Here is a 56,882-nt window from a genome sequence, read left to right on the forward strand (position 1 = left end):
GAGCTTGATAATAAGCTCAAACAGGCAATTCGTGCAAAGCGCAAACGTCACTTTAATGCTGAGCAAGTACACACGAAAAAGAAGTCAATTGATCTTGATTACCGAGTGTGGGAAAAGCTCTCAAACCGAGCCAATGAGTTAGGGTGTACATTATCAGACGCCATCGAATACCTTTTATCAGAAGCTTCAAGAAGTGAGAAAGCAAGTATGAAGGTATCATCTTTGAAAGAAGATTTGAGTAAATTGTTGTCCAGCTAAGGAGTATCAAATGCTTTATGTAATATTGATTGCTGCTGTTGTCATTTTTTGGCTTATCGCTGTAGATAGACCCATCTTAAAGGTTAAATTCGAGAAAGGGCATATATCTAACGTGAAAGGTCATATTCCACCTTCTTTTAAACACAACCTGCAAGACATCGCTGAGCATGATCCCTTTGATGGTGAGATGAAAGTCTACAATCAACGTACTGGTATGCGTTTAACTTTCTCTAAAGAAGTCCCTAAGAAAGTTCAACAGCGCATAAGAAACGTATTCCCTCACCAAGGTTTTAAGTCAACTAAAGGCAAGAAACGAGCTTAAGCATATTATCAGTTACTTGTTCATGTTAAACGGAGCGCATTAATTGCGCCCCGTTTTTATATTAACTAAGTCAGTGAGTTACAGTTTTAGCTTTGACTAACCAAAAGGTAACTCTATGCGATACACTGTCACGTTTTTGCTTGTGTTATTTAGTAACTCTGTTGCTAAAGCTGATGACTCACAGACCAATCCCGTAGCGAACAAAATCAAAGTAGCACTTCAAAAGAAAACCAACAGAAAGTTTGATGGTTACTACGGTTATTGTGACTTGATGATTGAGATGGAGCATAAAGGCAAGAGCGCCAAGATCAAAAAAGTAAACGGAAGTGGCGATAAACGCGTATGCCAGTTCGCTAAGTCAAATGTGAAAATAGGAAAACGTTATCGCTATAAATTCTCTGAAAAGTACATACGATTACACATAACAACGGGGGATTAGTATTTGCTAATTACATTTCGGTAAGTTCGAATTACTTATAACTGGAATTAATGTCACATTTCGTTTACTGCATGTGGCTTTATAGATAAACTTGCCGACAGGAAAATAAAACAACGTTAGGAATATCAGTTTGTTGCTCACACAAAAAAATTACACACAAGAAGCAATGGACATCGCGGCCAAAGTATCGCAAGAAGTAGAGCTTAGGCATGCAAAATGGCTAGCAAGCATGAACCACCAAGTGGACCAGTCACAGGTGGACAAGCTTCTCAGTTTACAAGGGCGCTATTGCGACGACGTCATCTTCAGTGAAGAAGACCGAGTTACACGTAACCAAAGAATACTTCTTATCTGTGAACAAGAGCGAGTCAAAGAAAAGCGGCAGGTTGTTGAAGATAGACAGAAAACACTGCAAACAGTGATAAATGACGTGTCTAAAGTTGCCGAGCGAATGTTATTGAAAAAGCTAGAAGCTCTACCTATTAATAAGTTATCTAGCAATCTACCAGCATTCGAACAATTTGCATCATTTGCCTATACGCCATCTCTGAGCCTGCAAAAACTGACTGATTTAGCCAACAGCAGTCACCCGTTAAGTTCAACAATCGCTGATCTCATTGAAAACTCGAGGCTACGTGAACGAGGCAGCGCGGCAAAGAACAACTCAGATGTTCGAATTGCGATCGGTCGCATAGGAGTTGAGAATTGCCGCAAGTTATTCCCAGTATTGATGGCGCGTCCAATGATGAGATGGTCAGACAATAATACTAAGGTTCTTACTCCGAAGTTTTGGCAGCAATTGGTTTTAACCGCCAACATCACCAAGATGCGATTGAATGAAACTGATATTCCTGACCCCGATTGCGGAGTTTTAATCGGAACGCTTCGAAGTCTCGGCAGTATCGTGCTCATTAACCATTTTACCGACACGTTTGAAGATGCACTCATTGAAGTCATGCTGAATTACAGAAAGACTAACCGTAAAGATGAGTACTACGCGTGTGCTGATGTCCGACCCAATTCAGCGTTCTTGCCTAAAGTCATTGTCGATATGGAAGCGCTGGTGACGAAACGACTTGTGGAAAGCTTCAACTGGCCGAAAAATGTAGAACACATTAAAGTCGCGATTCTAGAGGACATAGAAAATAAACCTGTCTTAGAACGCAGCGTATATGGTGCAGCTTTGGCACAGGCTAGGGCATATGCAATCTACGATAACTTATCAAGAAGTGAAGTGTTTGCGGAAAAGCACAAACCATTTTGGTTTGCTAACGTTCAAATATCTGGAGAAGCGTTATCATCCATTAGAATGAGCGCCCCTGGAAAGATGACTCTTTTGATGTAAAAGGGTTACGACGTCACATATATATTTAAGGCGACCACGTTTGGTCGCTTTTTTATTGCCTGAAAAAGAGAAACCTACAGATGATAAATCTGAGTTCTTTGGTTTTTTAAAAATGACTAAGCCTTAGTGACAATGTCACTCAAAGAAATGAGCAATATTAGAAGAACTAACGCCAAGTTTTAAAATATGACGGAGCTACTTATCTAATCTTGAAAGCATGTTTCTAAGGCGATGGATTCCCAAAGTGTTTCCAGAATCTTGAAATTTTTTACTGACGTGAGTGACACAATATAGGACGTGAAAAATAAAGTGCATCTTCAAACATAACCGATGCAACCCAATAACTACCAAAAGAACAGATAGAGAATAAGTTGGCTAAACAAACTAGTGCAAGGTCAGCATAAGAACAATTAACGAAGAACTAGAACAATTGGTAAATTAGATTTAGTGAAACACAAAACAGAAACAGAGCTGTTAGTTGTCACGCTGATCGCAACGAGAACCCAGCGATTCGTGGTATGTGGGAAAACATAGCAAAAAAGTATAACGGGCTTGGATTAACAGGAATTTCAATGGCTTGTGGTGGTTTGGCTATGGTGATTTCGAGTCCGTCAGAATCATTATTACAGTGCGCATTATATGTGTTATGTTAAATGAAATGTCCACGTACGCCAATTCTTCTCTAGTTTGGTCTTCTATCCCTCTCAGATTTTAAAATACAGCGCTTTTTGTAGGTGTCATTAAACATAATGGTGATTTACCATAAAATACTTAATATAGATCTTAATAATCTTACGATTGTTAAGATCTATATTAATGCGCTACGCGAGTTCTACTAGTGATTGGATTGCTTGGTAGATATCTTGTCTTCGTACTGGCTTCGAAACAAAGCCGTCCATGCCAGCTTTCATACATGTTATTTTGTCACTCTCAAGCGCATGCGCGGTCAAAGCAATGATTGGTGTGCTGATTCCTTTTTGTCTGATCAACCTTGTTGCAGTTATCCCATCCATTACTGGCATTGAGACGTCCATTAAAATTATATCGATACTTTGTCGTTGTTCTTCCAAGAACGTTAAAGCTTCTGCACCATTACTGGCGATAAAAACGTTATGCCCAAGCTTGTTTAAAATAAGCTTAATGACTAGTTGGTTTGATTCTGTGTCTTCTACGACAAGAAGATTCATCGCTTTTGATGGATGATTTTGCTCTATCTTTACGGGCCTTTCTTGATTATTCCTGGTTAACACCGGAATCCTGATTTTAAAGTGTGAGCCAACGTTCTCTTCACTTTTTACGCTGATTGTTCCGCGCATCATCTCAACCAGATGTTTGGTTATAGCGAGCCCCAAACCAGTACCACCAAACCTTCGTGTTATTGAACTGTCGCCTTGATGAAAAGCCGTGAAAAGATGGCCAATCTTAGCTTTTGGAATTCCGATGCCGGTATCAGCAACAGAAATCATGAGCTCGCTATCTTTTTCAATCACAGAGATATCGATGCCACCAAAGTCAGTAAATTTGCTTGCGTTGCCAATCAAGTTAAAGAGAATTTGAGACAAGCGTGTTGAATCAATCCAATATTGCTTGTTTTTATCAAGGTTACAATCGAACTCAAAACACAAATTCTTAGCTGTAGCCACTTGTTTTTGTTGAGAAATGATAAGGGTTACGGCGTCACTTAAATCAGTCCACTGTTCATTCAAATGAAAGCTACCAGACTCTATTTTTGACAAGTCGAGAATATCGCTAATGATTGCGAGAAGCAGATCAGCTGAGCGCTCCATCTGATTAAGAACTTCTGATTGGTCTTCGGTTAAAGTCGATTGTCTCAATATATCGAGCATGCCTAAAACCGAGTTTAATGGAGTTCGAATCTCATGGCTCATCATGGCCAGGAACTCGGACTTAGATTGGTTTGCTCTTTCCGCTTCTTCTCTTGCTTTTGCAAGTTGCGAGGTGCGGACCTCTACGATACGTTGTAACTTTTCTTTAGTTTCAATATCGATAACAGCCCTTTCAATCAAAGGCCTGAAACGTCGGAGCGTCTCTTTGTTTTCAATACTGAAATGCCCTTTTTGAGCGCCGACAAGTATGATGATCGTTTGCGTTACTTCAGACCTAATGCCAGTTAAAAGCATGGAGCTTACCTGACTTTTTATAAAGGAGTTTAGGCTCTCAAACTCCTTTAAACGCATAGGTTCGAACAACAAAATACACTCGCCGTTAAGCGCTCGCTCTGTTGCGTTACCTTGTAACCAACTTACCCTATCAAATACACTATTGGTTGATAAAAGAGTCTTGAAACTTTGGCGATTGCTGTCACGTGTAATTACGATAAAGTCATCAAAATCAATATACTTTTTCAGAACATTGTTCAGCCCTGAAAAAATCTCATGCCGGTTTCTGGCTTCACTCATTGCGGAAATTGCAGATAAGATTGCTTTGTTCTCGTCTGCTAGTAATTTCTCTCTTTGCCTCGCTTCTTTTAGCTCGACAAGTGCCTCTTGTAACGCTTCTTGTTGGTATATCTCTAAATATTTATCTTTCATAAGGTTTATGGAAAATTGCTGAAGATATCATCAAGTTTCCATGTCCATTTTCGCCACCTATAAATCTTCCTTGCTCACCAAAAGTAAACGGGCAAATAAAAGGTAGGTTCTCTAATTCCTGGTTAATTTGTTCACAAACACTATTAATATCCTGCTTTAAGTGCAGCATAGGACCCGCACAAAAGATATTGATGACCCCTATTTTTCGAGACTCTTCTAACTTTTGATTAAAAGCCGCGTTCACTACTCTCGCCGCTCTAGCTACGAGGTGCTGGCGACTTCCTTGCATGAGGGTTAACACTTCACCTTCTTCAATATTTGTGAAAAGCTCGATACCCCCCTGCTCTGTTTCTCTTATTGGGTGAGACAGCTTGTAGTAAGGCCTCTCGTAAAGGTGCCCTGCAATGCGTCCCAGAGGGTAAGCACTAGAGTTTGTAAATAGAAAGCTTTCTTCATCGGATTGCGTTTCTTGATGATTGGTCCACTTACGGTAGACATCTAATGCGGGTTGGTTATCTATTTCTAAAAGGCAGCGCCCTTTCGTTTTTGTTGCGATGCCAGTGATGTCTGTTGGTGAGTGCCCAGCGCTAAAAGCGGTATCAACTGGTTGGGATGAATAAAATAGTGTCAGACTTACGCCGTTCTGCTCGTATCCTTGTGAAGTGATTACAGACCAATTCCCTTTAACATTATTGTCGGCTGACGAACCACCAATAATGGGAACCAAAGTGCCAAAGCGTTCATCGATACATTCAATAATTGATTCTTCATTTCCTGGGGTTGCGTGAAGAAGGATCAGATTCGGTACTTCACCTACTCGATTCGCATGAAGAAGCGCCATATTAAGTGCGTCATCAACGCTTGTTTCTATATTATCCCCATAGGTTGCAATGCCCGTCCCATACGCGTGTTGACCGGAATCATAAATCGCAAGTACGGCAATAACAGGCCCTTGATGGTATCCATGATTGGTCATGATCGCTTGGCATGAGCTAGCTCCGTGAACGGTTACCTCAGGAAAGAGTTCAACGAACGCGTTTTGGATTTTTCTGAAATCATACTCCTCTGTGTAATAACAGATGAGATGGGATAAGTTGTCCGGACTCAACTCAGAGCGAAATTTCTCTATTGCTAAACATTCATCAGTAATATGAGTAAATAATGATTGGCACTGCATACGGTTTTATTATTGTTTATCACTTTACTGTTATACCATTGCGAAAATTAAGCGCTAGGCAAGAAAGTATTAATTGCACAAAGAAGATACAATTATCTCGCGTCAGATCTGATTTATAAATGAACTCGGACAATATTTTCGTTTATTTTGAGATTAATTGCTTTTGTCTCAGAAATAACGCTCCAATCAATCTCCCTATATTTATCATCTAAGTTAATAAAATTGCCAGATTGATTTAGATCAATTTTTACACTATCAGTTTCCGAGCTTTCAATCGAAAATCCTTCTGAAGCCTTGTTTATAGTGATCTTTGCTACCCCAATTGTTACATCACATCGCTGTTTTTGTGAACAATCCACCTCTCTATCTTGCTCATAAGTAAAGGTGCGCCAGAAAAAGGCACCAATTAAAAGACTGAGCATGATTAAGATTTGTGCAAGTCTTGCCTTTGTTAACTTTTGTGCAGCCATAATTCCTAATATCCTTGTTACAAACTTCAAACTTTTTAAATAAAAAATGATTTCCAGAGGCCTTGTAAGGTTACTACTCTGTCATTGAATTGTTAATTCAAGTATAGTGTCACGCTGAAAATGCCACTTTTTATTAAAGTCAGCAATGGAAATAAAGTGATGATAACACTTGAATTCTAGAGTTTACTTGGGTGGTGTTACGACGCAAGTCGTGTTGGAAGTAAAGTGTAGTTAATTAGAAATTGGAAGCATGCAAATGAGCCAAGTAAAGCAGCTTGAACAAAACTACAACTATACAGTCGTTCGCCAATTTACCCTTGTGACCATTTTATGGGGCATAGTTGGTATGGCTGTTGGTGTTTTGATTGCCGCTCAGTTAGTTTGGCCACAGCTAAACTTTGATACGCCGTGGTTGACGTACAGTCGTTTACGTCCATTGCATACTAATGCGGTAATTTTTGCGTTTGGTACCAGTGCCCTGTTCGCGACATCTTATTATGTTGTTCAGCGCACCTGTCAAACTCGTCTTTTTGGTGGCCCACTCGTTGCCTTCACCTTTTGGGGTTGGCAAGCAATCATCTTAGCCGCAGCAATCACCCTACCTCTAGGTTTAACCTCTGGTAAGGAATATGCTGAGCTAGAATGGCCAATCGATATCGCAATCGCGATTGTATGGGTGTCTTACGCGGTCGTGTTCTTCGGAACATTGGTCAAACGTAATACCTCTCACATCTACGTGGCTAACTGGTTCTTCGGTGCCTTTATCCTTACAGTAGCAGTACTTCACATCGTGAACAGCATGGCTATCCCTGTGTCACTTGGTAAATCTTACTCGATTTACTCTGGTGCAGTGGATGCGATGGTTCAATGGTGGTATGGACACAATGCGGTAGGTTTCCTACTGACCGCTGGTTTCCTAGGTATGATGTACTACTTTGTCCCTAAACAAGCTGAACGTCCTGTTTACTCTTACCGTTTATCTATCGTTCACTTTTGGGCACTGATCTCTCTATACATTTGGGCTGGCCCTCACCACCTGCATTACACAGCACTACCAGACTGGACTCAGTCTCTAGGTATGGTGATGTCTTTGGTTCTATTTGCTCCGTCTTGGGGTGGTATGATCAATGGTATTATGACGCTGTCTGGCGCATGGCATAAGCTTCGCTACGACCCTATCCTGCGTTTCCTAATTGTTTCATTGTCTTTCTACGGTATGTCTACTTTCGAAGGTCCAATGATGTCAATCAAGACTGTAAACGCGCTATCGCACTACACAGACTGGACCATTGGTCACGTTCACTCCGGTGCATTAGGTTGGGTTGCAATGGTTTCAATTGGTTCTGTGTACCACCTTGTTCCACGTCTATTTGGTCAAGAGCGCATGTACTCGGTTAGCCTAATCAATGTTCACTTCTGGTTGGCGACTATTGGTACTGTTCTTTACATCGTAGCAATGTGGATCTCAGGTGTAATGCAAGGCCTGATGTGGCGTGCAGTTAACTCTGACGGCACACTAACTTACAGCTTTGTTGAATCTGTAGAAGCATCTTACCCGTTCTACTTCGTACGTTTCCTAGGTGGTTTCATCTTCCTATTCGGTATGTTCTTAATGGCATACAACACGTACAAGACGGTAACTGCGCCTAAAGAAAGCTTAAAAGCTATCCCTCAACCGGCATAAGGAGATTAAAGAATGAGTAATAATTCGAATAATCGCCACGAAATCCTAGAACGCAATGTCGGTTTGTTGGCTATTTTCATCGTCTTTGCAATCAGTTGGGGTGCGCTTGTTGAAATCACTCCTCTGATTTTCCAGAAGCAAACGACGGAGCCTGTAGAAAATCTACGAGCTTACACTCCTCTGGAAATGGAAGGTCGTGACATATACATCCGTGAAGGTTGTAACGTGTGTCACAGCCAGATGATTCGTCCTTTCCGTTCTGAAACAGAGCGCTACGGTCACTACTCTGTCGCTGGTGAGAGCGTTTGGGAACACCCATTCCTATGGGGTTCTAAGCGTACAGGTCCAGATTTGGCACGCGTAGGTGGACGTTACTCTGACGAATGGCATCGTGTTCACCTTATTGACCCGCGAGAGCTAGTACCAGAATCAAACATGCCAGGCTTCCCTTGGCTTGAAGAGAACGTACTAGACGGCAAACTGACACAGAAGAAACTAGAAATCTTCCGTGACCAGTTCGGTGTCCCTTATAAGGATGAAGAAATCGCGAATGCGGCTAAAGAAGTAGAAGGTAAAACAGAGATGGATGCAATCATCGCTTACCTTCAGTCTCTTGGTCATGCAATGAAGTAAGGGGGTCATATGGATTTCGGTACAATTCATAGTATTTATACCGTTGTGCTCTTCGCTAGTTTTATTGGCATCGTATGGTGGGCATTTGGTAAGAAGCGTAAAGCACGCTTTGAGGAAGATGCTAACTTGGTGTTTGCTGACGAAGAACAAACGACCCCAAATAACCAAGGAGTGAAGAAGTAATGACTACATTCTGGAGTCTCTGGATTATCGTGATTACTGTCGGTACGCTAGTAGGCTGTGCGATCCTCCTGACTTGGTGCGCTAAAGACAAAATGGGCGTCGAGGAAGGGGAAGACATGGGCCACGAGTACGATGGTATTCGCGAGCTTAATAACCCTCTACCAAAATGGTGGACATACTTGTTTGTGAGCACGTTTGTGTTTGCTGCTGTATACCTGACCCTATTTCCAGGTCTAGGTAGCTTCAAAGGTGTCCTAAACTGGCAGAGTTCAGATCAAACTGTACGTACGTTGGAAGAGTCGAAAGAAGCCATCGCACGAGCACAAGAAAACAAGCAACTTAACCAATACGCTAAAGAGCTAGATGATGCTGATGCATACTTCGGTGAAGCATTCCGCGCACTTGCTCACAACGCAGATGGTCTACGCCTTATCCCTGAGATTGCGCAAGATCCTGAAGCAATTAAAGTTGGTCAACGTTTGTTCCTACAGAACTGTTCGCAATGTCATGGCTCTGATGCTCGTGGTCAAAAAGGCTTCCCTAACCTAACTGACGACGCATGGCTATACGGCGGTGAGCCAGCGGCTATCGTTACAACTATCATGCAAGGTCGTATCGGTCAGATGCCAGCGTGGAAAGATGCACTTGGTGAACAAGGTGTTCAAGAAGTCGTAAGCTACACGTTAAGCCTTTCTGGTCGTAAAGTGAACGCACGTGAAGCGGAAGCCGGCAAAGCTCGTTTCGTTGTGTGTGCAGCTTGTCACGGCACCGATGGTAAAGGTAACCCTGCTGTAGGTGCGCCAGACCTAACTGACCAAGATTGGTTATTCGGCGATTCACGCGCTGCAGTAACAGAAACAGTTATGAACGGTCGCTCTGGTGTAATGCCTGCTTGGAAGGACATCCTAGGCGAAGACAAAGTTCAACTTGTCGCGGCATACGTCTGGAGTTTAAGCAACTCTGACAATAAGTAACATTTCAATAACAGCCCCTTTCATAGGGGCTGTCTTTCCTTTAAATTTAAAGCCTTACATTTTTTCATTTAGCTGTTGAGAACTTTTTTATGGTAAAGCCTTGGTATAAACAATTTTGGCCGTGGTTCCTGATCATCCTGCCTTTAACCGTTGTGGTATGGACAATCGTTACAGTGGTCGTATTCGCCAACAACTCTGTTTCTTTGGTCGCCGAGGATTACTATAAAAAAGGCAAAGGTATCAACATCGACATCAGTAAAATGAATGTCGCTCGAGACCTTGGTCTTAATGCTACCGTTTCGTCAGATGACAACACAGTGGTTATCTCCTTCAACAAAGGAGAATTGCCACACTTCCCTGCACTAACCGCTACGTTCACGCACCGTACTCTACCAGATCGTGACTTTACTAAGCTTCTTACGGCTGATGCGACTGGCAATTATCGTTTAATGCCTGAAAGTTCCATTCAAGGCCCTTGGTTTGTCGAACTTGAACCACATAACAAAGAATGGATGATTCAAGGTCGAGTCGAGTTCCCAGCACAACCAACAACTTTGATGAAGTAAGTCTATGTGTAAATCCTGTTATCACTGTGGTGAAGATGTACCAGCCAACACGGATTTCAAAGTAGAAATATTGGGCGAAATTCGCGACATGTGTTGCCCGGGCTGTGAAACCGTGGCTCAAACGATTGTCGATAGTGGTCTTGTATCCTATTACCAATACCGTACTGCACCAGCAGAAAAGGCGGATCTAGTCCCTGAGCAACTCCAAGCCCTTATCCATTATGACAACGAGGACGTTCAGTCAGAATTTGTTCGCAACCATGAGAACACTTCTGAAGTCACGCTCTCGTTGGAGGGCGTCTCATGCGCCGCTTGTGCTTGGTTGATTGAAAAACAAGTGTCGGGTGTTAAAGGCCTAGCCTCCATTCGTGTAAACACCACGACTAACCGTGCTCTACTCGCTTGGGATAAAACTCAAGTTCGACTTAGTGAACTGCTGTCGGTCATTCATAAACTCGGTTACAAAGCCGCCCCTTTTGAAGCAGATAAACAAGAAGCGGCTTACCACCATACGATGAAGCAGTACCTGTATCGTTTGGGTATCGCAGGTCTTGCAACCATGCAAGTAATGATGCTGGCAGTCGCGCTGTATTTGGAAGTTTTTGGTGATTTAGAGCCCGAGTTTAAAAACTACTTCCGCTGGGTGAGCTTAATTTTTGCAACCCCTGTGCTCCTATATTCTGCGCTCCCTTTCTATCTCAATGCATGGCGAAGCATTAGGGGTCGAACGCTTGGTATGGATGTTCCGGTATCTATAGCATTGATCTTCGCTTATGTGGCAAGCTTAGTTGCAACAGTGACTGAACAAGGTGAAGTTTTCTTTGAATCTATCTCGATGTTTACCTTCTTCTTGTTGGTTGGCCGATTCTTAGAAATGCGGGCTCGACGCAAAGCAGCTGCAGCTAGTGGTAACCTTCTAAAACTCATCCCTGCGATTGCCACGACGTTAGACGGTGAACAAATCCCGGTGAAAACGTTAAAGATTGGCGATTGTATCCGCGTTCTTCCTGGCGAGCACATTCCTGCCGATGGCAAAGTAATTTCTGGTCGCATCCATATCGACGAGTCCATGCTTACTGGTGAGTCGGTTCACGTGGTTAAGAAAGCCGGAGATGCGGTTTACGCTGGCACACTAAATGGTGAAGAGTCGTTTGAGTTAGAAGTGACGAACTCGAAAGCAGACTCTATGATTTCTAACATTGTTCGTCTTCAAGACGAAGCCCAGCACTCCAAGCCTAAGATTGCTGAAATCGCTGACGTCGTGGCACGTTATTTCGTAGGCGCGATATTAATCATTTCCGCAGGCACTTGGTTCTATTGGCATCAGACTAAACCTGATGATGCGTTCTGGATTATGCTGTCTGTCTTAGTAGCCACTTGCCCATGTGCCCTATCTTTGGCAACCCCAACCGCGCTAACTTGCGCTACCTCTCGTATGGGCAACTTTGGTATTTTGCTGCGTAAAGGTCATGTATTCGAAACGCTATGTAAGATTAATCATCTTGTCGTGGATAAGACAGGTACCTTGACCAAAGGCGACATAGAAATTAGTCAAACCCAGACCTTCGCTGGCTTCAATGAAACTGAAGCACTTGCGATTGCATCGGCACTTGAAGCGCACGCAAACCACCCGATTGCTCGCGCATTCTCAGGGTTTGGTCAAGAAGACGTTACCGTGAGCGATGTTCAAAACATCATTGGTTCTGGTATTCAAGGTGTATGGAACAACAAGGCGGTAAAAATTGGTAGTGCCACCTTCGTAGTTGGTGAAAACCGAGATGAGAGTAACGCTGTATATCTTTCTGTAGCCGAAGAGCACGTTGCAACCTTCTATTACCGCGACCCTATTCGTAAAGAGAGTAAAGCCTTCATTCAACGCTTTGCAGACGCCGGCATCAAAACAACCTTGTTGACAGGCGACTCACTTCAAAATGCGCAGCCTGTTGCGAATGAAATGGGTATTGACCATGTGATCGCATCGGCAAAACCAGAAGACAAACTCGCGTATCTTAAAGGGCTAGATCAAAACGACATAACCATGATGGTTGGTGATGGTATCAATGATGCACCAACGCTTGCTGGAGCTCACCTATCCGTTGCGATGGGTGGTGGTACCGATGTAGCTAAAGCCTCTGCAGATATGACGCTTCTTGGCGACAACTTAGAGAAGCTTTTAGAGGCTAGATTGCTTGCAATACGTACAAGAAAGATAATCCGAGAAAACTTGGCTTGGTCTTTGGGCTACAACCTGCTAATTTTGCCACTGGCAGTTGCAGGCTTGGTCGCTCCATACGTTGCTGTTGTGGGTATGTCAGCAAGCTCTATTATTGTTGTATCCAACTCGTTGCGACTGCTTAAAGAGAAGTAAGTGAGAGATCAAACATGGAAAGTCTTTACATATTAATCCCTATCGCCATTGTATTGGTCTGTGTCGCCGTTGCCATCTTCCTTTGGGCTGTTCGTAGTGATCAGTTTGAAGACCTAGAGCGACAAGGTCACAACATTCTTCTTGATGAAGACGAAAAACCAAATAACAAAAAACAATAGCGTTACTCTATGAGTCCAGATTTTATTGGCGCGTTTATGATCGGTCTCGTTGGGGCCGGTCATTGTATGGGAATGTGTGGCGGTATCGCCTCGTTACTCTCCATGGGTGCACCGAACAACAAACCATCTTCTTCTATTCCTCTTTTCTATAACTTTGGCAGGCTTTCCAGCTACGCTTTGATTGGCGCTATTGTTGGTGGTGCTATATCAGGCCTTTCAGAATTGAGCGGTTTAACCCAATCTCTCGCTTGGCTTCGATTTGTCGCTGCAATTTTCATGATCTTAGTTGCGCTCTACATTGCCAAATGGTGGCAAGGACTGCTTGTTGTTGAAAAAGCAGGTCAGTATATCTGGAAGTTTATCTCTCCTGCAGGCAAGCGCCTGTTGCCGCTAAAACATCCGACGCACGCATTCCCATTTGGTTTCATTTGGGGATGGTTACCATGTGGCTTAGTTTACTCAGCACTCACATGGTCTGCTGTTTCAGGGAGTGCATTGAACGGTGGATTAATTATGTTGGCGTTTGGTTTGGGTACTCTGCCCTCGATGCTCGCGATCGGATACGGTGCCACTCATTTTCAGAAACTGCAAAAGTCGTTAATATTTAGAAACATCTCAGCATTAATCCTCATAACTTATGGCGTGTATACTGCCGCCGGAGCTATGCGAATGCTTGGTTTCATATAATATGAAAGTCGTTTTCGATAATTTTTTTGCTACCCTTTAGAAGTAAGCAGTGATAAAATATTGATGTATATCAAATAGTGAAAGGTTGTTATGATTTCTGAAAAACCTGCAACAAAGCGTATCCAATCAGGCGGTTGCGCGATTCATTGCCAAGATTGTAGCATTAGCCAACTGTGTATTCCGTTTACTCTTAACGAGTCTGAATTGGATCAGTTGGATCAAATCATCGAGCGTAAAAAGCCAATCCAAAAAGGCCAAGAGCTTTTTAAAGCAGGTGATGAGCTAAAATCTCTGTACGCTATCCGCTCTGGTACTATCAAGAGCTACACCATTACAGAACAAGGCGATGAGCAAATCACTGCGTTTCACTTAGCGGGTGACCTTGTAGGTTTTGACGCAATCACAGGCGATCTACACCCTAGCTTTGCTCAAGCACTTGAAACATCAATGGTATGTGAGATTCCTTACGAAATCCTTGATGACCTATCAGGAAAAATGCCTAAACTTCGCCAACAGATCATGCGTCTGATGAGTAACGAAATTAAAGGCGACCAAGAGATGATCCTTCTGCTTTCTAAAAAGAATGCTGAAGAGCGTCTTGCGGCTTTCCTATACAACCTATCGACACGTTTCTCTCAACGTGGCTTTAGCCCAAGAGAATTCCGTCTAACCATGACTCGTGGTGACATCGGTAACTACCTTGGCTTGACAGTTGAGACCATCAGTCGCCTACTTGGCCGCTTCCAGAAATCTGAAATTCTGAGCGTAAAAGGTAAGTACATCACCATCTTAGACCATGATGCATTGATGGAACTTGCTGGCGTCAGCAAAGACTAATTTGCCCTATCAATTGATGTAGCTCGAAAATGAGCTACATCATATTTCTTCTAAAATCCCTTCGAAAGTCCTCAAATTCTTCCTCAAACTGAGCTACAGTAAAAATGTACCTTGTGTACTCCAATATACTGATTTACCTTATATTCGGTATTTGGTTTTACAATAATAAGTGGGCTTAGATATGAGTATATACAGTAAGATCCTTGTTGTTGCTGACATCAATAATGATGAGCAGCCAGCACTTGCAAGAGCAGTTCAACTCGCTCGAAAAAGTGTATCCAGAAGCCGAATCACTTTCTTTCTGTCAATCTACGATTTTTCGTATGACATGACCTCAATGCTGTCGGTCGATGAAAGAGATGCTATGCGTCGCGGTGTTATCCACCAACGTGAACAATGGATGCGTAAGATAGCCCAACCGTATTTAGACGATAGCTTCGACTTTGATGTTTGTGTTGTTTGGCATAATCGCCCTTATGAAGCGATCATTGCTGAAGTCTTTGCTGGCGGTCACGACATTGTTATTAAGGGAACGCGTAAACACGATGTTCTAGAATCCGTCATTTTCACTCCTACAGATTGGCATTTGTTGCGTAAGTGCCCTATCCCTGTGCTTCTAATTAAGAACTCCGATTGGCCAGAGCACGCGAAGATTCTCGCGTCTGTTCATGTTGGTTCGGAAAACCCAACGCACATTGATTTGAACGACTCAATGGTCGAGCGCCTTAAAGAAATCACCAATCGTCTCGATGCTGAACCGTATCTCGTTAATGCCTATCCGGTTACTCCGGCGAATATTACGATTGAATTGCCTGAGTTTGACCCAACAACTTACACAGATGCAGTTCGCGGGCACCACCTAACAGCAATGAAAGCACTTCGCCAAAAGCACGGTTTGGATGAAGAGCAAACAATCGTTGAACAAGGTCTACCAGAAGACATTATCCCTGCAACGGCAGAAAAGCTAAATGCAGCAATGGTTATTCTTGGCACGACTGGTCGTACGGGGCTTTCTGCGGTGTTTATTGGTAACACAGCGGAGCATGTGATTGATAAAATCAATTGCGACGTACTGGCATTAAAACCAAACGGTTACATCAGTCCGCTTGATCCGAATACAGCGACATAACAGCGCTTGTTTTTGAAATAATATAGAAATGAAAATCCCCCAATTGTTGGGGGATTTTTTTATTCTGTTCACGGCCCTAAGCACGCAAATTAAAAAGGAGGCTAATTTAGCCTCCTTTTTTCGAATTAGATGTTGGTTACATCGATAAACATTGATTCGTCGATGTTGGTCGAAGAAACTACGGCTTCACTGAATTCGTATTCTTCGCGATTTCCTTCACGGTCCAGTGGAAGGTTTTCAAAGTCGAACAATTCACGGTCAGCAAGCTGGCTTGGGCTTACGTTCTGGATTGACTTGAAGATAGCTTCTACGCGACCAGGTGTTTTCTTATCCCAATCGATCAACATTGCTTTAATCGATTGACGTTGAAGGTTCTCTTGAGAGCCACACAGGTTACAAGGAATGATTGGGAACTCTTTGTGCTCTGCGTATTTGATCAGGTCTTTCTCACGACAGTAAGTCAACGGACGAATTACAACGTTACGGCCGTCGTCTGAACGAAGCTTTGGAGGCATCGCTTTAAGGCGTGAGCCATGGAACATGTTCAAGAACATAGTCTCAACAATGTCGTCCATGTGGTGACCAAGTGCTAGTTTGGTCGCACCGATCTTCTCAGCGAAAGAGTAAAGCGTGCCGCGGCGAAGACGCGAACACAGGCCACAAGTCGTTTTGCCTTCTGGCACTTTTTCTTTAACCACTGAGTAAGTGTCCTTGTCTACGATGTAGTAAGGAATGTTCAGTGTTTCAAAGTAATCTGGAAGAATGTGCTCAGGGAAACCTGGCTGTTTCTGGTCAAGGTTAACCGCAACCACTTCAAACTTGATTGGTGCTGCCTTTTGTAGATTCAACAGGATATCAAGCATCGCAAATGAATCTTTACCACCACTAATACATGCCATCACAACATCGCCTTCTTCGATCATGTTGTAATCAGTAATGGCATTTCCAACATTTCTTCTTAGACGCTTCTGAAGCTTGTTGAATTCTAGGGTTTCTTTTCTTGTATCTACTTGGTTCATTGCGGGCTCTCACATCGCCGATAAATCGACTAGGGCTTCCTAACATGGGTTTCTATGGGGCGTGGATTATACGAGCTTTTTACGCAGGATTAAATGTTTGTGTGACCGAGTCGTCAATAAATGCACTCTAAAACAGCGCGATGGGCAATAAAAATAACAAAGAGCCGCAATTGCAGCTCTTCAAAAATCAAATCACGATTATTTTTTCGCGTTTGGCAGATAAGGTAGGACACGAGTCGTTGGCTGAGGCAAAGTCATATAACCTCCAACCCCAATGTCACTCAAAGCCACCTGGACTTTACCATTCACAATGGCTTTTTCTGTGCCATCGGAGAATGTGATAGTGTCATTCAAGTCATCCGCAAATTCCATGGTCACACCTTGTACCTCTGGAGTGAACCAACCAGCAAACATACCGCCTAAATCTTCAAGTAACGCCTGCATTTGTGGCATCAAAGGCGTAAGTTGCTCGTAAGATACGTTACCCTGTAATGGCTCTTTGGTCATCACAACTAAAGAGTAATCACATCGTGTGTCTTTCGGCGTTTGGACGAAGACAAGTGGGTTCGCAGACTTCAAGTTCTTGTCGATCGGAATGGGAAGCTCTTTAGAAGCTGGAATCACAAACTCTTCGTAATGCTCTTCTTTTTCCATCCATGCTTTTTCTATCTCACACAGTTGCTTAGTATCTGCATCGACAAAAAAGACACCGACTTTAACGTCGTCATGTCCTTCTTTCGCATTGTTCTTCAATTGTGTGTAGAGCTTAGAGTACGTAAACATGTATTCTTGCGCGTGAGTTGCAGGCGATGCTAAGACCAGTACCGCACTGCCTAGTAAACTTAGGCTTAACTTCTTCATCCGATCTGTTATTTCTTCTATTGTGTCCAGTAAGCGTTATTGTGACGAATCATCGCACGTAAGTCATTAACGTAAGCGATGCCACGTTCGGAATACGCAAGCAAACCATGAGTTAGCTCCGATGCCGTCGCCACAGATAACAAATCCTTGTGTTTCCTTGCTAAGTTAGCGCGAATGTCGCGTAAATCAGCGTAAGCACGGTTGCGATTCACATTCATAAAGTAGCCGTGCACCGACTCTTGTATTGTGTCGAATTTTTCTACTTCATGCGTTTTTCCTGCCCCACGATGTGCCGGGACAATTCCGCAGCCCTTCTTATAACACCATTGGCCAAACAAGTTGTTTGCTTGAGTGGCAAAACGAGAGGTTCCCCACGCAGATTCATTGGCGGCTTGGGTTAAAACCAACGCCTCAGGTAACACGTTGACGCGCTTGAACATTTCATCTAGCCAAGCTTGTGTCACTGTACCTTCTTGCAATGGGTAAGAGTAAAGCGAAGCCAAGCGTTCAGCGTAAGAGGTTTGCTCAGCGCTCACCTCGCCGATTTTTAAAGACGTTAGGAATGCACGCTCCTTCTCGATTCGTTGATTTTCTAACGCTATTTTCGGTCGAAGGAAGTCGAAGAACGCTGTCTTCTTATCTTTCGTGTCCTTAATCGAGTTGAAATCAGGAATGTCACCAATATAAGGGAGGTTAGACAAGTCTGGGTGTGTTACTGGGCCGTGAACTACCTGCGAGTCAATCGCATTGCGATATTCGCGGTCGTAGTGCAAATATGGTCCTACAGAAACAAAAGTGGCGGCTATTGTGATAGCCGCCACTCGTAAACTCATTGATTTTAAAGATTTAGGCATCAAACACCTGAGAGTTACCATCGTGATCGTTATCATTTTGCTGTGTCGCTACGATCTTTAACTTAATACCAAACATTTCGCGGTACAGGATTCCCTTCAAATGGAAGAAGAACGGTAGCACGAAGATCAAGCCAATTCCGTAGAACATTGCAGCAACAATAAACATCAACATCACGCCTAAGTAAAGCCCTGCGACCACAAAAAGCTTCTTGTTGATTGCACGAAGTGACAAGAGAAGTGACTGCATTGGCGGCACTCTTTTCTCACAAATCAATAAGATAGAATGACTAAACGCTAAAGAAAGGTACAGAGACAGCAATGGGAAAATCATTCCCGCTACACCCTGCATCATCAAGCTAAACAGCGTTGCTAGAATAACTGGTACCGTAAACTGAAGGCCTTTGCCCACATGACGGATCTTGGTTCGTAACCCAGCAACGTGGCTCATCGCCATTAAGCTGATACCAGCATAAATCGGCGCGCTGATCACTTCGTAACTAAAGTTAGCCACATAAATAGCGGAAACGATGTCAGTGGTGAAAGATTCTGGGTCTTGAATAGCATCAAGGATTACGGCTGGATCACCCAGTTGAAGTTGCAGTGCGATATAGAAGATACCCAACTGTACGAAAAGCAAAAGGATAATCGCAGGTGAGAAGGACAAAAACTGTTGAATGGTGGTGCGCCAAGCTTCACTAAAAACGGCTGCTGCTTTTAGTTCATACTTGCCAGAAAGAGCTCGCTCTACACTCCCTCCAAGATTGAAATCTTTCTCAAAATCGTTGTTCATATTTAATCCAAGGCTAACTTGTAAGATTTTTTCTGGAAAACCAGTTAATTAATAAGGGCGTCATTATAAAGAAATCTTTCCACGTCTAAAATCATAAGTCGGCCTCAATACTTGCAAAATCTGCTATTTGGTCGATAATTAACCACTCGCAAATCCATGAAATTGAAAACATTTGCTGAAGAAATTAATGCCTTGCTTATGTATAGCGGAAAATTGAATACCCCCATAAAAACAGTATGGTAAGGAATGTTTACTTTTTCCTGCAAAATTTTTTCTGTTTCAAGATAAGAAAATGCTTTGATTTCACAATTTTGGTGATTATGATGCGCGCCTCAAAAGTGAATGACTAATGTCACATCAATTGGTCGAAACCCAATTTGAACGTGGGAGAAATACAGACGTTGAACGCTAAACAGCAAGCAGGAAAGCCAGTAGTTCGTCTATCTGGTATTAGCAAAAGTTTCGATGGCAAGGAAATCATCGGTAATTTAAATCTGGATGTTAATCATGGTGAGTTTCTGACGATTCTTGGTCCTTCTGGTTGTGGTAAAACAACAGTTTTACGCATGATCGCGGGCTTTGAGACGGCAGATAACGGTCAAATCGTATTAGATGACCAAGATGTAACACAGGTTCCTGCAGAGCAAAGGCACGTCAACACGGTATTTCAGAGTTACGCACTCTTCCCTCATATGACCGTATTTGAAAACGTTGCTTTTGGTCTTCGCATGCAGAAAACACCTGCTGCAGAGATCGAGCCACGAGTTATGGATGCGCTACGCATGGTTCGCCTAGAAAAAATGGCACAGCGTAAGCCTCACCAACTTTCTGGTGGTCAGCAACAACGTATCGCCATTGCGCGTGCGGTTGTGAACAAGCCAAAAGTACTGCTGCTAGATGAATCTCTATCTGCACTTGATTACAAACTACGTAAGCAAATGCAAATCGAGCTTAAACAGCTACAGCGTCAACTTGGTATTACCTTTATCTTCGTTACGCACGATCAGGAAGAAGCCCTATCGATGTCTGACCGTATTATTGTTATGCGCGACGGTGTTATCGAACAAGATGGCTCTCCACGTGAGATCTACGAAGAACCTAAGAACCTATTTGTTGCTCGCTTTATCGGTGAGATCAACGTATTCAACGCAACCATGCTAGATCGTATCGACGAGAAACGTATTCGTGCAGAGATTGAAGGTGTTGAATCCGTTGTTTACTACGATCAAGAAGCACAAGCCGGTGACAAACTACAAGTACTACTTCGCCCAGAAGACTTACGAATCGAAGAGATCAAAGAGTCTGAAGAAAAAGGCATCGTAGGTCACGTAACTGAGCGTACCTATAAAGGTATGACGCTTGATTCTGTTATCCAGTTGGATTCAGGCATGCGCGTGATGGTAAGCGAATTCTTTAACGAAGATGATCCAGATGTGGACCACTCTCTCGGCCAGAAAGTCGCTATTACTTGGGTTGAGAGCTGGGAGGTAGTACTAAATGATAAGCAAGAAGCTTAATCTTCAGAACGCGATCATTACCCTAATCGTTGGTTGGTTAACACTGTTTGTGTTAGTACCAAACCTAATGATTATCGGTACAAGTTTCTTGACGCGTGATGAAGCGAACCTCATTGAATTAACGTTTACATTCGACAACTATCTTCGCCTACTCGATCCTTTGTACGCAAAGGTGCTGATGCACTCTTTTTACATGGCGATCATCGCAACTTTGTTGTGTTTGGTGATTGGTTATCCATTTGCTTACATCGTAGCGAAAATGCCTGAAAAATGGCGTCCGTTCATGTTGTTCTTGGTGATTGTACCGTTCTGGACTAACTCTCTTATCCGTACTTACGGCTTAAAGATTGTTCTAGGTACTCAAGGCATTTTGAACAAGTCGTTGATGGCAATGGAAATCATCGATAAGCCGATGCGTTTAATGTATACCGAAACAGCAGTAATGATTGGTCTTGTGTACATCTTGCTTCCATTTATGATTTTGCCGCTTTACTCGGCAATCGAGAAGTTAGACAACACATACATCGAGGCAGCAAAAGACCTTGGTGCGAACAAGTTTCAAACCATTACACGCGTTATTCTACCTCTGACAATGCCTGGCATTATCGGTGGCTGTTTGTTGGTTCTGTTACCTGCACTAGGTATGTTCTACATCTCTGACCTTCTTGGCGGTGCGAAGAACCTACTGATCGGTAACGTCATTAAGAGCCAAGTATTGAACGCTCGTGACTGGCCATTTGGTGCAGCGACCAGTATCGCCCTCACCTTCGCAATGGCTGTGATGCTTTACGCTTACTACAGAGCAGGCAAACTATTGAATAAGAAAGTGGAGCTAGACTAATGGGACGCACAGTTAGATTTAGCTTTATGGCGCTGGTGTATGCATTTTTGTATCTGCCAATCATCGTCTTAATTGTTAACTCATTTAATGCCAACAAATTTGGTATGAAATGGGGCGGTTTCACCACGAAATGGTACGAAACTTTAGTAAATAACGACAGCCTAATGCAGGCTGCATGGCACTCATTGAACGTAGCGGTATTTTCAGCGACAGCAGCAACCATTATTGGTAGCTTGACGGCTGTTGCTCTATTCCGTTACTCGTTCAAAGGTAAAGGCGCGGTAAACGGCATGCTGTTTGTCGTAATGATGTCTCCTGATATTGTAATGGCGATTTCATTACTTGCTCTGTTCCTTGTATTGGGCGTACAGCTTGGCTTCTTTACTCTATTGATTGCTCACATCACCTTCTGTCTACCGTTCGTTGTGGTAACAGTGTACAGCCGCTTAAATGGCTTTGATGTGAAAATGTTGGAAGTTGCAAAAGACCTTGGTGCAAGCGAATGGGTTATCTTGAAACAGATCATCCTTCCTCTTGCTAAACCAGCGGTTGCTGCAGGTTGGCTACTGAGCTTTACTCTGTCTCTGGACGACGTAATTATCAGCTCGTTCGTAACAGGTCCAACATACGAAATCTTGCCATTGAAAATTTACTCAATGGTTAAGGTGGGCATTTCACCGGAAGTGAACGCCCTAGCAACGGTGATGTTGATTGTTTCTTTGGTCTTGGTAGTAATTTCTCAGTTGCTAGCAAGAGAAAAAGTGAAGTAGAATCCGCTCCCGTTAACATCACGAAACAGAATGGTTACATGCCATTCTGTTTTTCTATCTATCGTCCAAAATTGGACAACGTTTGGTTTGGAGCTAACGTCAATGAAAAAATGGGCTACTCTATTAGCTGGTAGTGCATGTGCGCTTTCTCTGTTCTCTGGTACAGCGGCAGCGGATGATAAAGAATTAGTATTTATGAACTGGGGTCCTTACATCAACAGTAATATCCTAGAGCAATTTACTAAAGAAACTGGCATCAAAGTGATCTACTCGACTTACGAGTCGAACGAAACTTTGTATGCAAAGCTAAAAACTCATAACCAAGGTTATGATCTAGTAGTACCTTCAACGTACTTCGTAGCGAAGATGCGTGACGAAGGCATGCTACAAAAGATCGATAAGACTAAGCTGAAAAACTTCGGCAACCTAGATAAAAACTACCTAGACAAGCCTTACGATCCAAATAACGACTACTCTATTCCACACGTTGTTGCGATTACAGGTCTAGCGGTTAACGCAGATATGTACGATCCAAACGACTTCCAAAGCTGGGCTGACCTATGGAAGCCTGAACTTGAAGGTCAAGTAATGCTGATGGACGACACTCGTGAAGTGTTCCACATTGCACTACGCAAACTGGGTTACTCAGGTAACTCTACGGATCCAAAACAAATCGATGAAGCGTACGCAGAGCTACAAAAGCTAATGCCTAACGTTCTAGTATTTAACTCTGACAACCCAGGCGCACCATACATGTCTGGCGAAGTTGGCGTTGGTATGCTTTGGAACGGTAGCGCAGCAGCCGCTCAAAACGAAGGCATGAACCTGAAACTTGTATTCCCTAAAGAAGGCGGTATCGGTTGGGTAGATAACTTCGCAATCTCTTCTGGTGCGAAGAACGTTGAAGCGGCTCACAAGATGATCGACTTCCTACTACGTCCAGAAATCGCAGAGCAGATCTCAGCGGATACGGGTTATCTAACGGCGGTTGCAGAATCTAACGCTAAATTCAAAGACGTTGCACCACTGTTCCCTTCTCAAGAAGACCTTGACCGCGTTGAATGGCAAGACTCTGTTGGCGACATGACAGTGAAGTACGAAGACTACTTCCTGAAGCTAAAAGCGGGTCAATAATCTGATCTTGCTTAATAAGCCATCTACTAAATGAAAATAGGCAGCAATACGCTGCCTATTTTTGTAATTGACTGATATAATTGTATGTTGCTAGGTTTATTTGACTCGAGTTCAAGCATTACTGCCTATTTGGGTCGTAATGTTGGTTTTCGTCGCTCAAATAAACAGGATTGTGCTTATCGCAATTTGGCTCAAACCAGTATCTGTTACTAGTATTGATTTGTCCTGTTGCTGAACAAAACGGAAATAAAATGAAAAGTAAATTCTACGCAAGCGCACTGTGTGCGGCGACGCTAATCGCTACCCCTGCAATGGCTGCTGATCAAGAACTGTATTTCTACAACTGGTCGGAATACATTCCAAACGAAGTTCTTGAAGACTTTACAAAAGAAACCGGCATCAAAGTTATCTACTCTACGTACGAGTCTAACGAAAGCATGTACGCGAAGTTGAAAACTCAAGGTTCTGGTTACGACTTGGTAGTACCGTCTACCTATTTCGTATCTAAAATGCGTAAAGAAGGCATGCTGCAAAAGATCGACAAAGAGAAACTGTCTCACTTTGCTGATCTAGACACTAACTTCCTGAACAAGCCGTTCGACCCGAACAACAACTACTCTATCCCATACATTTGGGGTGCGACCGGTATTGGTATCAATGCTGACATGCTAGACAAGTCATCGGTTTCTAAATGGGACGATTTCTGGGATAGCAAGTGGGAAGGTCAACTAATGCTGATGGATGATTCTCGCGAAGTATTCCACATTGCATTGACTAAGCTTGGTTACTCGCCAAACACGACTAACCCAGACGAGATCAAAGCGGCTTACGAAGAACTGAAAAAGCTAATGCCAAACGTGTTGGTATTCAACTCAGACTTCCCAGCGAACCCATACCTAGCAGGTGAAGTATCACTTGGTATGCTTTGGAATGGTTCTGCTTACATGGCTCGTCAAGAAGGCGCGAACATCGACATCATCTGGCCAGAAAAAGGCACTATCTTCTGGATGGACAGCCTAGCAATTCCAGCTGGAGCGAAGAACGTTGATGCAGCTCATAAGATGATCGACTTCCTACTACGTCCTGAGAACGCAGCTAAGATTGCACTAGAGATTGGTTACCCTACTCCAGTGAAAACAGCGCACGACCTACTACCGAAAGAATTTGCTAACGATCCAAGCATCTTCCCACCACAAGAAGTGATGGACAGTGGTACATGGCAAGACGAAGTTGGTGAAGCAAGCGTGCTTTACGATGAGTACTTCCAAAAGCTAAAAGTAGACAACTAATCAGTCTGTCGAAATAGTTTAGAAAAGCGGCTTCGGTCGCTTTTCTTGTATCTGAAGATCGCTATTTGTGGCTCAATCCATACTGCTCGAATGACAAAGCATCAGAATACAAAGTTTCAAAATACAAAAAGGCATCGAATCACTCGATGCCTTTGTTAAAGAAGGTTCTATCCGTTTAATTAAGCGCTGGCTTCGTTTTCCAGAGCAAGAATTTCGTCAACCAATTTTGGCACTTCAATACTTGCTTTACCGTAACGCTTCTCTTCAAACTCACTCTCGACGGCACTTGGCTCTAAATTGATTTCAATCGTATGTGCACCATGCATCTTCGCATCATGTACAAAGCCTGCGGCTGGATAGACGACACCAGAAGTACCGATAGAAATAAACAAATCCGCCTCTTCCAGTGCCGCATATATCTCACCCATGCGCAGTGGCATTTCACCGAACCAAACAATGTGTGGACGCATTTGAGCCGGAATTTGGCAGCAATGGCATAACTCTCCAGTCTCAATGTCTTCTGAATGCTCGATGACTTGATTGGATTCGCTGCAACGCGCTTTGAGCAATTCACCGTGCATGTGAATGATATTAGCGCTACCGCCTCTCTCGTGCAGATTATCGATGTTTTGAGTGATGATAGTCACTTTGCCTTCCAACTGCTCTTCTAAGCGTCCTAGCGCGATATGGGCCGCATTCGGCTTGATATCTTCACCTTGCAGCTTTTTACGACGTTGGTTATAAAAGCTCTGAACCAAATCCGGATCACGCAAGAAGCCTTCCGGTGTTGCGACATCCTCGATACGGTGATTCTCCCAGAGACCATCTTGAGCTCGAAATGTTTGAATACCAGACTCAGCCGAGATGCCAGCCCCAGTAAGTACGACAATATTTCTGTATGGGAAATTCATAACCGATCCTTGTTGCTCTTTTTTATTAAGCTTAACACCGATAGAAAAACAACAATAGCAATAAGGATTAGACCATGGTCGTAAGCCTGCTGATTTGCCTCTAATTTCTGTTTAAAAACTGATGGAATCACTCCGTCTTTCAGGCATAAAAAAGCCCCGCGATGGCGAGGCTTTTGAGCAAAGATTCCGTTTTACAGGTTTGGACCTGTAGACGGTCTGTGAGGCATATTGTTGCGCAGTTGGTTCATACCTTGGTACATGCGTAGGAACCACACAAGAATCGCTAGCGTTGCGAACAGCATACCTACCCAAGGGATGAAGTAAGCTACCGTGTCTAGCAAGCTGCTGTGTACCCAATAGTCACTTACGCCAACCAACACACCATTCGATGTTGCCACTGTTACGATCAATACAACAAAGAACGTGAAGTACAGGAAGAATGTGCGAATCAAGCCGTAGTAATGTGAGTTCACTACGTCGCTATCTTCGCCTTTATCCAAGCGGTAGCCCGCGTAAATGATTGCGATAACGCCTGAGATCAAAAACGTAAACGGGGTCAAACAACTCAGGATGTACGCAACCCAAATCCCGTTATGAGGTTTGTTCATTCGCTTTCGCTCCTTTTGGTTCCGTGTTTGCCGTATCTGTTTCGCCCATCGCTTCTTTGGATTTCACTTCTTCATACCAGAGATCGTGGTGTTCTTTCGCCCATGTTTCGTCAACTTCACCGGTAACCATACCTTCTAACGCACCTTCCATACCGAATAGACCGATGTAGATGTGGAAGATAAAGCCACAGATTAGAATCAGTGCCGAAATCGCGTGAACAAGGTTAGACAATTCCATATCGCGACGAGTTTGGCCGAAAATTGGGAAGTCCAGAATTAAGCCACTCACTGCAGCGATAGCACCGAAGAAGATCAACAACCAGTAGATCGCCTTTTCACCACCGTTCGAGAAACCAGCCGATGGGTGCGTACCTTTATGTTTACCAACCATACCGCCCATTTTCATGAACCAACGGATGTCTGTCATGTTAGGGATAGATTTGCGCCACCACTTCAGTAGAACAAACACCAGCAAGATGAAGAACAGCGGACCCATGTAGTTATGGTACTGCTTCGCCAACATAACGATGAAGCCCCAGAACTCAGTGGGTACGTACGGCTTCAAGAAGTGCTTACCGTAAACCAGCATTAAACCACTGAATGCCAGCGTTAAGAAGGTAAACGCCATGCTCCAGTGTAGTGCGCGGTCTAGTCGAGACCAGCGTTTCATCTTCTTGCCAGTACGTGGCTTGCTTAGCATCAGAGGACCAACGAAAACGTAGGCCATGATAACCATTGCGATACTACCGAAAATCGCGACAGCGCCCGCAGGAGACATCCATTTCTCTTTAAGAATGTACCAAGTCTCACCCGGAGTACTGATCAGCACACCGTGTTCCGCTGATTTCGACGTGGTATAGCCTTCTTGCCCCTCTTTGACCTGACGCCAAAAGTCTGCACCTGCAAGTTGCGTCATCTCCTGTTGTACCACTGGAGATGTGTCTTCTTGCGCAGACGCTGGCATCGCAAAGGTCAGCAGTAATGCTGTCATCATCGACAGCATTACAAGAGACGCACGTTTAAGAGTATTTAACATGTGTCTCTCCTACTTAGCTTTTAGTTGCGTCGTAAGAAAGATCGTTACCGTCTGTCCAACCTGCGTTTTTCGCACCGCGCTCAACCACACGTTGACGGAAAATGTCAGAAACTTTCTCTGCATCACCCGCTAGCAGTGCTTTTGTTGAACAAAGTGACGCACACATAGGTAGCTTACCTTCAGCAATACGGTTCGCGCCGTACTTCTCACGCTCTTCTAGAGAACCTGGTTCTGTGTTTGGGCCACCTGCACAGAAAGTACATTTGTCCATTTTGCCACGCTCACCGAACGATGCTTGTTTCGGGAACTGAGGCGCACCGAATGGACAAGCGAACAGACAGTAACCACAACCGATACAAAGATCTTTGTTGTGAAGGACGATGCCATCTTCTGTGTGCTCGAAACAGTCAGCTGGACAAACCGCCATACAAGGCGCGTCTGTACAATGCATACAAGCTACAGAGATTGAGTTTTCGCCTGGTTCACCGTCGTTCAGTGTTACTACGCGGCGACGTTGAATACCCCACTCAAGCGCATCATCGTTTTCGTTCTTACATGCAGTAACACAGCCGTTACACTCGATACAGCGTTTGGTGTCACATAGGAATTTCATTCGTGCCATTGTCAGACTCCTTACGCTTTACGAATGTTACATAGGGTTACTTTAGTTTCCTGCATCAAAGTAACAGGGTCGTAACCGTAAGTGGTTGCCGTGTTGGCTGCTTCACCAACAACATAAGGGTCCGTACCTTCTGGGTACTTAGAACGTAGGTCTTCACCTTCGAACTTACCGCCGAAGTGGAACGGAATGAACGCCAGACCCGGTTTAACACGACGAGTGACCATCGCTTTCACCTTGATGCGACCTTTTTCTGCGCCTTCAACCCAAACGTCATCGCCATCTTTGAAGCCAAGATCGTTTGCGTCTTTCGGGTTCACTTCAACAAACATTTCTTGTTGAAGTTCAGCAAGCCATGGGTTTGAACGAGTCTCTTCACCACCGCCTTCGTACTCAACCAGACGACCAGAAGTCAAGATGATTGGGTATTCACCAGACTTGTCTTCTTTCTGGATAGACTTGTAAAGCGTTGGTACACGGAAGATAGCTTCTTTGTCGTCCCAAGTTGGGTAATCCGTTACAAGGTCACGACGAGGCGTGTATAGCGGCTCACGGTGTAGCGGTACGCGGTCTGGGAATGTCCAAACAATCGCACGCGCTTTAGCGTTACCAAATGGGATACAACCGTGCTTGATTGCTACGCGTTGGATACCACCAGACAGGTCAGTTTTCCAGTTTTTACCTTCCGCTGCTGCTTTTTCTTCAGCCGTTAGGTCGTCCCACCAACCAAGCTGTTTGATTAGCTTGTCAGAGAATTCTGGGTAACCGTCTTTGATTTCACAGCCTTTTGAGTAGCTGTCTTCAGCAAGTAGGCTTTGACCTTCAAACTCAACACCGAAACGCGTACGGAAGTTACCGCCACCCTCTGCAACCGTCTTCGACGTATCGTACAGAATGTGTGTGCCTGGGTGTTTCATCTCTGGCGTACCCCAACATGGCCAAGGTAGACCGTAAGTCTCACCATTCACAGGACCACCTTCTGCCTCTAGAGACGTTTTGTGGAATGTATGCCAGTTTTGTTGGTGCGCTTTTAGACGCTCCGGGCTTTGACCTGTGTAACCGATGGTCCACATGCCTTTGTTGAATTCGCGCGTGATGTCTTCGATCACTGGCTGGTTGTTCTCAACACGGATGTTTTTGAACAGCAGATCTTCATAACCTAGCTTCTTGGTTAGCAGGTACATGATTTCGTGGTCAGGTTTAGATTCGAACAATGGCTCGATAACCTGATCACGCCACTGAAGTGAGCGGTTAGATGCTGTCACACTGCCGTGTGTTTCGAACTGAGTTGTTGCAGGAAGCAGGTAAACGCCGTCAGTACGATCGTTCATTACCGCTGCGACAGTTGGGTATGGGTCAACAATAACCATCATATCCAGCTTTTGCATCGCTTTCTTAATTTCAGGACCACGAGTCTGAGAGTTTACTGCGTGACCCCAGTAGAACATGGCGCGGATGTTTTCACGTTGACGAATGTTGTCTTTGTTTTCAAGAACACCATCCACCCAACGAGATACAGGGATACCTGCACTGTTCATTGGTTTTTGACCACCGTAAGCGTTGTCATCGAAACGACCTTTCACCCACTCGTAATCGATTTCCCACACTTTTGACCAGTGACGCCATGAACCTTCAGACAGACCGTAGTAGCCTGGTAGTGTGTCAGATAGTACGCCAAGGTCAGTTGCACCCTGTACGTTATCGTGACCACGGAAGATGTTCGCACCGCCGCCCGATTTACCGATGTTACCTAGCGCAAGCTCAAGTACACAGTAAGCACGTGTGTTGTTGTTACCAGTCGTATGCTGAGTACCACCCATACACCAAACGATACAACCCGGACGGTTTTCAGAAAGCAGTTTCGCTGTTTGGTAAACTTCAGACTCAGGAACGCCAGTTACGCGCTCAACTTCTGCTGGTGTCCACTTAGCTACTTCTGCACGGATTTCATCCATACCGAATACACGTTGACGGATGAACTCTTTATCTTCCCAGTTGTTCGCAAAGACATGCCACAGCACGCCCCAAATGAACGCAACGTCAGAACCCGGACGTAGCGATACGTAGTGATCCGATTTTGCAGCTGTACGAGTACGACGAGGATCCGCAACAACGATCTTACAATTGTTCTTCTCTTTCGCGATTAGGATGTGCTGCATCGCAACAGGGTGCGCTTCTGCAGGGTTTGAACCAATGAACAGCATCGACTTACAGTTGTGCATGTCATTGAAAGAGTTGGTCATCGCACCGTAACCCCAAGTGTTTGCTACACCTGCTACGGTTGTTGAGTGACAGATACGCGCTTGGTGGTCAACGTTGTTGGTACCCCAAAGCGACGCCATCTTACGGAACATGTACGCTTGTTCGTTGTTGTGCTTCGCACTACCCAACCAGTAAACGGAATCTGGACCCGACTCTTTGCGGATGTCCATCACCTTGTTACCGATTTCTTCGATCGCTTGATCCCAAGAAAGCTTCTTCCACTTACCGTTTTCAAGCTTCATTGGGTATTTCAGGCGACGCTCACCGTGACCGTGTTCACGCAGTGCTGCGCCTTTTGCACAGTGTCCACCAGCGTTGAATGGGTGGTCGAATGCAGGCTCTTGACCTGTCCACACGCCGTTTTGAACTTCAGCGTAGATACCACAACCTACAGAACAGTGAGAACAGATGGTACGTTTTACTTCTGTTTTCGCTTCTGGATCCACCGATTTAGCTTGTGCTTTCTTCATCATGCCCGGTGCAAAAAGACTTGCACCTACAACCGCACCACCAGCAGCAAGCGAGGTGTTTTTCATGAATGCACGGCGAGAAACGCCAAGCTGATTGGTTTCTTTGCTCACACTGTCGGAGCGTTTGACAAGTTTCATCCGTTATCTCCTAAAGTGTGTCGTAGTAATCGCGAATGTGTTGAGTTTCACGATACCCTTTCTTCTTCACGTCTTTTTCAGAAGGCTCAACCGTTTCTGAAGCGCTTGCCACTTTTGTTGTTCCAGCGACAACCGCACCAGCTACGGCTGCAGTCGTTAAGCCTTTCAGGAGATCCCTACGGCTTGTGTTTATTTCTTTATTATCTTTCATCATTGCTTCCTTACCTTACGGTAGATCTTTGGAGGCTATTGCCCCTCTATCGATATGACCAAGTACTGCTCGATTACTCGTAATCAGTGACGTTTTTCACATCAATTTTTAATTTGTGCTTACTGCTTTTGGTGTTCACGCTAAAGCGCACTTGTTCCAGTGTTAAGAACGCCTCACACAGTTGAGCTGCTGGCTTATAAAAGTTCGCGCTCTCTGCGTTTTCTAGTTGCTGAGTGAAAGAGTTGAACCAAGGTGCGATGTGTTTGTTAAACACCGCTTGTTGAAGATCTTCTTCTTCACCCGTTAGCATCGACATCACTTCACAAAGTGCTGCGATGTGGTCTTCCGGCTCTTTCACATTTTCATCGCGCTCGAAACCAAGCAGTTCCAAATCGTGACGAATTTCAGCCAGTGGTTTTTCCATCATTGCACCCGTCATGTGCCATGAGCCAAACGGCATCACTTCACCACGACCGATACCAATGAAAAGATCTTGGTATTCATCTTCTAGCGCTTCACGGTTGGAATCTTTTGCCGCTTGCTGAAGTGCAATCCACGCTTTTTGCATTGCGCTTTCTGATGGCTCAACTTCTAGAGAAGTCAGGAACTCGATCATTTCCTCACTTGGAGCGCTACGGAAAAGCGCAGACAAAACCAAGTAGATCTCTGTTCTCAGTGTTTGTTCTTGTTCTCGTTGTGTATCCACTGCGAGCTCCTAGTATTTCAGTTGTTTCATTGGGTCTTCTGCCATCGACTCAAACATGTCGATCACACGGCAGTCTTCACACATCGCGATACGATTAATCGCCGCTTCATCAGAGAAATGAGAGTGACCGCGTAACTTGTTTTGTAGCATGTCGATCATAGACTGAGGTGCGAATGGCTTATGACAGCGAATACATTCCGCTGCTTTCTCTTCGTGAATCACAACCGCTTTTTGGCGCTCTTCTTTCACCCAGTTCATGCGTGGCGTTAGAGTCAGAACTTTCTCTGGACATGCCTTTTCACACAAACCACATTGAATACAATCTTGTTCAACGAATTTAAGTGATGGAGATTCACCGTCGGTATGAAGCGCACGTGTTGGACAAACCGCCACACAGCTCATACACAACGTACAATCTTTGCTCTCACAAGAAACATTGCCGTAAGGCGCGTTCGCAGGCAGTTCAACAATGTTCTCAACAGGAATACGAGAAGAAGACATCGCATCCAACGCAGTAAACAGACGCTGACGCTTGTTACCTTGAAGATCGCCAAGAGCAAGATCGAATGAATCTGTACATAGTGTTGGAGGACCTTCACGAAGCGATTCCAAGTAAAGGATATCGATGGTCTCTTTTGCGATACCAAGTTGATCCAATAGCTCTTGCGCGATACCTACTTCGTTGTTCAGAACACGAATGATGGTTGCAGGCATAAAGCGAGAAGCTGCAAATAGTACTTGCGTCGCGCCATTAACTAGAGCGGCGAACCATGTATCGATACCGATAGAAGGCAGCTCTTCAACCACAATTGGAATCACGTTATCTGGTAGCGCATTAAGTGCCATCACGTTGTAAGTCTCGTGACGAGAACTACAGATAAGAACGATAGGATCCAGACCGCCCGCTTGCTCGTAGTTCGCTAGCGTGCGTTCAATGAATTTTTGCGTATCTTCAGGATTAGGTAGCGCGTAATGAATCGCTTCTGTCGGACAAGCCGTTGCACAAGTACCCACGCCCTGACATAGATATGGGTTAATCTCGATGCGATGACCCGTTTTATCACTGCCTTCACTTGATAGCGCGCCAGCAGGACAAGCATCGACACAACGCTCACAACCTTTTACGCCACGAGAACTGTGTGCACATAGATCAGTGTCCAGACGGAAGAACTTTGGCTTATCAAACGTACCCATTAGTGTTGGGATTTCTTCTAGCGCTTCTGCCAGTTTTGGATAACCGCGCCCTACTGGGTAGTAACCCGGAACAGGGACCTCTTCTGACATACAGCTGCTTAGACAAAGATCGAGAACAACATCGAAACAATCACTATTAATAGCGACTTTTGCTAGGTTGCTTGTTAGACCGTTATTTTCGATAAGCACTTCAAACGTACCTAGGAAACCAGAAACCTGAACAGAGTTTGCAAAGTACAGTTCTGGACTGGTGCCTTTCTCTCCGTCTGTAGAAAGAAGTGTCAGGCTGTTCATTTGAGATAGCTGCGCGGCTGCACTCTCAATGATGGCAGTCGGTCCAACAATCAGTGTATTACCGCCACTCTCGTAGCTCACCGTTGGTGGAATAAGGTTGGTCAACTCTACGGTATTCTCAAACGCATACAGACGCGCTTTACCGTTATTGGAAGTTGCTTGTTCTAATAGTTGTTTCAACATTGCTCAGTTCCATTTATACGCATGGATAGTTTCTTCCATCTTTCATTGTAGTTAGCGCAGGCGATTCTGCTGATTAACTCGTCAGTAACTACCCCTTTTAGGTAGTCCCACCCGGGTTATCACTGCCTGTTGGGCAAATGGTCTAACTTCAACAAGAATGGTAATGAGCAACAGATAGCAAATGTCGTGCCAATTAAATATCAGCTAATTTTCAATAGGTTAGCTATTTATCTTAGAAATTGTAGGGATAAAAAAACCGACTGAGACATTTTGTCTCAGCCGGTTCATTGAGCGTTTAGTCAAAATGTACCTATTCTTTGTGTGGTATATTTTGTCCCACCTCTTCAGGGGCTAGTTTTGTCTCTAGAATATCACTTTCATTAGATGCTGTATTTATATCCAGTTCTTTTTGTTCTTCGGGAATTTCGGCACCTTCAGCAAGTTCTACATCAGCCGATTCAATATCACTTTCTTCATGAGATTCAGTTGATTGTGTCGTTTCTTCTGCTGGTTCTTCTTCCGTTTTCTCTTTCACCCAATCACGAAGTGTTTCAGCCACCCCTTCAGAAAGCGACTTGAGGTTACTGTAATCATCGTCGTAATCATCCAAACCATCGCGAACGTTAAACTCTTCTGACAAGAACATCTTACGCAGTGCGGCTTTCTTAACGCTCTCTGAAGCCTCAGACACTAATAGCTGCGCTACGGACATCTCTTCAGGATCAGTAGTTTCGTTTGATGCCTGTTGAGATTCAGTCTCTGTCGCAGAAGCCTCAGTAGCTAATGCTTGCGCTTCAGTGCTTAATTCTTCATGAGCTTGTGCGGTTTCTGGTTCAGTAGATTCAACAGACTCCACGACCTTAGCGTCTGTAGGCTCGGTTGTGGTTTCTTCTAATTTACGTTTCGACCAACGGCTAAAAAAACTAGTTGCCATTTGCTCTGCCCGCTCCTTTGCGTTTCTTACGTCTTACTTCTAACAATTCACCGTGGCGCCCAATAAAGGCTTCCATCCAAGCTTGAATAGCTAACGGCATATCATTAGATAATACTAGGTTATCGCCATCCATATATTGCGCAGCGACAGTTTGAGACGCCGTAAGCAATTGAATCGTCGGTGTATCACCAGAGTCGACATTATCCATAACCAAAAAAAGCTTTGGTTGCTGCGAGCTCAGGTTAAAGCGGTAATCGGTGCGCTCGTCTTTGTGCAATTGCAACAAGCACACGTGTTGAGTGTCTTCGGTTGGGTTAATTTCAAATCCCGTCAGTTGCCATTGGGTCGTGACCCAAATACCGGTACTGATCTCATGCTCTACAAGATCCACGCCTATCGACCATGAATCTTCATTTTTCTCGAACTGTTTCTTATCCGACATAACTCACCCAGTTTGTTCTATGTTGGCTTTAAGACAGAAAAGGACATTTTGTACTTTGCTTTCAACCATTTTAGCGGTACAAAGCAATAAACGCGCCAGATTAAGCCTTACCTTCGCTAAGCTCATAAGTTCAAAACTAGTAGAAATTCAAATTAGCACCTGTGTCATTGCTGCGATATCGCAGAATTAATCCAGAATCGAAGCAATGCCTCGCAATTTTCCTTATAACAGCTATTTTGGAATGAGAATTGCTTTGTTGTAGCGTTAAGACGAATAGACCCATTAATCGGCTCTCTCATTCATTAGGACATGACTGTGGTAAAACCAAACATTATTAAAACCAGTGAAAATCCCCTACAGACCATCGAAGTAGAAGTGTTTGACGAATACGGTGAGAAGCTAACTAAGCAAATCGCCTGTGAGCGCCCTCTTACGGTGATGTTGAACTGGAAGGAAGTCGTTACGCTAATGACGCTTGGCTCTCGTCCTGAAGCGCTTGTGTTGGGTTATTTGAAGAACCAGAGCTTCTTGTCTGATCCTGAAGCGATTGAATCGGTCATTATTGACTGGGAAACGCACTCAGCTGCGGTTATCACCAAAGAAAATACCGAGCACCTAGAAGGCGCGCTGAAGAAGAAAACGGTGACGTCTGGCTGTGGTCAAGGCACTATGTACGGCAACGTGATGAAGCAGCTAGAAAATTACCAAGTCCCACAAGTGCCTTTGAAGCAATCTGAAATCTACGCGGCGCTTGAAGCATTGACGCATTATAACGATACCTACAAAAAAGCGGGCGCTGTGCATGGCTGTGCTGTGTGTAAAGGCAACGAAGTGCTGTCTTTTGTGGAAGATGTTGGTCGTCACAACGCAGTTGATACGCTAGCGGGTGAAATGTGGCTTAATCAAGAAACGGGGGAAGATAAAATTTTCTACACAACGGGGCGCCTTACATCAGAGATGGTGATTAAAGTGGCGCAGATGGGTATCCCTGTTTTGCTTTCTCGCTCGGGTGTAACTCAAATGGGTTTGGATCTGGCGAAAAAGTTTGGCATCACTACTATCGCTCGTGCGAAAGGCTTACGTTTCCAAGTCTTCACTGGTGCAGAGAAGATTGATTTTGACGTGAAGGGAAATCAATAACTCATCATTAATTCACCAAATGAGTTAGACTTAAGTCATCATGTGGATTCACAAAGGATGTGAACTATGAACAACGATCAGCTGTGGAATTATCTACTCACCCCAAGCGGCATCATCGTTTCGATGATCATTACCTTCGGGCTCGTTGGGATTTATGCTTATCTAATGAGGCAATTTAAGGATTGAACGCCACAATATAGCGCTAGCAAAGCATTAGCACTAACACAGAATAGACATAAAAAAAGACCTCGCAATGAGGTCTTTTTCTTTATTCGGAAGAAGGATTAGCCTTCGATACCACGAGATTTTAGGAACTCAGAGTAAGTACCTTTAAAGTCTGTGATTTTACCATCGCGGATTTCGATGATGCGTGTTGCTAGCGAGTCTACGAATACACGGTCGTGCGATACGAAGAACAATGTGCCTTTGTACTGCTCTAGTGCCGTGTTCAATGATTCGATCGATTCCATGTCCATGTGGTTGGTTGGTTCGTCCATTAGCAGCATGTTTGGTTTGTGCATCATTAGCTTACCAAGCAGCATACGACCTTGTTCGCCACCAGACAGTACTTTTACTGACTTCTTGATGTCATCTTGACCAAACAGCATACGACCTAGGAAACTACGAACCACTTGCTCGTCATCGCCTTCTTGACGCCATTGACCCATCCAATCCGTTAGGTTTAGGTCTTCTTCGAAGTCGTGTGCGTGGTCTTGCGCGTAGTAACCGATGTTCGCGTTTTCAGACCATTTGAACTCACCTGTACGTGGTTCTAGTACACCAGCGAGCGTGTTTAGCAAGGTTGTTTTACCCACACCGTTCTCACCGATGATTGCAACGCGCTCACCAACTTCAAAAATCGCATTGAAGTTAGCAAACAGGTCGTCTTCAAAACCTTGGCTTAGGTTTTCAACAATCAGAGCGTTACGGAATAGCTCTTTAGACTGCTCAAAACGAATGAATGGGTTTTGACGGCTAGACGCTTTTACTTCGTCCAGTTTGATCTTGTCGATTTGCTTAGCACGAGATGTTGCTTGTTTTGCTTTCGATGCGTTTGCAGAGAAACGTGCAACGAACGTTTGTAGCTCGGCGATTTGTGCTTTCTTCTTCGCGTTGTCGTTTAGTAGACGTTCGCGAGCTTGAGAAGCCGCAGTCATGTACTCATCGTAGTTGCCTGGGTAAACACGTAGCTCACCGTAATCCAAGTCAGCCATGTGCGTACATACTGAGTTTAGGAAGTGACGGTCGTGTGAAATGATGATCATTGTGCAGTTACGCGCGTTTAGCGTGTCTTCCAACCAACGGATAGTGTCCATATCCAAGTTGTTGGTTGGTTCGTCAAGAAGCATTACGTCTGGGTCTGCGAATAAAACCTGCGCTAGAAGCACACGAAGTTTCCAACCCGGTGCAACTTCACTCATTAGACCGAAGTGTTGCTCCATTGGAATACCTACAGCAAGAAGAAGCTCACCCGCTTTTGCTTCTGCCATGTAACCGTCCATTTCCGCGAACTGAACTTCTAGGTCAGCCACTTTCATGCCGTCTTCTTCGCTCATTTCAGCAAGTGAGTAGATACGGTCACGCTCTTGCTTCACTTCCCATAGCTCTTTATGACCCATAATTACTGTATCGATTACAGTGAATTCTTCGTATGCGAACTGGTCCTGGTTCAGTTTTGCAACGCGCTCGTTTGGATCGTAGCTTACGTTACCACTTGTTTGTTCAAGCTCACCGCTCAGGATTTTCATAAAGGTTGATTTACCACAACCGTTAGCCCCAATTAAGCCGTAGCGGTTACCTTCGCCGAACTTAACTGAGATGTTTTCAAATAGCGGCTTAGCGCCAAATTGTTGAGTAATATTCGCTGTGGAAATCAAAACCTTTACCTTAGCAATTCAAGTTTATTGGGAAAAACCGCGCAACGTTACTGCTTAAGGCTACACACTTCAAGTTTTGTTTTTATTAATTAATGAGAAAAAGCACTGTTTAGCGAACTGATTTTTGAGATTTGGCTAACATAAACCTTGCTAAATTTAAGTGTTCTCACTCTAACCGACTCAAAACTGAGACATAAATCCGTCATGACTAACCATTGACATACCCCATGAAATTGGGTTTATAGTGCGTCCCCTTTTATCAATTCCGTACGTTATTCCTTTATTAAGCGTCAGTCTCTATTAAAGAATCGAAACTAAACGTACGGTCATTGGGTAAAACTCGCATATCGCGATAAAGCAACTACACTAACTCTAACCTTCTAAGTTTTAAGAGAATTTTATGCATTTCATGGCGCGCATTTTAATGCTAGTCGGTCTCGTGCTTTCTTTACCCGCTCACGCTGAGTGGGAGTACGAATTCCAACCTGAGCCTCAAGTCTTGCCTGTAGCGCAAGAGATCGCTCAGGAGATCAATAAGCTGCCAGAGCCTTTGTTTATGTCTGACCAAGACAAACGTAAGGTCAACCAACTGCTCAATGCAGTAATGAGTGAGCAGCGCAAGCAAACCCTTATCTTTGCTCAACACTTAAAGACATTCCGTGAGTCTGGTGAAGACAAAGAATGGTTTGAGACGCAATCCAGTTACCTTACGGTCAACAGCCTAGGTCAAAGCAAAGAACGTTTATTAGAGCTAACCGACCCTATCACGCACGACAAATTGACCGGTTTTGGTCCTTATGGTGTTACGCAGTTTAAGCAAGAGTGGCGTCAAACTCGGCTTAACGTTGAATACTTGGTGTTCTTCCAGATTCGTTCTTTCAAATCTCTGATTAAAGAAATTCTGATTTCACCGATTCCGGTTGTTTGGGCTGGCATCAAAGTGTTGTTTATCTATTTCGGTCTGGTCTGGTGGTTAACCAATAGCAAGCGCATCATTACCCTATTCCGCGAAACGCAGCTAGATAACGTTGCCAAACCGCCAATTTGGGTTCGTTTGATTTGGTATATCAGCCGCGCGCACAGAGCAATTGCTTGGTTGATTGCGATTACGCTCTCGCTTCGAGTGCTATCAGAAATCCCAAGCTTGCAGCATTTGATCATTCTAGAAATCTTCACTTGGTGGGTTCTAGGTGGTTCTATCGCGATTAGCTTTATTCTCGAGTTTGCTTATCGCAACAGTCGCAGCACTAGCCAAGAAGTGATTGCCCTGCGCCTTTCGACCATTCGTCGTTACGTTTGGAGCGCTATTGTTGCTGGCGTAATTCTTCAAATCTCGATTCGTACGCTGGGTAAAGGCACCATCTACTCGTGGATCTACAGCGCGCTGTTCTTCTGGTTTGTATTGGTGACGCTGTCGGTATTGCGCCTATGGCGTAAAAAGGTATTTGAAGTCGCGGAGAAGCTCTCTGATCGTCCTGTGTGGGTAAACTGGTCTATTCGTCGTAAAGACACCTTGTTTCTAAGCATCATTGGTACGGCTATATGTGCCGTGTGGATTACGCTGCATAGCTTCAAACACCGTATTGTCGCAATGCTGTCTAACTACACCATGTTTAGCCAAGCGTTGGCATACTTGTTCCGCATCGAAGTTGCCAAACAAACAGGTAACAAAGGCGGTGATACCAACCTAGTAAGAATCAAAGGCGAGCAAACATTCGAGTATATTCTTCCTGGTAGCGAAGACAGCGAGTTGGTCGAGTATGCCTCAGACGAAGTCAAGCAACTGTCTAAATACATGCTGACAGATAGTCCTGCGGTATGTGTAATTTCTGGTGAACGTGGCGTTGGTACAACGACCTTCCTTCGTACGATCCTGAACAAAGTGAAGAACGCCAAACCGCTTTATCTAAACTGCCCATATGCAGGCTACAGTGAACTACTAAAAGAACTGGCTCTACAACTTGGTTTGGAGGAAGACGCGTCTGAGATTCAGGTTCTTGCGCATTTACGTAAAAGTGACACGCCTTACCTTATTGCAGTTGATAACGCCCAGCGCTTAGTTAAGCCAATGGTAGGCGGTTTAAGCGGTTTGATTAAACTGACTAATCTACTTCGTCGTTCTAAGAAAAATCACCGCGTTGTCATGGCGATTGAGAAAGCAAGTTGGCGTTTTGTCGACCGCGCTCGTGGCGAACGTCTGTTGTTTGACTGGGTGGCGTTTATGCCGCGCTGGAGTGAAAAACAACTGTCTGCGCTGTTTGATACGCGTATTAACCAAGAGATTGAGAACCCAGTAACGTTTGATGGTCTTGTCGTCCCTAAGCAATGGGACCAAGAAGACATCACGGAAGAAGAACGTGCTAAACAAGGTTTCTACCGTATTCTGTGGCATTACTCAGATGGTAATCCAACGGTTGCGCTACGTTTCTTCCGCCTGTCTCTTCGTCAGAACAAAGAGACGCAACAAGTGGTGGTTCGATTGTTCCACGCACCAGAGTCTCAAGAGCTAGAGAAAATGCCGAAGCCAATGCTAGCCGTGCTGCGCTCAATTGTTCAGCTTGAAGTGGCGTCGCCGGAAGAGTTGTCTGAGTGTACTCAGCTAAGTATTGCGGAAGTTATTGGTACTCTGCGCTACTTCCAAAGCCGCGGCTTTATTGAGTGGAGCGAAGACAAAGCTCGCGTGTCGGATCATTGGTTCCGTCACATTACCAACGTTCTCGACCGTCAACATTTATTGGTGAAATAACGATGAAAAAACTACTCACCGTATTAGCGTTATCGCTATTAAGCACCTCTGCATTGGCGACTGAAGACATCGCGAGTGTGGATAATATCTCGCAAATCGCTAGCCTAATTCGTTGGAGCGGCGTGTTCTTCTCCATCATTGTGATTGCCTCAACGTGGCTATTGCTTAAGTTCATGAACTCGATGGTAGAAAGTATTGGTAGCCAGTTCGTACAATACCGCATGGTGCTACAGAAGCTTCAATCTTTCTTGCAGTTCTTTATCTACTTAACCGCTGGCTCTGTCGTGTTTATGATGAGTTTCCGTATTAACGATCAAATCCTTGCTTTGATTGGTGGTACGTTAGCAGTTTCGGTTGGTTTCGCCTTGAAAGATCTAGCCGCATCCTTCATCGCGGGTATGACGGTTATGGTGGATCGCCCGTTCCAAGTTGGTGACCGCGTCACGTTCGAAGGTAACTACGGCGATATCATTGCGATTGGTTTGCGCTCTGTGCGTATGCGCACCCTAACCGATGACATCATTACGATTCCAAACAACAAGTTCTTGAGTGAAGTTGTGGTCAGCGGTAACTACGGTGCGCTGGATATGCAGGTGGTGATTCCGTTTTATGTCGGCATGAATGAAGACATTACGTTAGCGCGTGACTTGATTCAGGAAGCGGCGTCTTCAAGTCGTTATATCCACCTACCTAAGCCGGTAACGGTTCTTGTCAAGCAGACCATTACGGAAAACTACTTGGCAATTCAACTAACGTGTAAGGCTTATGTGGTAGATACCGCTTACGAGAAATTGTTTGAAACCGACATTACTCTGCGTGTGATGAAAGAGTTCAAAAAGCACGGTATCAATCCTCCGAAGATTGCAGTGCATACGGGTTAATTCAACGTATTCCTCTCGCCTTTAGAGGCGACAGATACAAAAAGGGTCAGTGATTTACACTGACCCTTTTCTTTGCGCGTTACGAATTGGAATCGCCGGTTAAGCGATATTCGTTACCTCAAGCAGTAGCTCGGCTTTCTTTGGCAGGTAGATACTGAACGTACTGCCTTTGCCCCATTCCGATTCAGCTTTTAGCTCGCCGCCTGTTTGACTAAGAATACTTTGCGAAACAGAAAGCCCTAGCCCGGTACCGTCGCGTTTAGTGGTATAGAACGGAGAGAAGATACGACTTAAGTTTTCTGGCTTGATACCGCAACCTTCGTCAGTGACATGAATCGCGGCACCTTTCAGTTCGCCGTCTTCAATCCAATCTTCACTCACGACGGTTAGCTTGCCTTTGCCGTCCATCGCGTGAATGCCATTCATCTGCAAGTTCACCAGAATCTGCAGCAAGTGGTGGCGGTTGATCTCGACCGAGGTATGGGCTTGTAAATCGGTGACAAAATCGATGTCGCGCTTTTTAGTGCCGGTTTTAACCAGCGTAATACTCTCATCGATAATTGGATTCACGTGCTGCCACGTAATTTCGTCTTGTACACCGCCCTGACGGCTGTATTGCAGTAAGCTGCGCGTGATATTACGAATACGGTCAATTTGAGCGTGAATCGCATCAATCTCTTCCTGAACGCGGCTTGCCTCTTCACCTAGCTCAAACTGAATCAATTCAACGTTACCCAGAATCACTGCGGTTGGGTTGTTAATCTCGTGGGCGATCCCAGCAGTCAACTCACCCAGTGCGGCAAGCTTTTCGTTGACGACCAGTTTGTCACGGGTTTGGTTGAGCAGTTGAATATGAAGTTCAAGCTCTTCAGTTTTGTCTTTCAAACTCGCCGTACGTTGTTGAACTTTACCTTCCAGCTCCATGGCGGAGTTCTTCAGCTCGACTTTGCGATCTTCCAAAGCATCAAGCATGTTATCGAACTGACGCGCTAACTGAGCGAGTTCGTGGTGTTCATCCAGCCCTAATGGACCAATGCGCTTTTCTTTACCCAACTGGACAAGCTTCACGACTTTGTAGATGCGCTCGATTGGACGGAATAGATCACGAGAACCGCGATACACCATCACGCCAGAAACTAAGAGCAACATTAAGGTAATCAAGCTAATCTCAACGATATTTGTCATATACGCTTTGACGAATGGCCACATCAAGTAACCGGTGTAGAGCATACCAATGACATTGTCGTACTGGTCTTTGATTGGTTGATAAGCAGTGATGTACCAAGCATCGTAAACAAACGCGCGATCGACCCATTGCTCACCTTCCGCCAATACCTTGTTGTATACCTCTGAACTCACCCGCGTACCGATAGCGCGACCTAAACGTTGGTCACTGTCTAAGGGAACGTTGGTGCTGACGCGAAGATCATCCAAAAATACCGTCAGAGTCCCCACGGGACGGAGGGTGTCGTTATCACTCAAATAGATAAGATCACGAATTTGATCGACCAATACCGTGCTGTTGTTAAGCAGCAAACCGCCATCTAAGAAGCCAATTAAGTCGTTCTGTTGGCTGTAAACTGGGATCACAGTTCGGCTCACCAAGCCACGCGCTTCCACTCCACCATTCTTTAGAATCGGTACTTCAGCACGTTTGGCGAGTTCAGGGTCTAGCTTTTCCAGCTCTTTTCTGTCGAGAACATCGAAGAAAGATTCGCGCTTAGTTAAATCCATAAAGCGGAATTTGTTTTCCATCGAATTAACACGTTGGAAGGACAAAAAGTCCAAACCGTAGCGTTTTTTCTGTGCAGTCACCCACTTTTGCAACTCTGCTTGTGGGACATTTTGATTCACTCGGGTACGGAAGTCATAAGAGTCCGCGAACGATTTCACGTAGTTCGCCTGCTTTTGTTGCAGCAACGTAATACTGTTATTAGCAACGCCCAAACGTTCCGATACGTCTAACAACGCGTTTTGCCACGTATAATGAATCGACCAATAGATCGTAATGCCGATAAGGGCTATCAGCGTTAGAAAGATTGGCGCAGATGTCAAAATCAACAGTCGATAACGCACCATGGTTTTGAATCGGTACGTCCATTTAGACAATCCTTTGTGTTGCTGCCAACTACTACTCGGCATAATCCTCGTCCTCAGAATCCCACTCTTTGTATTTGCGCTCTAGCGTTTTTCGTGCCACTCCTAAATCTCGAGCCGCCGCCGACTTGTTGCCTTCGTGCAAATTAACCAATTGTTGGATATGCGCTTTTTCCACTTCTTTTAGTGTCCAAGTGTTTGGATAGCCTTCACCAGAGAACTCTTTGCCCTCTTTGAAGGTTGGCAATTCTTCACTGTGTGACACGGTAATGGAGACATTAGGTAAAGCATGACCGCCATTGAGTTCACGCCAGTGATGCGCAGGCGGTTTACCTAACAAAATACAACGCTCGATGAGGTTTTTAAGTTCGCGAATGTTACCTGGCCATTCGTACTCACTCATCGCTTCCATATCTTCATGCGCCCACTTCGGTGCTTGCATACCCAGCTCACTGGTCAGCATATTGCTGAAATATGGAACCAGTTCAAACAAGTCTGTTTTACGCTCACGTAGAGGGGCAACTTCAATCTTCAGCACGTTCAAACGGTAGTAAAGGTCGCTACGGAAGTTACCTTTGTTGACCTCTTCTTGCAGGTTGCGGTTGGTCGCCGCGACAATACGAACATCAATGCTAATTTCACGCTCAGAACCAACCGGACGAATGGTGCGCTGCTCTAACACGCGTAGCAGTGACGCTTGCATGGACAAAGGCATCTCACCGATTTCGTCAAGGAATAATGTGCCGCCATTGGCTACGCGGAAAAGACCTTCGCGAGATTTCTTAGCGCCAGTAAAAGCCCCTGAGGTATGACCGAATAGCTCACTCTCTAAAAGCTCTGGTGCAATCGCGCCACAGTTAAGTGGGACGAATGGACCTGTTCGACCGCTTGCTTGGTGAATGCCTCTCGCTATCAACTCTTTACCGGTGCCCGACTCACCTTCCACTAGGACAGATGCGCGAGACGGCGCAAATTGAGTGATCAGTTGTTTGAGCTGGCGAGTTTTTTCCGAACCGCCAATAATCTCTGAGGTGTTGTGACGCTGATAGTCACGCTTCATCGCGTATTGCATGCGTTCGTTCAAACGGCGATCCATACAACGACTGACCGCTTTCAGCATCTGTTCTAGGTTAAACGGCTTGAGGATAAAGTCCGACGCACCAAGCTGTAGGGCTCGAATCGCAATTTCCAAATCCGCGTAGCCTGTCATAAAGATGACATCCGCGCGTTTGTCGTCATCTTCAAACGCCTCTTCCCATTCAATCCCTGAACGCCCCGGCAGGTTGATATCTAACAGAATCAAATCGTAGTGGCGTGAGTTACGTAGCTCTTCCGCTTCTTCAATGCTGCCCGCTGTATCGACTTGAGAAAACAGCTTGCCCAGAGCCTTTTTAAGGATGGCTTGCATACCGAGTTCGTCATCAACGACCAGTACTGAAAAAGCGTTGTATTGTTGGTTTGTACTAATATGGGATTGAGTAGACATATTTACCCCAGTTGGATTTGAATGGGACAGAGTGTACCAAGTTTAAACAGAGATACCCTACAAAAAGTGCGACATTTTGTACCAACGCAAATTTTTATGCAAATAAGTCCATGAATTAGCGCATAAATCAAACATTTTGAGCTTGTAAAATGTTGGCATCTTGTTTGCTATATGGAGTGTCCAAGTGGTCTCAGGATGCGGGAGACATCAACGCGTAATCATCGCTTCTCGCTCCCTCACCCTAAGGTGACTTGTGATATGAGCGCGCTATGACGCTCTGGCGACTTCTTTAGTAACCCAAGACTTTAGAAGCCAAAGAATCATTGGAAAGGAAACAACTAAAATGAAAAAAATTGCGCTGACTCTAGCTGCAACGTCAATCACTCTTGTAAGCTACTCTGCTTTTTCAGCTCAAGATGGCGAACACATTCGCCTGGCAACAACAACAAGTACTTACCACTCTGGCTTACTGGACTACCTACTTCCTCAATTTGAAAAAGACACTGGCTACAAAGTGGATATCATCGCGGCGGGCACTGGTAAAGCGCTGAAGATGGGTGAAAACGGCGACGTTGATTTGGTAATGACACACGCTCCTAAAGCAGAAGGTGTGTTTGTTGAGAATGGCTACGGCGTCCTTCCACGTAAACTGATGTACAACGACTTCGTTATCGTTGGCCCTAAGTCTGACCCAGCACAAGTGAAAGATGATGCATCCGTACTCGACGTATTCAAAGAGATCGCAAACAAAGATGCAACTTTCATCTCTCGTGGCGATGATTCCGGTACACACAAAAAAGAATTGGGCATTTGGGCGCAAACTAAGATGGAACCAAACTTTGGTGGCTACCGCAGCGTAGGCCAAGGTATGGGTCCTACTCTGAATATGGCTTCAGAGATGCAAGGCTACACCATGACTGACCGTGGTACATGGTTGGCTTACCAAAACAAATTGGATCTTGCGATTCTATTCCAAGGCGACGAAAAACTGTTTAACCCATACCAAGTGATTTTGGTTAACCCAGAGCGTTACCCAACCATCAACTACCAAGGTGCGAAGGCGTTCAGTGACTGGTTAGTGAATCCGCACGGTCAAGAGCTGATCAACAGCTTCCGTCTGAATGGTAAACAATTGTTCGTTGCGAATGCTGAGACCAAATAACGCAATATGAATCTTGCTGATACAACACTAGAAGCCTTGCGCTTACTGGTGAATTTTGATGCAGACCTATGGGAGATCGTTGCGGTCTCCTTTAGTGTTTCTATTACGGCAATATCTTTGGTGGTATTGCCGTCTATTTTGATGTCCTTTGTCCTCGCCTACACCGACTTTCGTGGTAAGTGGTTCTTGCTGTCCATTGTGAACACCTTACAGGCGGTGCCAACGGTCGTAATCGGTTTGCTGCTCTACATGCTGCTATCGAGAGCGGGACCTTTGGGTGATTGGCAAATGCTGTTTACGCAAAAAGCCATGATCTTAGGACAAATGATCGTCTGTTTTCCGGTTCTGGTTTCCATGATGCACGGTGCGCTTCAATCGAGTGACCGTCGCGCGGTTGAAACGGCGATTACGTTAGGAGCGTCAATACCTCGTATCGCTGCTACTATGATCTGGGAGACACGTTTTCCTTTATTGGCGGCTATCATTGCGGGATTCTCACGAATCGTCACAGAGGTAGGTTGTTCAATGATGGTTGGTGGCAACATTATGGGCGTAACCCGTAATATTCCGACGGCCATTGCTATGGAAAGTAGTAAAGGTGCTTTTGCGCAAGGAGTTGCATTAGGAATTGTATTACTATCGTTAGCGTTAGCGCTCAACTTCCTCTTATCGAGCATGAGAGGCAAAGGCTATCTAAGAACATGAAGCAAGCAATCGACTCGCCATCGACCCAATGTAAGGGTGAATTATGACTATAAAAATTACCGCCGAGCAATTGTCCATGCGCTTTAAAGAGCGTGTGCTTTTCCACATCCCTGAATTAGCCATTGGTCCCAACGACGCGATTTACCTAAAAGGTGACAATGGCGTTGGTAAAACCACCCTACTCAAGATCCTTGCGGGTTTACTCAAGCCTTCAACGGGGAAAGTGGTGGCTCCAAAAGATACTTGGTTGAAGAAGTGGACGCGTCGCAATGGTCGTGTTGACGTGATTTATCTCCATCAGTCTCCTTACCTTTTTGACGGCACTGTGTACGAAAACGTCGTTTATGGAGTTAAATATCAACAAGACACGGCAAAAGATAAGCGAGCTCAAGTTATTAGTGCGCTGCGCATGGTAGGGTTAGAAACCTTAGCCGACGAACACATCTCTGTATTGTCCGGCGGTGAAAAGCAACGCGTAGCAATGGCACGAGCTTGGATTTTAAAACCATCGATTTTGTTGATGGACGAACCAAGTGCCTCTCTCGACCAAGAGTCGATTGAACGTCTGGTTATCATGGCAAAAGATCTGCTTGATCGTGGCTCTAGTATTGTTGTGACTAGCCACCAAGCGAACGCGTTGACGGATTTATGTAAAAAACAGTGGTGGATTAAAGACAAGACTTTGATAGAGTCTCCACTCTTGTATGTCATACCAAAAGAAACATCCCAAGAGAACGCATATGCTTCAGCCAACACAAACTAGTTGGGTCATTTTGGCTGGTGGTCAAGCCAGCCGTATGGGTGGAAAGGACAAAGGTCTGATCGAACTGAATCAGAAGCCACTCATCGAACACGTTATCGAACGTTTATCTCCGCAAACACCACGCATTCTAATCAATGCGAACCGAAACCAAGACGCCTACCGTGCGTTTGGTTTCGTCTTCAGCGATCAATTTAAAGATTTCCCAGGTCCGATGGGCGGTATCCACGCGGGCTTGGTTCATGCAGAAACCGATTGGGTTGGCTTCGTCCCTTGCGACAGCCCACAAATCAACACCGACCTTGTTGAACGTTTTTGTAATGCAGTAAAAGAAGACACCGATATTTTGGTTGCTCATGATGGCGATCACCAACAGCCCGTCTTCACGCTTTACCACAAGCGCGTACTGCCAAAGCTGACCGCGTTTTTAGAACGTGGCGATCGTAAAATCATCCTACTCTATAAAGAGTGCAACACCAGTTACGTTGACTTTAGCGACTCACCAAACTGTTTCGTCAACTTAAATACGCCTGAAGAATTGGCGCAATTTGGACAACTCGAATCATGAAACACACGCTAAACATCCCTATTCTTGGTTTTGCTGCCTACTCTGGTACGGGCAAAACTACGCTACTTGAAGCATTGCTACCAAAGTTAACCGACGCAGGTTTACGCATCGGTATGCTAAAGCACGCCCACCATAACTTCGATGTCGACCAACCGGGCAAAGACAGCCACCGCCTACGTAAAGCAGGCGCATCGCAAATGCTGATCTCTTCTCGTAACCGCTTCGCGCTGATGACAGAAACACCAGAGTCAGAATCTGAGTTTGATTACCTACTGACGCGATTTGATGAAGACAAGCTAGACGTGGTTCTAGTGGAAGGCTGCAAAAACATTGCCTTTCCTAAGATCGAATTACACCGTGAAGAAGTCGGCAAGCCTTGGCTTTATCCAAACGATGAAAACATCATCGCGATTGCTTCAGACAGCGGCGAATTGGGATCTGAACTGCCACAAATGAACATCAACGATCTTGAAGCAATTGCCCAGTTCGTTATTCAGTATGTTCAAGAGGCGAAAGCACCAAAGAGTAAAGAGAAAGAAGGTGCTTGCTGTGATACCCTTTCTCCGGCTTTCCTTTCTGTCGTTCAAGGACAAGAAAAGATCCTATCTTTGGTGAACACAGTTGCTGAAACCGAAGCGTGCAAGATTGAAAATGCATACGGTCGTGTGCTAGCAGACCACGTGGTGTCACCAGTTAACGTGCCGCAATACACCAACTCTGCGATGGATGGTTACGCTATTCGCGGTGATGACATCGAGCGCGACAACTACCGAGTGGTTGCTGAAGTGATGGCGGGTCACGCTTACGATCAACCTGTGGAAGTTGGTCAAGCGGTTAAGATCATGACGGGCGCCCCAACACCTATCAATGGTGATACCGTTGTTATGCGTGAACAGGCAACACAGCATGGCGATACAGTCACGTTCAATGGTGCAAGCATCAAAACCGGTCAAAACGTTCGTCAAGCGGGTGAAGACTTAGCAATTGGTAGCGATGTGTTTACCGCAGGCACTCGCCTAGCCTCCCCTGAGATGGGCATGATTGCTTCTCTTGGCTTTGGTGAAGCCAATGTGTTCCGCAAGTTGAAAGTTGCTGTGTTCTCTACCGGTGACGAAGTGCAAGCGCCAGGTACAGATCAGAAAGCGAATTCAATCTACGATTCAAACCGTTTCACTATCATGGGTATGTTAGAGAAGCTAGGTTGCGAGATCTTGGATTTCGGAATTCTAGAAGACAACGAGAAGTTGATGATTGAAGCGCTCGAAAATGCTTCTGCGCAAGCCGACGTAGTGATGACTTCTGGCGGCGTATCCGTTGGCGATGCAGATTACATTAAGCTGGCATTGGACAAACTGGGGCAAATTGATTTCTGGCGTATCAACATGCGTCCTGGTCGTCCGCTTGCGTTCGGTCAAATCAACGATAAACCTTTCTTTGGTTTGCCGGGTAACCCTGTTGCCGTGATGGTTTCATTCATCAACTTTGTTGAGCCTGCGCTGCGTAAGATGCAAGGTGAACAAGGCTGGAAGCCACTCAAAGTCAGTGCCATTGCCACAGAAAACCTCCGTTCTCGCCAAGGTCGTACCGAGTTTAGTCGCGGTATCTACGAACTCGACGAAACAGGTCGTCTAACGGTCCGCACAACGGGTAAACAAGGCTCTGGTATCTTGCGCTCAATGAGCGAGGCAAACTGCCTGATCGAAATCTCCCCTGCTGTTGATACAGTAAAAACGGGAGAAAGCGTGACAATTATCCCACTTCAAGGCAGAATCTAGCCCAACTAAAAATGAGAAGGTCAGCACGTCTGACCTTTTTATTGATGACAGAAAAACTTTTCAGAGAGACAGCTATGGCTCGCACCATTCTTTACACTTACAAAGACCAAGACAAAGAACTGACGTTCTCATACCAGCAACACCGCAATATTCAAGAAGCGGTTGCAGAAGCAGAAGGTATCGATATCACTGAGTTCCTAAAGATGGAGCAACAAATCGAAGCAGTATCTGATACTAAAGCGGTGCGCAACTACCGTGATAACTACTTCAGAAAATTAGGCTTTAGCAAAATCACCCTAGCTCAAAAAGAAAACTTGGGTGTAGGCAAAAAGAACAAATAAGCCAAGCGACACAGATCAAAACAAAAACTCGCGATTCGTCGCGAGTTTTTTTATACCTATTCTTTTTGTTCGTACTCTATAAGTAAAAAGCCCCGTTTCACCTTAAAGGAAAACGAGGCTTTCAATATAGGTCTTATGTATTTTCGCTTACCGAAAACTCAGACGATTATTTGATGTTTAGGAACGCAGCACCACGTACGCCGCCTGAATCACCGTGTTTTGCTTTGATGATCTTTGGACATTTCGCGACAGAAAGCAGGTACTTAGGAATACGCTTTGGCATCTCTTCGTAAATCAGTTCGAAGTTAGATAGACCGCCGCCTAGTACAACAACGTGCGGGTCAGTCGCAGTAAACAGGTTCGCAAAGCAGATTGCGAGAAGCTCCATAAAGCGCTCAACGTGCTCAACCGCTTTTGCTTCACCTTCTGCGTTTGCTTTGATAATGTCGATCGCTTTCTTCTCTTCGCCGTAGTAATGCGCGTAAAGAAGCTCAAAACCTCGACCAGACAGGTAGCTATCTAGACAACCTTTCTTTTCGCAACCACAACCTAGTAAAGGCGCGTTTTCGCCTAGGTGGAACCAAGCGTCGATAGGAAGACGTGTATGACCTACCTCACCCGCAACGTGGTTACGGCCAGAGAACACTTTACCTTCGTAGATAAAGCCGCCGCCAAAACCCGTACCAAGGATCAAACCTAGTACAGATGGTTCGTCTTGAAGGTCTTCATCCCATGCTTCAGAAAGCGCGAAACAGTTTGCATCGTTTTCGATTTTTACGCTGCGACCGATTTTAGCTTCCAGATCCGCACGAAGTGATTTGCCTTTTGCTGCAGGTACATTAACCGTTAGTACAGTTGCGTCATCCGCATCTTCCATGCCAGGAAGACCAAGACCAATCGTACCTTCACAACCAAATTCCGCATCGTATTTGTTAACCAGACCTGCAATGGTTTCTACCAGCAAATCGTAGTTGTCTGTTGGTGTTGGTACACGTTCAGTTGCTACACGCTCAAGTTTTTCGTTAAACGCACCAAACTCGATTTTAGTGCCACCGACATCAAAGCCGTAATACATGCAATTCTCTCCTAAAATGCTCAAACGACTCCCAAAATATGCTGGAGTCAAAAAGATAAACTTTAGGCATTATCCATATCTGTACGCCTGCAAACCGTGACGGAATGCAGATTTATCCCCTCGTTGAAGCCAGTTGAACAACAAGCCATCAACAAAAGTTCATTCCTTAGAGTTAGCTCTCGATTTTAGCCCACTCTTTGAAACGTTTCAGATGCGGTCGAGACCAGTCGGTTTTTACTCGAGTTTTCGTCAGCATGTAGGTTTCACGGAAGGCTTCAAACCACAATTGCAGACACTCCGAAGCTTGCTCTTCACCTGCTTGTTTGAATACTAACGTCGCGACTTCTGCAGTAGACAGATGCTGCTCATTGTCCGAGCGACGCATAATGTATTCAGACAGTGATTCCGGCTCAATAGAAAGCACAGGTAAAGATTTAAGAAACTCTGAACGGCGGAAGATCTTACGTGCCTCACGCCAACTGCCATCAATGAAGATCAGTAACCATTTTTTGTCCGAACCATCGGATGCCTTCAATCGCTCCGGATTCAAACCATCCAATAAACGCTCAGGCTCATCCACGTAATCTGCAGGGAAGACAACCACAGGTTGATAAGCATCGTTCTCTAGCAATGCCAACATCTCTTCAGAAGGTTCGGTACGATTCCATTGATACACGTAGGTCTCTTGAATCGTATCAGCAATAAGACGCCCAGTATTACTTGGCTTAAACACTTCGTTTTCCGATACGATCAGCATGCAGGCAATATTGGATTCAATGTTCGGCTGAATCTCGCACAAACAATATTGTTCAGAAACCTGACAATAAGGACAGCGAACCACTTTACAACCGCGAGCGTTAAACGGCTTCGTTGAGATAGATTGACGGTGCTGGTATAAACGATGGAAAGCGTGGATTCTCATGGATAGAAAGTGCCAGTTGTTAGGGTCTTCATAAAGTAGAGCGCGATTCTACTTGCATAGAGGGTTAGTCTCAAGAAATGCTGATAAACGGACGGACATTCACATTCCTTTCTTCTCGTTGAAAGATACGCTGGAGTGTTAAGGTCTTAACAAATAAGCGAATCAAACAAGGAAATTAGTGTGCCCGAAACTGCATTTAACGACCCTTCTTGGCTACGACTCAGCATCTTCATTGGTGTTTTGTTGCTGTGCACCTTGTGGGAAAACAAGCGACCGAGAAAGCAGCTGACTGTCGACCGTTCATTTCGCTGGTTTAACAACCTCACATTGGTCGCACTAAATAGTGTCGTTATTGCCATAGTTATGCCGATTGCGGCCTTTCAAGCGGCCATCATCGCTTATGAAAACCATTGGGGCCTACTCAATGCTCTTGCCTTCCCGACTTGGTTAAATGTGCTGATAACCGTTGTGCTACTCGATCTCATCATCTACCTACAGCATTTAGTCTTCCATCGAGTTAAACCGCTATGGAAGCTTCACCGCATGCATCATGCTGACTTGGATATCGATGTCACAACCGGGACACGATTCCACCCGATAGAAATCATTCTCTCTATGGTGGTAAAAATCGCCGCTGTGTTTACTTTAGGCGTCTCTCCTATTGGCATCGTTGTGTTTGAAATCGTATTGAATGCCAGCACCATGTTTAACCATAGCAATGCAAAGCTGCCACTGCCTTGGGACGCGACGTTACGTAAGTTGGTTGTGACACCAGACATGCATCGCGTTCACCACTCCGTCATCGTGCGCGAGACACATTCAAACTTTGGCTTCTTCTTGTCTATCTGGGATCGCTTGTTTGGCACATATCGAGCTCAACCGGAGTTAGGACATGATGATGTTGTGATTGGTGTTCCAGAGATTCGCGACAAAGACGAGCAAAGATTAGATAAACTGATTACCCAGCCATTTCGTTACAAAGAAAAGTCTTCCTCATGAGCCGCTCAATGAAAGTGAATGTGTTTGGAAAAGTCGTGCTTGCGGAATGCAAAGATGGGATTTGGACGCTTTATATCGATTCGGAAACTTCGATAAAGCGCCCAATCAGAGACTTTGTAGTGCCGCCCTTTCTTGATGAGGACGAGTTACTGACCTACCTAGATGATATGTATCACGAACACGCGACCGCAACTCATCCCAATGTATTTCGGATTGAGTAGCCCATTTTAACTTCCGTAGCTGGACGACCATTGGTTAACGAGAACAACGAAGAAGACTCTGTTTGCAGCACTTCAAAACCGAGTGCTTTGAAAATCTCAACATTACCCGTTTCTTCCACACACCAGACACTCAAAGCATTCACTGAGCTATGTAACTTACATAAAGCCACAATCAAGCGACGAGCGATTCCTTGTTTGCGAGATGCACTTTCAACAGCCAGTCCTGAGAATTGCAGCTCGTCGTCTGTAAGTTTGACTTTGACGCAACCAACGATTCTACCTTCAAGATAATAAGCATAATTGACCCATTCATCTTTGCTTGAAGTCGGTTTCGCGGCTTTATTTGGAGAGTAGATTGCTCTCAATTCTTGAAAGCAATCTCTAGTAAGGGATACTACCGAAGGGTTTTCACTCGAAACGCGTTTAAGCATTTTCTATTTTAATGAGCTTAGGCTTTAATCAAATCGCGTTTTTTATTTGATTGGGTCACACCAACAAACAAACCGATAATCCCAAGAACAATTGAAGAGATGGCGAACACGCTCACATCTTGTTGTTTGTTGATGGCGGCGTACACAAACGCAATGCCAAAAAAGATTGCGCCAAAACTAAAGCCCGATAGCGCGGCAAAAACACCGAAGCTCGCCAGCTCCTTAAAGTTATCCATAACACTTCCCTGTTTAAATATACGTAATATCGAATAAAACAATTACCGGAATATCTGACGTGAGTGGCGATGCTTTTGCGAATTCCACAGCCAAATTGATACTCCAATAGAAAACCCTAATAACAACGTTTGCCATTGCAGTTGTCCACTGCTCTCCAATACGCCCAATCCATAGTGCGCATAAGAGTTAAAGCCTACGCTGCTCAACATAATCAATAACAGTAAAACCAACCCAGTCCGGCGGTGCCTAATCAGCAAATAAACGGCGAGTAAATCAAGGAGGCCAAGGGCGCTCCAATACATGTTTAACCAGCCTGGGGCAAAATCGTAAGGCAAAAAGCCATCGACAATATTGTCGTAAATGTGGATGACACCACCCACGGTCAGGCAAAGGCATAGGAGAAACAGTACGAATTTATCCATTATCGTTTCCTTTCCTTATCTGAATGAATGCGCAAAGCATATAGAAATCAGCTAAATAATTGTAATTTCGACGCCATTTTTGAGAGCGACAGTGCCTTTAAACCGTACGTGAGAGGTTGAAAGAACAACAATGGCTGTTCTTCCTTATCATTTCGCTCCTGATAAAAGCATAGCGTTTGGTTTGATGGTTCGCTTGAAAGCTTAGTTAACCTCTATTGACCCTTTCTGTGCCTGCATCGTTATTGTGTATGGTAGGAATAAAGTATCAGCCAACGCTGAAAAAGCAGTATCAAACACAAAGAAAGGCACCCCATCCAGTTTGGGACCCGTGTTTTCAGAATAGCTAGGCTCACCATTCAACAAACACATGTTGTAATTCACTCCACTATAAACTCTTGGAATTTCCTTGCAGTAGCTCTGCTCCCCCTCATGAGCGATTCTCACATGATTGTTTGTTGGGTTTAGGGTCTCTATCGTTGCACAACCTTGCAACACAATGGCTGCCAATATGACGAGTCGTTTTTTCATGAACTTTCCTTGTTTGTACTTCCTTCGTGAGAATGATTTACGTATTTCTTTGCTTACTGCTGATACACGTGAGATGTGACGTTTGGATGTGGTTTAGAAGCTGCAACAAATCTCCAGTGAAATTGTCGGGAACGAGTAATAGTCGAACGTCAATGTTGTTCCCCCTTTTTAGCCTTCGCATCAATGAACACAAACTTCATTGAAGGAGGAAAGATAAAGGCATCATCACATCGATAACCTCTTAGCCAAACACCATCATCTCGCTTACGCAGATACAAACCTCTGGGATAGGTGTCTTTCTGCTCAAGAGGCAAAGAAGCGATTGTTATGTATTCGTCTTTTGTGAGCGAAATACCTTGAAGTAATAAGTATGGTGCGACGGCGAGCGGACAAGGCTCTAGCCCTTTCAGAGCTCCATGAGTAAGAAGCTCAGCCAACGTTGCTCCAAAAGGTGCCCCCAATTCCGAAGGCGTTGTTACCAATACAGACACTATCTGGCCACGTTGTTTGGTTTGTATCATTTGATCTTCAAACAGCTGTAAGGCAAACGGATTAAATTGAATGCGTAGTTCTTTGAGTTCTTGAAGCAACTCTGCATTCGTGTGATTACCGATTTCAATTTTCACTTCATTGCCCCAATGCGGATAAACTCACGAACCTGCTCTAAAGCACGTTGAAAAACAGGGTGAGCATGGGAAGAAATGTCTTTTGTCACCCCATGCCAAAAGAATTCGAAATCATGCCCACCATCATCTTGAGTGTGGAAGACCCAATGCTCCGGCAACTCTTCACATTCACACAAAACGAAATGCCAAAGCTGCTCTTGAAACCCACTCTCCCAAGCCCCTAAGTAGGTTGTGTGATTGACCAATTCGATGCCCGACTCTTCTGCCAATTCTCTTTTTGCCGCACTGAAGAAGTCGCAATCGAAGAGTTCAACAGTGCCTTTCACCAACTGAACGCCCGCAAGAGGATGTTTGAAAAGAAGAATCTCGCGGTTTTGTTTTCGCAACACCAGAGGACACACTTTATCAACCAAAGAATACCTCCTCGCTCTGAAGGCATATTTGTTTCGCTTCGACTGGAAAGAGAGGTAACATGGCTAGTTCAGTAAAGCTCACCCATCTCAAAATATATTGATTGGAAACCGAGCGCCTTTGTAGTTCGGGGCCATTACCTAGCGTAGGGGTGGCTGAGCCGATATGGGATAAGAAGTAATGATCCATTCGGCCTTGATTTTGGATCTGAAACACAGGAGTGAGCGATGTTAGTTCAATAGAGGTTTCTTCCAGTGCCTCGCGTTTCGCCGCTTCAGAAAGAATTTCTCCATCCTCTACACTACCGCCAGGAAACACCCAATAGTGTCTATCGCCCTTCACTCGTTCAATCAATAAAACTTCTCGGTGATCGTTTATTAATATTAAACTTGCTCGCTCCGGCATTCATCTCACTCCCCTGATTTAACGGAACATTCTAACAATCTTGAGGCGATAACAAAGAGTTAACAAATTCCTTTAACACATTTCTCTTGTGCCGTTAATCAAATTGCGATTTGGGTCACTAACTCTTGGCATCAAAAAAAATAAATAGGCAGAGCGATTGCCCTAATGCCGTTCACTTAAG

Annotated in this window: 59 protein-coding genes and 1 pseudogene (1 of these 60 only partly in view); 31 read left to right on the forward strand and 29 right to left on the reverse strand. The window is 44.7% G+C overall.

The annotated features are described in order from the left end of the window. From matP to H735_RS30170, 5 genes and pseudogenes are all read left to right on the forward strand, one after another. A protein-coding gene (gene matP / locus H735_RS15635) for a macrodomain Ter protein MatP (RefSeq protein ID WP_020197426.1) crosses the window boundary here: on the forward strand, positions 1–258 show its 3' portion. 192 nt of this gene lie to the left of the window's left edge; the window shows 258 of its 450 coding nt (coding positions 193–450); its start codon lies off the left edge, out of view; it ends in the stop codon at positions 256–258. A 10-nt stretch (positions 259–268) separates the two neighbouring features. Continuing rightward, positions 269–580 carry a DUF3634 family protein gene (locus tag H735_RS15640; RefSeq protein ID WP_020197425.1) on the forward strand — a complete coding sequence of 104 codons (312 nt, stop codon included), beginning with the start codon at positions 269–271 and terminating at the stop codon, positions 578–580. 115 nt (positions 581–695) lie between these two features. Beyond that, the gene (locus H735_RS15645; RefSeq protein WP_020197424.1) at positions 696–1,019 is read left to right on the forward strand and encodes a hypothetical protein; all 324 of its coding nucleotides are present in this window, start codon (positions 696–698) and stop codon (positions 1,017–1,019) included. 130 nt (positions 1,020–1,149) lie between these two features. Beyond that, complete coding sequence (locus H735_RS15650; protein ID WP_020197423.1) at positions 1,150–2,364, forward strand: HDOD domain-containing protein; 1,215 nt, start codon at positions 1,150–1,152, stop codon at positions 2,362–2,364. A gap of 473 nt (positions 2,365–2,837) precedes the next feature. Next, positions 2,838–3,017 (forward strand): annotated as a pseudogene (locus H735_RS30170) (DUF3693 domain-containing protein); the annotation flags it as partial. Positions 3,018–3,185: 168 nt separating this feature from the next. On the opposite strand, the gene H735_RS15660 reads toward H735_RS30170, so the two are convergent. From H735_RS15660 to H735_RS15670, 3 genes are all read right to left on the reverse strand, one after another. After that, positions 3,186–4,916 (reverse strand): response regulator, encoded by a 1,731-nt coding sequence (locus tag H735_RS15660; protein WP_020197422.1) that lies wholly within the window; start codon positions 4,914–4,916, stop codon positions 3,186–3,188. Next, the gene (locus H735_RS15665) at positions 4,906–6,093 is read right to left on the reverse strand and encodes an FIST signal transduction protein (protein WP_020197421.1); all 1,188 of its coding nucleotides are present in this window, start codon (positions 6,091–6,093) and stop codon (positions 4,906–4,908) included. Before H735_RS15665 ends, H735_RS15660 begins: the two co-directional genes overlap by 11 nt. Positions 6,094–6,206: 113 nt before the next feature. After that, a complete protein-coding gene (locus tag H735_RS15670; protein ID WP_020197420.1) occupies positions 6,207–6,563 on the reverse strand; it encodes a hypothetical protein in 357 nt (118 codons plus the stop codon). Between the two features lie 256 nt (positions 6,564–6,819). On the opposite strand from H735_RS15670, the gene ccoN reads away from it, so the two are divergent. The 10 genes from ccoN (at position 6,820) to uspE (ending at position 15,803) form a co-directional block, all read left to right on the forward strand. After that, positions 6,820–8,247 carry a cytochrome-c oxidase, cbb3-type subunit I gene (gene ccoN, locus H735_RS15675; RefSeq protein WP_009706109.1) on the forward strand — a complete coding sequence of 476 codons (1,428 nt, stop codon included), beginning with the start codon at positions 6,820–6,822 and terminating at the stop codon, positions 8,245–8,247. A gap of 12 nt (positions 8,248–8,259) precedes the next feature. Next, positions 8,260–8,880: a cytochrome-c oxidase, cbb3-type subunit II gene (gene ccoO / locus H735_RS15680; RefSeq protein WP_009697800.1), complete on the forward strand. Its 621-nt coding sequence runs from the start codon at positions 8,260–8,262 to the stop codon at positions 8,878–8,880. A 9-nt stretch (positions 8,881–8,889) separates the two neighbouring features. Next, a complete protein-coding gene (locus H735_RS15685; protein ID WP_005429887.1) occupies positions 8,890–9,063 on the forward strand; it encodes a cbb3-type cytochrome oxidase subunit 3 in 174 nt (57 codons plus the stop codon). After that, the gene (ccoP, locus tag H735_RS15690; protein WP_020197419.1) at positions 9,063–10,037 is read left to right on the forward strand and encodes a cytochrome-c oxidase, cbb3-type subunit III; all 975 of its coding nucleotides are present in this window, start codon (positions 9,063–9,065) and stop codon (positions 10,035–10,037) included. Before H735_RS15685 ends, ccoP begins: the two co-directional genes overlap by 1 nt. Positions 10,038–10,126: 89 nt before the next feature. Next, positions 10,127–10,603, forward strand: coding sequence for a FixH family protein (locus H735_RS15695; RefSeq protein WP_020197418.1), 477 nt, complete (start codon positions 10,127–10,129; stop codon positions 10,601–10,603). Between the two features lie 4 nt (positions 10,604–10,607). Further along, positions 10,608–12,971 (forward strand): heavy metal translocating P-type ATPase, encoded by a 2,364-nt coding sequence (locus tag H735_RS15700; RefSeq protein WP_020197417.1) that lies wholly within the window; start codon positions 10,608–10,610, stop codon positions 12,969–12,971. A 14-nt stretch (positions 12,972–12,985) separates the two neighbouring features. After that, positions 12,986–13,150 carry a cbb3-type cytochrome oxidase assembly protein CcoS gene (gene ccoS / locus H735_RS15705; RefSeq protein WP_005429857.1) on the forward strand — a complete coding sequence of 55 codons (165 nt, stop codon included), beginning with the start codon at positions 12,986–12,988 and terminating at the stop codon, positions 13,148–13,150. Between the two features lie 9 nt (positions 13,151–13,159). After that, the gene (locus tag H735_RS15710; RefSeq protein WP_020197416.1) at positions 13,160–13,837 is read left to right on the forward strand and encodes a sulfite exporter TauE/SafE family protein; all 678 of its coding nucleotides are present in this window, start codon (positions 13,160–13,162) and stop codon (positions 13,835–13,837) included. Between the two features lie 90 nt (positions 13,838–13,927). Then, the gene (locus H735_RS15715; RefSeq protein ID WP_005429849.1) at positions 13,928–14,674 is read left to right on the forward strand and encodes an FNR family transcription factor; all 747 of its coding nucleotides are present in this window, start codon (positions 13,928–13,930) and stop codon (positions 14,672–14,674) included. 181 nt (positions 14,675–14,855) lie between these two features. After that, positions 14,856–15,803, forward strand: coding sequence for a universal stress protein UspE (uspE, locus tag H735_RS15720; protein ID WP_005441604.1), 948 nt, complete (start codon positions 14,856–14,858; stop codon positions 15,801–15,803). A 125-nt stretch (positions 15,804–15,928) separates the two neighbouring features. Here uspE and ttcA read toward each other — a convergent pair whose 3' ends face one another. The 4 genes from ttcA to H735_RS15740 form a co-directional block, all read right to left on the reverse strand. After that, positions 15,929–16,822, reverse strand: coding sequence for a tRNA 2-thiocytidine(32) synthetase TtcA (gene ttcA / locus H735_RS15725; protein ID WP_005441601.1), 894 nt, complete (start codon positions 16,820–16,822; stop codon positions 15,929–15,931). 198 nt (positions 16,823–17,020) lie between these two features. Then, the gene (locus tag H735_RS15730) at positions 17,021–17,683 is read right to left on the reverse strand and encodes a DUF2987 domain-containing protein (protein ID WP_020197415.1); all 663 of its coding nucleotides are present in this window, start codon (positions 17,681–17,683) and stop codon (positions 17,021–17,023) included. A gap of 17 nt (positions 17,684–17,700) precedes the next feature. Next, the gene (locus H735_RS15735; protein WP_027726808.1) at positions 17,701–18,537 is read right to left on the reverse strand and encodes a glucosaminidase domain-containing protein; all 837 of its coding nucleotides are present in this window, start codon (positions 18,535–18,537) and stop codon (positions 17,701–17,703) included. After that, entirely contained in the window at positions 18,530–19,327 is a 798-nt protein-coding gene (locus H735_RS15740) for a DUF2189 domain-containing protein (RefSeq protein WP_020197413.1), read from the reverse strand. The genes H735_RS15735 and H735_RS15740 overlap by 8 nt, the downstream gene beginning before the upstream one ends. 401 nt (positions 19,328–19,728) lie before the next feature. On the opposite strand from H735_RS15740, the gene potA reads away from it, so the two are divergent. The 5 genes from potA to H735_RS15765 all read left to right on the forward strand — a co-directional run bounded on the left by potA (position 19,729) and on the right by H735_RS15765 (position 24,878). Continuing rightward, entirely contained in the window at positions 19,729–20,844 is a 1,116-nt protein-coding gene (gene potA / locus H735_RS15745) for a spermidine/putrescine ABC transporter ATP-binding protein PotA (protein ID WP_009706100.1), read from the forward strand. Then, complete coding sequence (potB, locus tag H735_RS15750; RefSeq protein WP_005441590.1) at positions 20,825–21,685, forward strand: spermidine/putrescine ABC transporter permease PotB; 861 nt, start codon at positions 20,825–20,827, stop codon at positions 21,683–21,685. Before potA ends, potB begins: the two co-directional genes overlap by 20 nt. Beyond that, positions 21,685–22,455, forward strand: a complete 771-nt coding sequence (potC, locus tag H735_RS15755) for a spermidine/putrescine ABC transporter permease PotC (protein ID WP_020197412.1) — start codon at positions 21,685–21,687, stop codon at positions 22,453–22,455. Before potB ends, potC begins: the two co-directional genes overlap by 1 nt. Before the next feature lie 102 nt (positions 22,456–22,557). Further along, positions 22,558–23,589 carry an extracellular solute-binding protein gene (locus H735_RS15760; protein WP_009706099.1) on the forward strand — a complete coding sequence of 344 codons (1,032 nt, stop codon included), beginning with the start codon at positions 22,558–22,560 and terminating at the stop codon, positions 23,587–23,589. A 251-nt stretch (positions 23,590–23,840) separates the two neighbouring features. Beyond that, positions 23,841–24,878 carry an extracellular solute-binding protein gene (locus H735_RS15765; RefSeq protein ID WP_005528441.1) on the forward strand — a complete coding sequence of 346 codons (1,038 nt, stop codon included), beginning with the start codon at positions 23,841–23,843 and terminating at the stop codon, positions 24,876–24,878. A 179-nt stretch (positions 24,879–25,057) separates the two neighbouring features. Here H735_RS15765 and cobB read toward each other — a convergent pair whose 3' ends face one another. From cobB to H735_RS15815, 10 genes are all read right to left on the reverse strand, one after another. Continuing rightward, positions 25,058–25,789, reverse strand: a complete 732-nt coding sequence (cobB, locus tag H735_RS15770) for a Sir2 family NAD+-dependent deacetylase (protein ID WP_020197411.1) — start codon at positions 25,787–25,789, stop codon at positions 25,058–25,060. Positions 25,790–25,980: 191 nt separating this feature from the next. Next, a complete protein-coding gene (locus H735_RS15775; protein ID WP_009706096.1) occupies positions 25,981–26,397 on the reverse strand; it encodes a membrane protein in 417 nt (138 codons plus the stop codon). Continuing rightward, positions 26,381–27,433 (reverse strand): formate dehydrogenase subunit gamma, encoded by a 1,053-nt coding sequence (locus tag H735_RS15780; RefSeq protein WP_020197410.1) that lies wholly within the window; start codon positions 27,431–27,433, stop codon positions 26,381–26,383. Before H735_RS15780 ends, H735_RS15775 begins: the two co-directional genes overlap by 17 nt. A 13-nt stretch (positions 27,434–27,446) precedes the next feature. Further along, positions 27,447–28,055 carry a formate dehydrogenase FDH3 subunit beta gene (fdh3B, locus tag H735_RS15785; RefSeq protein ID WP_005427693.1) on the reverse strand — a complete coding sequence of 203 codons (609 nt, stop codon included), beginning with the start codon at positions 28,053–28,055 and terminating at the stop codon, positions 27,447–27,449. An 11-nt stretch (positions 28,056–28,066) separates the two neighbouring features. Then, positions 28,067–30,922 (reverse strand): formate dehydrogenase subunit alpha, encoded by a 2,856-nt coding sequence (locus H735_RS15790; protein ID WP_020197409.1) that lies wholly within the window; start codon positions 30,920–30,922, stop codon positions 28,067–28,069. Positions 30,923–30,932: 10 nt separating this feature from the next. Beyond that, complete coding sequence (locus tag H735_RS15795) at positions 30,933–31,133, reverse strand: twin-arginine translocation signal domain-containing protein (RefSeq protein WP_005427585.1); 201 nt, start codon at positions 31,131–31,133, stop codon at positions 30,933–30,935. 73 nt (positions 31,134–31,206) lie between these two features. Further along, positions 31,207–31,839, reverse strand: coding sequence for a TorD/DmsD family molecular chaperone (locus H735_RS15800; RefSeq protein WP_005441574.1), 633 nt, complete (start codon positions 31,837–31,839; stop codon positions 31,207–31,209). A gap of 9 nt (positions 31,840–31,848) precedes the next feature. Further along, on the reverse strand, positions 31,849–33,510 hold the full coding sequence (locus H735_RS15805; protein WP_020197408.1) for a 4Fe-4S dicluster domain-containing protein: 1,662 nt from the start codon (positions 33,508–33,510) through the stop codon (positions 31,849–31,851). A 310-nt stretch (positions 33,511–33,820) separates the two neighbouring features. Next, positions 33,821–34,444 (reverse strand): DUF3306 domain-containing protein, encoded by a 624-nt coding sequence (locus H735_RS15810; RefSeq protein ID WP_020197407.1) that lies wholly within the window; start codon positions 34,442–34,444, stop codon positions 33,821–33,823. Beyond that, positions 34,434–34,886 (reverse strand): DUF3305 domain-containing protein, encoded by a 453-nt coding sequence (locus H735_RS15815; protein ID WP_009697781.1) that lies wholly within the window; start codon positions 34,884–34,886, stop codon positions 34,434–34,436. The genes H735_RS15810 and H735_RS15815 overlap by 11 nt, the downstream gene beginning before the upstream one ends. A 315-nt stretch (positions 34,887–35,201) precedes the next feature. Between H735_RS15815 and H735_RS15820 the strand changes: the two genes are divergently transcribed. After that, a complete protein-coding gene (locus H735_RS15820; RefSeq protein WP_027726807.1) occupies positions 35,202–36,026 on the forward strand; it encodes a formate dehydrogenase accessory sulfurtransferase FdhD in 825 nt (274 codons plus the stop codon). Between the two features lie 284 nt (positions 36,027–36,310). Here the strand turns inward: H735_RS15820 and H735_RS15830 are convergent, their stop codons facing one another. Next, positions 36,311–37,903, reverse strand: a complete 1,593-nt coding sequence (locus tag H735_RS15830; protein WP_005427581.1) for an ABC-F family ATPase — start codon at positions 37,901–37,903, stop codon at positions 36,311–36,313. A gap of 400 nt (positions 37,904–38,303) precedes the next feature. Here H735_RS15830 and H735_RS15835 point away from each other — a divergent pair, with 400 nt between their 5' ends. Both H735_RS15835 and H735_RS15840 read left to right on the forward strand, forming a co-directional pair. Then, a complete protein-coding gene (locus H735_RS15835) occupies positions 38,304–40,649 on the forward strand; it encodes an ATP-binding protein (protein WP_020197405.1) in 2,346 nt (781 codons plus the stop codon). 2 nt (positions 40,650–40,651) lie between these two features. Further along, on the forward strand, positions 40,652–41,530 hold the full coding sequence (locus H735_RS15840) for a mechanosensitive ion channel family protein (protein WP_020197404.1): 879 nt from the start codon (positions 40,652–40,654) through the stop codon (positions 41,528–41,530). A gap of 99 nt (positions 41,531–41,629) precedes the next feature. On the opposite strand, the gene H735_RS15845 is transcribed toward H735_RS15840, so the two are convergent. Both H735_RS15845 and H735_RS15850 read right to left on the reverse strand, forming a co-directional pair. Next, positions 41,630–43,672 carry a sensor histidine kinase gene (locus H735_RS15845; protein WP_027726806.1) on the reverse strand — a complete coding sequence of 681 codons (2,043 nt, stop codon included), beginning with the start codon at positions 43,670–43,672 and terminating at the stop codon, positions 41,630–41,632. Beyond that, on the reverse strand, positions 43,662–45,113 hold the full coding sequence (locus tag H735_RS15850) for a sigma-54-dependent transcriptional regulator (protein ID WP_020197403.1): 1,452 nt from the start codon (positions 45,111–45,113) through the stop codon (positions 43,662–43,664). The genes H735_RS15845 and H735_RS15850 overlap by 11 nt, the downstream gene beginning before the upstream one ends. Positions 45,114–45,456: 343 nt before the next feature. On the opposite strand from H735_RS15850, the gene H735_RS15855 reads away from it, so the two are divergent. The 6 genes from H735_RS15855 (at position 45,457) to H735_RS15880 (ending at position 50,424) form a co-directional block, all read left to right on the forward strand. After that, entirely contained in the window at positions 45,457–46,275 is an 819-nt protein-coding gene (locus H735_RS15855; protein ID WP_005445821.1) for an ABC transporter substrate-binding protein, read from the forward strand. A gap of 6 nt (positions 46,276–46,281) precedes the next feature. Beyond that, on the forward strand, positions 46,282–46,980 hold the full coding sequence (locus H735_RS15860) for an ABC transporter permease (protein WP_005445822.1): 699 nt from the start codon (positions 46,282–46,284) through the stop codon (positions 46,978–46,980). 43 nt (positions 46,981–47,023) lie between these two features. After that, the gene (locus H735_RS15865) at positions 47,024–47,743 is read left to right on the forward strand and encodes an energy-coupling factor ABC transporter ATP-binding protein (RefSeq protein WP_005445824.1); all 720 of its coding nucleotides are present in this window, start codon (positions 47,024–47,026) and stop codon (positions 47,741–47,743) included. Beyond that, on the forward strand, positions 47,721–48,308 hold the full coding sequence (mobA, locus tag H735_RS15870; protein WP_005441549.1) for a molybdenum cofactor guanylyltransferase MobA: 588 nt from the start codon (positions 47,721–47,723) through the stop codon (positions 48,306–48,308). The genes H735_RS15865 and mobA overlap by 23 nt, the downstream gene beginning before the upstream one ends. Continuing rightward, positions 48,305–50,083, forward strand: a complete 1,779-nt coding sequence (locus H735_RS15875; protein ID WP_020197402.1) for a bifunctional molybdopterin-guanine dinucleotide biosynthesis adaptor protein MobB/molybdopterin molybdotransferase MoeA — start codon at positions 48,305–48,307, stop codon at positions 50,081–50,083. Before mobA ends, H735_RS15875 begins: the two co-directional genes overlap by 4 nt. Positions 50,084–50,157: 74 nt before the next feature. Continuing rightward, complete coding sequence (locus H735_RS15880) at positions 50,158–50,424, forward strand: DUF2960 domain-containing protein (protein WP_005377584.1); 267 nt, start codon at positions 50,158–50,160, stop codon at positions 50,422–50,424. 166 nt (positions 50,425–50,590) lie between these two features. On the opposite strand, the gene nagK is transcribed toward H735_RS15880, so the two are convergent. Next, positions 50,591–51,499: an N-acetylglucosamine kinase gene (gene nagK, locus H735_RS15885; RefSeq protein WP_020197401.1), complete on the reverse strand. Its 909-nt coding sequence runs from the start codon at positions 51,497–51,499 to the stop codon at positions 50,591–50,593. A gap of 172 nt (positions 51,500–51,671) precedes the next feature. Beyond that, the gene (locus H735_RS15890) at positions 51,672–52,421 is read right to left on the reverse strand and encodes a tRNA-uridine aminocarboxypropyltransferase (protein WP_020197400.1); all 750 of its coding nucleotides are present in this window, start codon (positions 52,419–52,421) and stop codon (positions 51,672–51,674) included. Positions 52,422–52,601: 180 nt separating this feature from the next. Between H735_RS15890 and H735_RS15895 the strand changes: the two genes are divergently transcribed. Continuing rightward, positions 52,602–53,420, forward strand: coding sequence for a sterol desaturase family protein (locus H735_RS15895; RefSeq protein ID WP_020197399.1), 819 nt, complete (start codon positions 52,602–52,604; stop codon positions 53,418–53,420). 8 nt (positions 53,421–53,428) lie between these two features. Next, a complete protein-coding gene (locus H735_RS32100) occupies positions 53,429–53,641 on the forward strand; it encodes a DUF7661 family protein (protein ID WP_042985662.1) in 213 nt (70 codons plus the stop codon). Here H735_RS32100 and H735_RS15905 read toward each other — a convergent pair. The 7 genes from H735_RS15905 to H735_RS15935 form a co-directional block, all read right to left on the reverse strand. Further along, positions 53,614–54,072 carry a GNAT family N-acetyltransferase gene (locus H735_RS15905; protein ID WP_020197397.1) on the reverse strand — a complete coding sequence of 153 codons (459 nt, stop codon included), beginning with the start codon at positions 54,070–54,072 and terminating at the stop codon, positions 53,614–53,616. The genes H735_RS32100 and H735_RS15905 overlap by 28 nt on opposite strands. A 17-nt stretch (positions 54,073–54,089) precedes the next feature. Further along, complete coding sequence (locus tag H735_RS15910; protein ID WP_005441533.1) at positions 54,090–54,308, reverse strand: hypothetical protein; 219 nt, start codon at positions 54,306–54,308, stop codon at positions 54,090–54,092. A 42-nt stretch (positions 54,309–54,350) separates the two neighbouring features. Beyond that, positions 54,351–54,731 (reverse strand): hypothetical protein, encoded by a 381-nt coding sequence (locus H735_RS15915; RefSeq protein WP_020197396.1) that lies wholly within the window; start codon positions 54,729–54,731, stop codon positions 54,351–54,353. A gap of 201 nt (positions 54,732–54,932) precedes the next feature. Continuing rightward, entirely contained in the window at positions 54,933–55,259 is a 327-nt protein-coding gene (locus H735_RS15920) for a YceK/YidQ family lipoprotein (protein ID WP_020197395.1), read from the reverse strand. 149 nt (positions 55,260–55,408) lie between these two features. Next, positions 55,409–55,885, reverse strand: coding sequence for a hypothetical protein (locus tag H735_RS15925; RefSeq protein ID WP_020197394.1), 477 nt, complete (start codon positions 55,883–55,885; stop codon positions 55,409–55,411). After that, positions 55,882–56,298, reverse strand: coding sequence for an NUDIX hydrolase (locus H735_RS15930; RefSeq protein ID WP_020197393.1), 417 nt, complete (start codon positions 56,296–56,298; stop codon positions 55,882–55,884). Before H735_RS15930 ends, H735_RS15925 begins: the two co-directional genes overlap by 4 nt. Continuing rightward, on the reverse strand, positions 56,291–56,701 hold the full coding sequence (locus H735_RS15935; protein ID WP_020197392.1) for an NUDIX hydrolase: 411 nt from the start codon (positions 56,699–56,701) through the stop codon (positions 56,291–56,293). Before H735_RS15935 ends, H735_RS15930 begins: the two co-directional genes overlap by 8 nt. Between the last annotated feature and the right edge of the window lie 181 nt (positions 56,702–56,882).

This window comes from Vibrio owensii CAIM 1854 = LMG 25443, assembly GCF_000817815.1.
Taxonomy (GTDB): Bacteria; Pseudomonadota; Gammaproteobacteria; order Enterobacterales; family Vibrionaceae; genus Vibrio; species Vibrio owensii.

Bases quoted from the DNA above. Each gene is read 5' to 3' on its own strand.
- ccoO (WP_009697800.1), top strand. From the start codon at position 8,260: ATGAGTAATAATTCGAATAATCGCCACGAAATCCTAGAACGCAATGTC.
- H735_RS32100 (WP_042985662.1), top strand. From the start codon at position 53,429: ATGAAAGTGAATGTGTTTGGAAAAGTCGTGCTTGCGGAATGCAAAGAT.
- H735_RS15685 (WP_005429887.1), top strand. From the start codon at position 8,890: ATGGATTTCGGTACAATTCATAGTATTTATACCGTTGTGCTCTTCGCT.
- H735_RS15920 (WP_020197395.1), bottom strand. From the start codon at position 55,259: ATGAAAAAACGACTCGTCATATTGGCAGCCATTGTGTTGCAAGGTTGT.
- ccoS (WP_005429857.1), top strand. From the start codon at position 12,986: ATGGAAAGTCTTTACATATTAATCCCTATCGCCATTGTATTGGTCTGT.
- H735_RS15645 (WP_020197424.1), top strand. From the start codon at position 696: ATGCGATACACTGTCACGTTTTTGCTTGTGTTATTTAGTAACTCTGTT.
- H735_RS15850 (WP_020197403.1), bottom strand. From the start codon at position 45,113: ATGTCTACTCAATCCCATATTAGTACAAACCAACAATACAACGCTTTT.
- nagK (WP_020197401.1), bottom strand. From the start codon at position 51,499: ATGTATTACGGCTTTGATGTCGGTGGCACTAAAATCGAGTTTGGTGCG.
- H735_RS15845 (WP_027726806.1), bottom strand. From the start codon at position 43,672: ATGCCGAGTAGTAGTTGGCAGCAACACAAAGGATTGTCTAAATGGACG.
- H735_RS15860 (WP_005445822.1), top strand. From the start codon at position 46,282: ATGAATCTTGCTGATACAACACTAGAAGCCTTGCGCTTACTGGTGAAT.
- H735_RS15915 (WP_020197396.1), bottom strand. From the start codon at position 54,731: ATGGATAAATTCGTACTGTTTCTCCTATGCCTTTGCCTGACCGTGGGT.
- potB (WP_005441590.1), top strand. From the start codon at position 20,825: ATGATAAGCAAGAAGCTTAATCTTCAGAACGCGATCATTACCCTAATC.
- H735_RS15695 (WP_020197418.1), top strand. From the start codon at position 10,127: ATGGTAAAGCCTTGGTATAAACAATTTTGGCCGTGGTTCCTGATCATC.
- H735_RS15935 (WP_020197392.1), bottom strand. From the start codon at position 56,701: ATGCCGGAGCGAGCAAGTTTAATATTAATAAACGATCACCGAGAAGTT.
- H735_RS15835 (WP_020197405.1), top strand. From the start codon at position 38,304: ATGCATTTCATGGCGCGCATTTTAATGCTAGTCGGTCTCGTGCTTTCT.
- potC (WP_020197412.1), top strand. From the start codon at position 21,685: ATGGGACGCACAGTTAGATTTAGCTTTATGGCGCTGGTGTATGCATTT.
- ttcA (WP_005441601.1), bottom strand. From the start codon at position 16,822: ATGAACCAAGTAGATACAAGAAAAGAAACCCTAGAATTCAACAAGCTT.
- H735_RS15735 (WP_027726808.1), bottom strand. From the start codon at position 18,537: ATGCCTAAATCTTTAAAATCAATGAGTTTACGAGTGGCGGCTATCACA.
- fdh3B (WP_005427693.1), bottom strand. From the start codon at position 28,055: ATGGCACGAATGAAATTCCTATGTGACACCAAACGCTGTATCGAGTGT.
- H735_RS15740 (WP_020197413.1), bottom strand. From the start codon at position 19,327: ATGAACAACGATTTTGAGAAAGATTTCAATCTTGGAGGGAGTGTAGAG.
- H735_RS15765 (WP_005528441.1), top strand. From the start codon at position 23,841: ATGAAAAGTAAATTCTACGCAAGCGCACTGTGTGCGGCGACGCTAATC.
- H735_RS15760 (WP_009706099.1), top strand. From the start codon at position 22,558: ATGAAAAAATGGGCTACTCTATTAGCTGGTAGTGCATGTGCGCTTTCT.
- H735_RS15640 (WP_020197425.1), top strand. From the start codon at position 269: ATGCTTTATGTAATATTGATTGCTGCTGTTGTCATTTTTTGGCTTATC.
- H735_RS15775 (WP_009706096.1), bottom strand. From the start codon at position 26,397: ATGAACAAACCTCATAACGGGATTTGGGTTGCGTACATCCTGAGTTGT.
- uspE (WP_005441604.1), top strand. From the start codon at position 14,856: ATGAGTATATACAGTAAGATCCTTGTTGTTGCTGACATCAATAATGAT.
- mobA (WP_005441549.1), top strand. From the start codon at position 47,721: ATGCTTCAGCCAACACAAACTAGTTGGGTCATTTTGGCTGGTGGTCAA.
- H735_RS15730 (WP_020197415.1), bottom strand. From the start codon at position 17,683: ATGAAGAAGTTAAGCCTAAGTTTACTAGGCAGTGCGGTACTGGTCTTA.
- H735_RS15805 (WP_020197408.1), bottom strand. From the start codon at position 33,510: ATGTTGAAACAACTATTAGAACAAGCAACTTCCAATAACGGTAAAGCG.
- H735_RS15905 (WP_020197397.1), bottom strand. From the start codon at position 54,072: ATGCTTAAACGCGTTTCGAGTGAAAACCCTTCGGTAGTATCCCTTACT.
- H735_RS15670 (WP_020197420.1), bottom strand. From the start codon at position 6,563: ATGGCTGCACAAAAGTTAACAAAGGCAAGACTTGCACAAATCTTAATC.
- H735_RS15795 (WP_005427585.1), bottom strand. From the start codon at position 31,133: ATGAAAGATAATAAAGAAATAAACACAAGCCGTAGGGATCTCCTGAAA.
- ccoP (WP_020197419.1), top strand. From the start codon at position 9,063: ATGACTACATTCTGGAGTCTCTGGATTATCGTGATTACTGTCGGTACG.
- H735_RS15815 (WP_009697781.1), bottom strand. From the start codon at position 34,886: ATGTCGGATAAGAAACAGTTCGAGAAAAATGAAGATTCATGGTCGATA.
- H735_RS15855 (WP_005445821.1), top strand. From the start codon at position 45,457: ATGAAAAAAATTGCGCTGACTCTAGCTGCAACGTCAATCACTCTTGTA.
- H735_RS15875 (WP_020197402.1), top strand. From the start codon at position 48,305: ATGAAACACACGCTAAACATCCCTATTCTTGGTTTTGCTGCCTACTCT.
- H735_RS15865 (WP_005445824.1), top strand. From the start codon at position 47,024: ATGACTATAAAAATTACCGCCGAGCAATTGTCCATGCGCTTTAAAGAG.
- H735_RS15780 (WP_020197410.1), bottom strand. From the start codon at position 27,433: ATGTTAAATACTCTTAAACGTGCGTCTCTTGTAATGCTGTCGATGATG.
- H735_RS15890 (WP_020197400.1), bottom strand. From the start codon at position 52,421: ATGAGAATCCACGCTTTCCATCGTTTATACCAGCACCGTCAATCTATC.
- H735_RS15665 (WP_020197421.1), bottom strand. From the start codon at position 6,093: ATGCAGTGCCAATCATTATTTACTCATATTACTGATGAATGTTTAGCA.
- H735_RS15660 (WP_020197422.1), bottom strand. From the start codon at position 4,916: ATGAAAGATAAATATTTAGAGATATACCAACAAGAAGCGTTACAAGAG.
- H735_RS15700 (WP_020197417.1), top strand. From the start codon at position 10,608: ATGTGTAAATCCTGTTATCACTGTGGTGAAGATGTACCAGCCAACACG.
- H735_RS15715 (WP_005429849.1), top strand. From the start codon at position 13,928: ATGATTTCTGAAAAACCTGCAACAAAGCGTATCCAATCAGGCGGTTGC.
- H735_RS15880 (WP_005377584.1), top strand. From the start codon at position 50,158: ATGGCTCGCACCATTCTTTACACTTACAAAGACCAAGACAAAGAACTG.
- H735_RS15910 (WP_005441533.1), bottom strand. From the start codon at position 54,308: ATGGATAACTTTAAGGAGCTGGCGAGCTTCGGTGTTTTTGCCGCGCTA.
- H735_RS15790 (WP_020197409.1), bottom strand. From the start codon at position 30,922: ATGAAACTTGTCAAACGCTCCGACAGTGTGAGCAAAGAAACCAATCAG.
- H735_RS15840 (WP_020197404.1), top strand. From the start codon at position 40,652: ATGAAAAAACTACTCACCGTATTAGCGTTATCGCTATTAAGCACCTCT.
- cobB (WP_020197411.1), bottom strand. From the start codon at position 25,789: ATGAATTTCCCATACAGAAATATTGTCGTACTTACTGGGGCTGGCATC.
- ccoN (WP_009706109.1), top strand. From the start codon at position 6,820: ATGAGCCAAGTAAAGCAGCTTGAACAAAACTACAACTATACAGTCGTT.
- H735_RS15810 (WP_020197407.1), bottom strand. From the start codon at position 34,444: ATGGCAACTAGTTTTTTTAGCCGTTGGTCGAAACGTAAATTAGAAGAA.
- H735_RS15710 (WP_020197416.1), top strand. From the start codon at position 13,160: ATGAGTCCAGATTTTATTGGCGCGTTTATGATCGGTCTCGTTGGGGCC.